This window comes from Synechococcus sp. CC9902 (assembly GCF_000012505.1).
GTDB lineage: Bacteria > Cyanobacteriota > Cyanobacteriia > PCC-6307 > Cyanobiaceae > Parasynechococcus.
The window spans coordinates 781960-835768 of the sequence record NC_007513.1; the positions used below are offsets into that span (position 1 = coordinate 781960).

Here is a 53809-nt window from a genome sequence, read left to right on the forward strand (position 1 = left end):
CACAGCCTTTACAACGATCTGGAAGATCCCCCAGTCACCTACAAGGGTGCTTACAGCATCAGCATGGGTCAGCGCATTCGCTACTACCTGCCGCGGATTCGCATGGTGATGGGCCTTCGGGAGGATGGCCATCTGGAAATTTTGATGAGTCGTGACGGACTCACCCTTGAACAAACCAAAGACTTGGCCCGACGTCGTGGCTACCTCGCGGCGTATATGCCTGATCACGCCTCGAAAAGTCGTTTCATCATTCCTGGAACGAAAGGGTTCACCGAGGAAGATGCCAACTGGATTAGCGGTGGCGCTACGAGCTTCGTGCACGTCCCGTACATGCTGCGTATTAGTCCACGCCAGCGGTGGTTGCGGGGAGATTTGGTGGCAGGTCTCACCCCCAAATTGATCGAACAACAATCCTGCGACGGACCAGTGGATTGTGTTCAGCTGGCTGGTGGCCATCTGGCCGATCGGGCGTTGGCCGGTTTGAACCGGGTGATGGAGCAGGGTGTTGAGCCCCTGGCCCGGATGATTTGGGCCCCATCACTCCGTAGCAAGCCAACGCAAGATCGTGATGAGTTCGCAGTTCCGAACAATCAAGATCGCTCGCCTTTGCGGGAGCCGCCAATCACCGCAGACCCCCTGGTGTTGCGCGAACAGCCGTCGATCGATCGCGATGACCTCTCACCGGATCTCAGTGGGGATGAAACCTGGGATCGTTCTGATCCTTTCCTCCCCTTACCTCCAGATTTGCCCCCTCCGATCGTGCTCGATGAGTCGACTGAAACTGATACATCCAACGAGGATTGGCTCCTGCCGCGTGAGCCCCGCCTCGATTTCGATCTGAACGACGGTTTGGATGATGGCCTGAATGATGCGCCTCCTCCGCCGGAGCTTCCTCCCCTTGTTTTAGCTCCGCTGCAACCCCTCCCGTCCATGGCGGAATGAGGGTTGTTCCAGCTTGGGAATGGATCGAAGGAACATCGTTTCGCTATGGCCCTCTCATTGGAGTGTTACCGGAATCTCCTCAACGCGCGGCCCAAATTCAGGTCAGTGAGCAGCTCACGTTGCGCTTGTTCGGTGAAGCCGGTGTACAAGTCCAATCCGAGGAATTGGGTCGCACGATTTATGGCAAACCGCAGCTCAGATGGCGTCGCGATTGCGCGTTCCATCACAGCATCTCCCATACGGGGCCCATCACCGTTGGGGTGCTGAGTGAGGGGGCAATTGGCATTGATGTGGAATTTGAAGATCGTCGGATCGGAGTATCTCCCTCGTTGTTATTGCGGCGAATGTTTTCAACCGAACAGGATGCAGCCTCATGCTTAGAGCGTTGGTCGTTGCTTCAGCTTTGGACGATCAAGGAGGCCGTGCTTAAAGCCAGTGGATATGGACTGGCTGGAGGGCTTACGAATGTTGCCCTCAATCGACAACGTGGGTCAGCAGAATGTTTTGGCCAGGTGTATGGGCTCACACTGTTGCGGTGGCAGCAATACCTGATCACCATCGCTGCAAAGGCGAATGTTTGATGCCGTGTCTTCCTTTAGGGCAAACTATGGGTGGATTGGATCAAGCTTGGTATGGCAACTGCTGCAGAAAAGAAAACGATCACTAAAAAGCTCCTTCAGGAATTGCGTAATCGCTGCCGGGATCACTACAACGTCGTTGCCGACGGCACGATGCCTGAAGCTGTTGATGTTCGAGAAACCAATCAAAAATTGGAAGAGCTTGTCTTGCTGCTCGACGGCAAGGCCAAGTGGGACGACGCAAAATCCAGCGATTGATGTGGTCCTGAGCGGCCTTCCAATTCTTTTAAGTTACCAAGCGTGAGTAGCTGCCGCGTCTTCTAAGAAGAGCTGATTAGGTTCTTGGCCTCAAGAGCAATGCCCATGTCCGCCGTCGAACTCTCCAGCATTAAGTGGGAAGAGAACGGCGAGATGTCGGCCCAAGATGCACTCAATCTTGTTTGCCAGCTCACGAAAATAGAGGAGCATGATTTGGCTTCTTCTCGTCTTGAGCTTGAAACCAGCTCGGCTCATTCAAGTTCAAGCGTGCAGAATGGTGATTAGGACGACTCCTGTGGTTTGGGCCTGATCAGGGTCCTTCATCCTTGCGTCGTGACAGTTTTAGTTTTGATAGGGGAATATTGTGGATATAAGTGTGCGATAGTTGGCCGATGAACGACCAAGTTTCTATTAACATTGTATTCATCGCTGTTAATGCATTCATTATCGCATTAGCCGCATTGATTTGTTTGAAGGGTGAGATGCACTTTGGCGCTGTTTGGAATTGCCTAACTGGTTGTTAAACACGTGATTGTCAGAAGCTTATGTGTTTTCAAATTAGAGACATATTGCATAAATTTGGCAAAATGTATGCATTTGAATAACTTATTATTGATGAGTTTTAATCCCTTCGAATGTAATAAAAGAAGAGCTCAGGAGGTAAAATCTTTAAGGTGATTTTAGCCTCAATTTCTTACTCTTTAAAGACGCCATTGCACGGACCTGGGGCTGGCTTGGTGAAGCAATGCCCTTCAGGAGACCAGTATCCAAGGGCTGGAAGGCTCAAGCCTTGGGCCTTTGCAATAGTGTTGACGCCAGAAACGCCATTACCTTGCACCGTGACGTGCCCGCTGGCATCGACTAAGTCAAGGAAATCCCCTTCATTCATCTCCTGGTTTGCATTGGCAAAAGCGATGGATGGAAGCAGGGCGGTTGCAGCAGAAATAAGAATCAATCGGAGAATCATGGGCTTTAGATGTGAAATTAATTTGCGGTGACGACAACTGGGGTCCCAACATCAACACGGTTGAATACTTGAATTACATCGTTGTTCAACATGCGAATGCAGCCAAGGCTCACGGCTGCCCTTAGGTTCACCCAGCTCGGCCATGCTGTGCCATGAATTGCATATTCATCGCGGCCAAACCTTACGTAGGGCATGTAACGAACACCCACGGGATTGTCAGGCCCTGGTGCAATTACCTTTCCTTTCTTATGATAAACGGGTGCAGCATCTTTGCTTTTAATATCAAAGTTTCCTGCGATGGTTGGAGATTCAGGAGCTCCAATGGCGATGGGGTATTTCCCAATGACCTTTCCATCTTCAAACAACGTGAGATATCGATGTTTCAAGCTCACCTCAATCGACATGTCGGCCTGAGCGGGAGCGGTTGATGAAAAGCCAATTGCAAGCAGGGCTGCCAACAAACATGGACGGACGGACATGGATTTCCGTAAAAAGCAACCTGCTCTCATTCTGACGCATTCGAAAGGAGCTAGCGTCGAGGCAACGCTTAATTAGTTGACGTTTGATGTTCCGAACTTCCGGTTTTCGTGCAGCTCTGATTACTGCTGCTGCTGCCGTTTCGGCTCTCACACTCAACATCCCTGCACGAGCCGGTTTTTCGCTGGAGGAATTGGCAGGTTTTGAGGTCACACACCTGCGTGGTGTTGTGAATGTGGTGTCACCTGCTCAGAAGGTGATTGAGGTGGTTGATCCCGAAGGTCATAAGGAAATCATCACCGTCGGCATCGACTTAGCCCCACTGGGGTTGCGGCCTGGAGATGGTGTTGATGTCTCGGTGCTTGATGGCTTGGTGGTGGACCTGCAACGCAGCACCACGACGAAGCTGAGTTTTAACCGGGAAGACATCATCATGCCCCTCGATATGGGGCCACTAAAGAAGGGAATGCGGCTCGCTTTGGCATCAGGTACTGCTCGGATTATTAAATTGTCCGAGGACGACCGCAGCATCAGCTTGATGGGTCCGCTGGGGGGCATTCACAATCTCGATGTTCTTGCGGATCCCGATGATGACCTTTTCCCGTTGTTGAACGCAGGGGATCTGGTGAATTTTCGGTTGATTCAACCTGTTGCCGTTCAAATCAAAAAAGCGCCCATTGCAAAAGCGCAAGCCAATCCAATGGCGAAGTCGCAACCGTTGCTATCCGATGCGGTGACTGAGCGAGGAAGTTTGAAAGCGGAGCTGCTTGAATCCTTCGAAATAACGAAGTTATCTGGCACGGTTCAACGGATCATGCCAGCTGAAAAGGTGCTGGAACTTCGCACGCCCTACGGCCACGACATGTTGATCACCAGTGGTGTTGATTTGTCCACCGCAGGGCTCAAAGTGGGCGACGAGATCACCGTTGACCTGCTTGATGGATTGGTCGTTGATCTACGTAAAAGTTCGCGGAAGGCTCTCACCTTTTCACGAGAAGACGTAATTCTGTCGGAGCAATTTGGACCGGTTCGTCAAGGCGCCAAAGTTGCAATGACCACCGGCACTGCTCAGGTGGTCAAGATCTCAGAAGACGACCATGAGCTCAGCCTTCGGGGCCCTTTTGGTGGAGTTCACAACCTTGATGTTCACAATGTCGTGACGGGTGATCCAGTAAAAACATTGAAGGTTGGCGATCTGGTGGACTTCCGCGCCATCCGACCCATTGCAATCGCAATCCGTAAAAGCAATTAATTTGCCTCAGTTTGTTTGCTGGGATGCAATCGCTCGTACAACATCGCCCCGGGTGAGAACACCGATGGGATTTTTCTCGTTATCTAGTACAAATAAACGCTGTGTGCCCTTGTTGTGAAGCATGGACGCGGCCTTGGGAAGATCAAGGGTGCCGTCGCAACTGTGACTATTTTTTTGCATCAGTTCACCAACAGTGGTGCCGAGTACTTGATGCACTTGTTTGTCCCAGTTGAGTGGATTGCGCAGATAGATCACGCTGTCTAGGAGCATCACGTAAGGGCCTGCATCCACGCCGCTTTCGCGAACCATGAGATCTTTTTCACTCAATTCGCCGATTAATGCCCCTTGCTCATCAACAACCGGTAGGCCACTGACGTGATGGTCACTGATGAGCTTCACCGCCTCTTGCAGTGGGGTGTCGGCTCGAACGGTGAGCACGGGTTTGGTCATCACGTCGGCCACCGTCAGCTGCAGGACCATGATTCAGAACGATCTGCATCCATTCTGCGCCGTTGTCACCATCACTGTCTCGAATCCTGTCTCGAATCCCGTCTCGATCGCTGCGCTTCTTGGCTGATGGCCTCACCATCGGCAGGGCAGTGGCTGGCCTCCCCTTAATCCTGGCGCTTCAGCAGGGTTGGGCTGTGATGGCCTGGTGGCTATTGCTATTTGCTGGGTTGAGCGATGCGGCTGATGGGTGGTTGGCCCGCCGCGCTGGGGGTGGCACCAGCTGGGGGGCCAGGCTTGACCCCCTGACCGACAAGGTGCTGATTGCGGCTCCTCTGCTTTGGTTTGCGGCCAGTGGAACGCTCCCTTTGTGGGCGATTTGGATCCTGTTGGCCCGAGAGCTGTTGATCTCAGGTTGGCGGGCGGGAGCCAGTGATGGGGCTCCAGCGTCATGGGGCGGTAAAGCCAAAACAATTCTTCAGTTCACGAGCTTGTTGCTGTTGCTCTGGCCGCCGGGATGGGTCGGCCAGTCAGCGCTGGTGGTTTGCGGATGGTGGTTGTTCTGGCCCTCTTGGGCTTTGGCCTTGACCTCGGCCGCGGACTACCTCAAGCCCCAATCAGGGTGGCGTCGGAGCTGAAGTCGGGGCTTGAGCTGGGATTGGTGGCGTAATCGTTGGCGTAGCTATCCGCTAAACCCGCCGCCAAATCGAACTGTGGATGCCAGGCCAGCTCTCGCTCAACCCGTGTGATGTCAGTCAGGAAGTGATTGAGTCGTAGCGGGAAAGCCTTCCGCGCTTTTGGATCCAGGGCTGAGGGATCAAACGACTGCATCACAACGGTCTCTGGATCCTTTCCACAGGCCTGAGCCGCTGCTCGGATCAGGCCTTCAAATGTGACTCCTTGCTTGCCGGAGCAGTTGTAGATCCGGTTGGCGGCTGCATCCACATCAATGCAGCGGGCCATGGCTTCGGCGAGATCATCGACGTGACCCAATTGCGTGATGGTGGTGCCATCGCCGGGGAGGGGCACCGGTTGTTCATGCACAATCCGATCAAAAAACCAGCGCTCGATTGGGTTGTAGTTGCCAGGCCCATAGATATAGGTCGGTCGGAAGCTGGTAAAAGGAACCCCTTCAGCTGTGAGCCATGCCTCGGTGTCGGCTTTCCCCGCATGCCGACTTTTTGGGTCGGTCGGACTGTTTTCATCCAGCGGCCAGTGGTCTGATCCGGCATAGACCCCAGCCGAGCTCACGTAAACAAAGCGATGGCGGGGGTGCCCTGTCGCGGTGAGAACACGACGGCTGTCATCCAGTGTTCGGCCGGAGCTATCAACGATCACATCAAAGGCACGGCCCTGCAGTGCGCTGAGGCCTTCATCGCTGCTGCGGTCTCCCGTGATGTGCTCAACGCCAGCGGGAACAGGGTTTTTTCCGCGCGTGAACAGGGTGAGCGCATGGCCTTGGGCCATGAGCCTGGCCACTAGAGGCTTGCCCACAAACCGGGTTCCTCCCATCACCAGAATTTGCATGACGTTGCGCCTCCAGATTGGTTGGGACGGTTTGTTGTCCTAACCAGATTTAAAACTAGGAAAATCTAAGGGATGGATCCCGCTGAACATCGGCCCCGAATCAAATAACTGTTATTCGACAATCTTGAAAAAATGGTGCAGTATCTGAACCAAATTAATTTTATTTATTCCTGTTGATAGGAGTAGCTATTCAGTATTTTTTGTTGTTGAAAAAATGTTTTTCCTTGGAAAATTAATCTTAGTTCGTGTGAATTTTTCAATGGCCGACGTTCGACAGACCGTGCTCCTGCAGGATGGATAGCCCATTGTTTGGCCCCATGGAGATCATCCCCGCCATCGATCTGCTTGACGGTGCCTGTGTGCGTTTGCACCAAGGGGATTATGACCAGGTGACCCGGTTCAGTGATGATCCTGTGGCCCAAGCGCTCAGTTGGCAGAGCCAGGGAGCCAAGCGGCTTCATCTCGTCGATTTAGATGGTGCGAAACGGGGCGAGCCCGCGAATGATGCTGCGGTGAGAGCGATCGCCAACGCCTTGGATATTCCCGTGCAGCTGGGTGGCGGCGTGCGCTCGATCGAACGCGCCGAAGATCTCCTCAACTGCGGCTTGGAGCGGGTGATTTTGGGCACGGTGGCGATCGAACAGCCGGATTTGGTTCAGGTGCTCGCTGAGCGTCATCCAGGGTCTGTGGTTGTTGGGATCGATGCCAACAAAGGGAAGGTGGCCACCCGAGGCTGGCTTGAGCAAAGCGATGTTTTGGCAACCGACCTCGCCCGCCGCTTCAGTGATTCGGGAATCGCCGCGATCATCACCACCGATATCGCCACCGATGGAACATTGGCGGGGCCAAACCTTGATGCTCTGCGCGAGATGGCTCAAGCCAGCAGCGTTCCAGTGATCGCGTCAGGGGGGATTGGATGTATGGCCGATCTTTTGTCGCTGCTGCCCCTCGAAGATCAGGGTGTAAGTGGCGTGATCGTCGGCCGGGCGTTGTACGACGGGCGGATTGACCTCGCGGAGGCGATCGGCGCGATTGGTGATGACCGCCTGCAGGACATAACTTGCGGCTCAACTGATTTGGCCTAATGATGGGACCTAGAATGTCTAGAGAGACAGTGTTCTGTGGTAAGGCCAACCTCCACCACTGACATCGATGGTTTGCCCAATCCGGGCAGCCTCCAAAACGTTTTTGAGCAATGCCGCCGATTAGGCATGCGCCTCAGCCGTCAACGGCGCATGGTCCTCGATCTGCTTTGGAGCGAGAAAAGTCACTTAAGTGCTCGGGATATTTTTGAAAAACTGAATGTGCAAGGCAGAAGCATTGGCCATACCTCCGTTTATCAAAATCTTGAAGCGCTCCAGTCTGCTGGAGTTATTGAATGCTTAGACCGTGCCAATGGTCGCTTGTATGGCTACCGCAGTGATCCCCATAGCCATCTCACGTGCCTTGATTCAGGCCTGATTGAAGATATCGACGTCAACTTGCCCCAAGACCTGCTCAGGCAGATCGAACAACGTACGGGCTTTCGCATTGAGTCCTACACGCTTCAACTGAATGGGCGACGCACACTGGAGGATTGAGCAAAGTCTCGTTACCTTGACGACAACCCCTCGGTTGTAAGGCTTGGCCTCTTCGTCTCCGGTGCGGATTTTGCTGTTGGCGCCCGATCTCCTCGGGGAGTCGTTGGCGTTGCAGCTAACAACGGCAAATCCAGGCTGGGACGTGCTTTTGAAGCCCGATCAGCTGCCTGGTCACCCCGCCTTGGTGGTCTGGTCGATCGATACTGTGACCTCCCTCGGGGCGATCCAGCAGGAAGTGATGCGGTTGGGGGAGCGCTGGCAACCAGCGCCGTTGTTGCTTCTCTTACCGCCGGATGTGGCTGCAAGCCGCGAGCAGCTGCTGAGTCTTTCCGCTAGTGGCTTGCTGCAGAACTGTGATCTCGCCACCCTCAGCGAATCGATCGAAGCCTTGCTGACGGGTGGACGCTTCGTTCGATTGGAGGTTGGAAGCCAGTCGCCCCAACTTGAGGCGCCCACGATGGGCTTCGGACAATGGGTGCTGATCAGCGGCCTGCAGCAGATCAGTCACGATCTTCAGGTGATTGAGGCGATGCTCAATCCTCCGCCATCCCAGTTTTTACCTCGCTTGCTGATGGAGGGGCGCTGTCGTGAATTGCGCAGTGCCCGCGATTTGTTGCTGATGCTCTGGGGACCGTTACAGCTTGGTTTGGAGGATGCCGTGCCGCTTAGGGCATCCTTCAAGCCAAGGGCAACGCTGGAATCCACCGCCATCACCCTGCGGGAGCGAAATTCCACCGCTGTCTGGGAAGCGATCCGTGATCGTCTCGACGACTCAGTTCAAGTCGGCCTCACCAATGCCACTGGTCGGTTGCTCGCCATCGAAGGTTTGCATCCAGATCGCCGCCGTGAATTACTGCTGGCCCTGCTTCAGCAGCTGGATTCAGTGCTCAACCAACTCCGAGGAAGTGATCAGGCCCCTTGCTTGGACAGCATGTGGGAGCAGCTTCAGCCTGAACTGCGCCAGCAAGCCGTCACAGCAATGGCGGGAAGCTACGTGCAGATTCCAAGAAATGGTGAGCTCCAATCTGTGGTGACTGTCTTGTTGAAGCAGGCCGATCTCAGTGGGGATGACGGTGATCTACCTGACCCCACCGCGATGCTGGCACCGTTACTCATCGATCAACCGGTGCTCGTGAACGGCCAGTTGCTTTCAGCCGACGATCCCCGGGCCCTGCTTCAGCTGGAAACGTTGGTGAGCAATTGGTTGGTTCGTACGGCGGAATTAATCGGATCCGAATTACTGGAGTCCTGTGGTCAATGGCCTGAGTTACGGCGCTACTTACTGCGTGATTCACTCATTGCGACACGAGAGTTGGATCGTTTGCGCAATCGACTCAATACACAGATGCGCTGGTTCGACTGGGTTGACCGTCCGATTCAGCTGTACGAAAGCCAACGCACGTTGTTTCAATTGCGCCAGGGGCGCATTGAGCCGCTTCAGCTCACAGAGCCCAGGGATCATGAGTTGAACCAACTGGGTTGGTGGCAGCGTCAGGTGGCGCTGTTGCTTGAAACCCGTGACGCTTTGGCACCGCAGGTGCAGGGCCTCGTCCGACGGTTGGGCGACCTTGCCGTCGTGTTGTTAACCCAGGTTTTGGGTCGCGCGATCGGTCTTGTCGGTCGTGGCATTGCCCAAGGTATGGGCCGCAGTCTGGGTCGAGGTTGACGCTGCCATTTGCGTCTGAAGGTCACAATGGCGTCTGCGATGTCGGTTTGATGGCCCCTTTGCTGAAGCTTTTGCTCGGTTTATCGGCAGCACTGCTGCTTTGGGTTGCCCCTGTTGGCGCCGTCCTCAATACCGATAGCTACGACGGCAATATTTATGCCTTGTATGCGGGCAACGGATCGCTTGTTCCTCCCGCTGTCACCCTCGGTGAAGCCATGGATGCAGGGCGAACATCTGTGGTGATCTACTACTTGGATGACAGTGCTGTGAGTAAGCGCTTTGCCCCTGTGGTGTCTGAACTCCAGCGGCTGTGGGGCCGAAATATTGACTTGATTCCGCTGACAACGGATGGCCTGCAGGGACGCCCAGCAACGGGACCCAAGGATCCATTGACGTATTGGAATGGATCCATTCCCCAGGTGGTGGTGATCGGACCCGATTCCAGAGTTGTGTTTGATCGCGACGGTCAGGTGCCCTTGGCAGAGATCAACGAGGCGATTAGCTCTGCCACTGGATTGCCAGCCCCTGAGTTGGGTGACATCAACCAAGGTGGAAGCTTCAACGAAGTGAACGTCGAAGTCACTTCAAAATAAGGACGTCTTGGTGGGGGGCGCCTACGCTGCCGGCGAGTTTTCCCGGCGCCCTGCCGGTTGTTCGCCGTGCCCTTGATGATCGCTCCACTGGCCCTCGGACTCGGTGTGGCCTGGCTGGAGCTTCGTCATCGCCTCAGGCCTTCATCGCCCCTGCGCATGCAGCCCAAGCATTGGTCGGTGTCCAGTCTTCCAGGCAAGCTTCGGATTGAGGGTGTTCTCGAGATCCATAACCCCCATCCACGCATGGAGGTTTTTGTCCCTGATTTCCAGGTCAATCCTGTTTTGCTCGGTCAGGGCGATCCATCTGCGTTGACGGTCACGACACGCGTGGAGGCCGACCATCCCGATGAAGAGACACGGCCGGATGGGTACTGGGTGGCTTACATCGTCAAAGGCCGTAAAACCACGCGGGTCCGGGTGAGGGTGGATATCGCGGGCGCGGCTCCTCTCGACCTTGTCGACAGCCTTTGGGTGGATGTCCACTGGAGCAATTACGGACCGTTTGGTCGCTTGCAGCGTCGCCAGGGTGTTTTGGTGCCGTTGCGTCGCCCCCAGCCTGTTCAAGCGGCCGAAGCGTCCTTTATTCCGGGCGACGGTTGTTCCGTTTTGCCCCTGAAGACCCATCTTTTGGGCCCCCTGGATGATGCGATTGACGTGCTGCGCACCTACGCCTCGGCCGTCGTGCAACCGGGCGACGTCCTCACCCTTGGCGAAACACCTCTCGCGGTGATCCAAGGGCGTTACCGGCACCCCAGTGAGGTGAATCCAGGCATGGTGGCTCGGTTGGCCTGTCGGGTGTTTCATCCCACCAGCAGCCTGGCTTCTGCCTGCGGAATGCAGACCTTGATTGATCTGGTGGGCCCGACCCGTGTTCTGGCGGCTTGGTGCGGGGGCTTGTTGATGAAACTGATCGGAATCCCCGGTGGTTTCTATCGCTTAGCTGGACCGCAAGCCCGCTTGATTGATGACATCACCGGCACGACCCCGCCCTATGACCAAACCCTCGTGCTCGGTCCGGAGCATCCCGCTGCCTTTTGCCAGGAGGCTGCCGCGGCCCTTGGCGTTGCTGTGGCCATCGTCGATGTCAATGATTTGGGTCGGGTGAAGGTGCTGGCATCGAGTGCTGGTTGCGATGAAGCTCTTCTGCACCGAGCGCTTCAGCCCAATCCAGCGGGCAACGCCAACCAGCGCACTCCTTTGGTTTTGGTTCGCCCAAGCTGAATTGAGCGATACATTGTGGGAACAGGCTTAACGGGGGGTGGTGATGTCAGAACCAGTCCTGACCTCTCTGCGGATTGAATCACTCAATCCGTCTCACCTCGCCCGTTGCCGGGTGATTGCCGAGTCTGGTGCTCTTCCTCGTTTCCAAGCCGTTCTGATCGGCGATTGGTTAGCGCGTTTTGAACAACGCTTTCCTGACCTCCTTCCCAGTCGATCGCCGCGATGTTTGGTGGCCTTGGATGAGGATCAGCTTCTTGCCACGGTTGTGGCACGTCCTTACAACCGTCGGGGTACGTGCTGGACGCTGCAGCTGCCGGAGTTGAGCGGCGAGACGTCTCGCCACAGCCTCCGGGATGTTCAGCACGATTTGCTACTTGAAGCTCTTCAATTGGGTGCGCCGCAGGTTTGCAGCTGGGTGATTCGCTGCCCGGCCTCAGATGCTGATGCCATTGCTTTGATGCGGGAGCTGGGTTTCCAGCCCCTTCGGCCGTATCAAAGCTGGTTGCCCCCGCAATCGTCTGGGACGACTTCCCCTCTAGGGGACATTGACCCGCTGAGTTGGTTGCCGATTACCCGCCGAACGGCTCAGTTGCTCTGGCCGATCGAACAGGTGGGTAATTTCAGCCATCTTCGCCAGATCACCGATCGACATTGGTTAGATCTGTTGGATCGCAACGCCCCTGGTTGTGGTGTGTTGGTGGATGGAGAAACCGTTTTGGCCGGTTGCATCCGCCTGACGGAAAGCAGCGACCACGGCACCTTTGAGTTGCTTCGCGATGTGGCTTGGGATCCTCGTCTCGATCAGGCGCTCCCCGTCGTGCTCGGCAGGGTTGTGCAACAAGGTGTCCCTCGTTCCTTGATTACGGCTTTTGATGATGCCCCGTTGTCTCGGGTGTTGGAGGCCCAAGGTTGGACCCGGGGAGGCGAGCAGCTGCTCTTAGGTCGAAGCATGTGGCGCCGCCACGTGGCACACCGAAATCTTCAGCTCAGTCGGTCTTTGGATGACGTCTTTGGTCGGCTTCGCCCGCAGGGGAGCCCCCTGCCGAACCCAAGCCTGGGGCCACGATGCTTGGGGCCTCGGTAACGGTGCCGTCCGCCTGTTCAGTGCTCAGTTTGGATGTCGGTCGGAAACGCATCGGCCTTGCGGGATGTGACCCCCTCGGCATCACGGTGTCGCCCTTACCAGCCCTGCACCGTGGACGTTTTGATAACGATCTATTGGTGTTGCGTCATCACTGTCAGACGCGATCCGTGCAGGGACTCGTGGTGGGCTTACCCCTCGATGCGGCTGGACAACCCACGGCCCAGGCTGAGCACTGCCGACGCTATGGCGTGCGCTTGGCCCAGTCTTTGGGGCTTCCCTTGGCTTGGGTGAACGAGCACAGCAGCACTTGGGCGGCTGGAGAACGCCATGGTTTACAGGGTGATCGGACCGGTCGACTCGACAGTGCGGCAGCGGCGTTGCTGCTTGAACAATGGCTGCAGGATGGGCCGGCGCTTAAACCGGCCCAATCGATGGCGGCTGGGACGGGCGCTGAGCCCATCGATGGTGGATCCTGACCTCAGATAGCGAGTGACGATGTCGGACATCGCAGCAGGAAAGAGCGGAGACCACCCAACATTGTTGGTGCGTGATCGCGAAGGCCATGATCTGCTCTGCTTTTTAGAGCACCTCATCCCTCTGGACGGTCAGGATTACGCCCTGCTTTCGCCCGTTGATACCCCCGTCTCTCTCTTTCGGCTGCGCGAAGACGATGAGCCCGAGCCGATTACCAGCGTTTCCAGTAGCGAGCCAATCCTCTCCGTCGCGGATGTGGTCTTGCAGGAGCATGATCTCGTTTTAGTGCGCTCCGCCATCACCCTCACGGTGAGTGGAGAGCTGGAGGAGCCAGATCAGGAGGACTTGGAAGAATTAGACGACGAAGACGACCTTGACGACGATGCAGAAACCTTTGAGCTTCTGGTGAGTTTCATGGTGGATGCCCAGGAGTACGGGCTCTACATCCCCCTGGATCCTTTCCTTGTTTTGGTGCGAATGGTTGATGGCCAAGCGGAACTGCTTAGTGAAGATGAGCTTGACCGGATTCAACCCCGGATTGAGGCGGAGCTTGAGGAGCGTGAATGGCCGGAATGATGGGTCAACACTTGCTGCAGCCCGATTGGGACCCCGGGCTCACCATTGCCCATCTGGCGTTGTCCCATCTGACTGCGCAAGGAATTGAAGCGGTTGTTTTGGATGTCGATCGCACCCTGCTTCCCGGGCGTGATGTGAAGCTTCCAGAGCCCGTTTTGGCGTGGCTGATGGATGCCAAGCAGCGGTTCTCCCTGCATCTTTTCAGCAATAACCCTTCCCACAGCCGGATTGCAGCGGTTGCAGACCAGCTTGATGTCAGTTTCACCGCAGCAGCGGGAAAGCCCCGGCGTGGGTCCTTAAGGCGCGTCCTCAAGGACCTCGACCTGCCGGTGGATTGTGTCGCCATGGTGGGGGATCGGTTGTTTACCGATGTGCTCTGTGGGAATCGTCTCGGGCTCTACACCGTGCTAGTCCGACCGGTGCGTTCTGACGGCACCGCCTGTTCCCAAGATCGCGTTCAACGCTTCGAGCGCACTCTTGCGGGATGGATGGGGGCGCCAACGGCATGACCCTGTGGGTTGTGAAGCTTGGGACCAGCCTGTTGCGGGGGGACACTGCCGCAACGATTGAGGGGTATGCCTCAGGACTCGCTGCGGCCATGCGTCGCGGTGATCAGGTGGTGTTGGTCACCAGTGGTGCGGTTGGTTTGGGTTGCCAAAAGCTTCACCTTCCCAAGCGCCCGGATACCGTCGTCGCCCTCCAGGCGGCGGCCGCTACGGGGCAGGGATACCTCATGGCCCTGTACGAGCGGGCGATGGCGGTTCATGGCCTGTCCGTGGCTCAAGTGCTGCTCACCCGTTCGGATCTAGTCGACCGGCGCCGCTACCAAAATGCGTCGGGAACGTTGCAGCAGCTGTTGGCTTGGGGTGTTCTGCCTGTGATCAATGAGAACGATGCGTTGTCTTCAGCTGAATTGCGTTTTGGCGACAACGACACGCTCTCTGCGTTGGTGGCAGCAGCGGTGGGTGCCCATCAGCTCCTTCTCTTAACGGATGTTGATCGCTTGTATTCCTCAGATCCGCGCAGCGATGCGAATGCGCAACCGATTACGGATGTGCATCATCCCCGTGATCTCAAGTGGCTGGAGGCCGGAGCCGGCGATGGTGGACGTTGGGGGACGGGGGGCATGACCACCAAGCTCGCCGCCGCCAGAATTGCGACGGCGAGCGGGGTCACCGTTCATTTGGCCGATGGCCGCGATCCAGCTCGGTTAGCCGGACTGCTCGAGGGAGACCGCGGTGGCACTGTTTTTCATCCTCATCCCGAACCCCTCGGCAACCGTCGCAGCTGGTTGGCCCATGTCTTGGTTCCAGAGGGGGAACTCTGCCTGGACCAAGGCGCTTGTCAGGCTCTTTTGCATCGCGGTGCCTCGTTGTTGCTGGTGGGTGTGACGGCGGTGAAGGGTCAGTTCGAGGCAAACCGGCCTGTGCTGTTGCGTGATCCCGATGGACAGGAGTTGGGTCGGGGTCTTTGCACCCTCAACAGCAACCAGGTGCGTCAGGCCTTGTCCGTCGTAACGGATGCCGAGGCATCCCCGGTTGTCGTGCACCGTGATGCCCTGGTCCTTCAAGACCGGTAGCGTTTTTGATCAACAGCTCCGCCACAGCATGCGCTTCAGCACCCTCCTTAAGGACCTGCAGACCGGTGAAGCCGAGCTTCGTTGGAGCCAGTGCGGCGCGGATCCAATTCTGGCCGGTGCCGCTTCGCTAGAGCAGGCCAAGGGGGATCAATTGAGCTTCCTCGAGAAGGGCAATGCGCTGATTGCCGCACTCACTGAAACGGGTGCTGGAGCTCTTTTGCTTCCCGATCAACCCGATCTGATCCAATGCGCCAGTGAACGGGGCATTGCTTTTGCGGTGTTGGCCAATCCACGGTTGGCATTTGCTGAAGCGTTGGAGCGTCTCCATCCACGGCTGCGACCTTTGGCGGAGATTCATCCCTCCGCAGTGGTGGACGAGCGGGCGGTGGTTGGCCCTGGAACCTTTATCGCCCCACGCGTCTGCATCGGCGCCTCGAGCAGAATTGGTGCCAATTGCATCGTTCACCCAGGTGTGGTGATTTACGACGATGTGGAGGTGGGTGAGGGGTGTGAGCTGCATGCCAACGCCGTGCTCCATCCAGGCAGTCGACTCGGTCGTGGTTGTGTTGTGAATTCCAATGCTGTGATTGGCTCGGAGGGCTTTGGTTTTGTGCCGACGCCCCGCGGATGGCGAAAGATGCCTCAAACCGGTCAGGTGGTTTTAGAGGACGGTGTTGAGGTGGGCTGTGGCAGCACGATCGATCGCCCCTCCGTCGGAGAAACCCGCATCGGTGCCGGATCGAAAATCGACAACCTGGTTCAAATTGGCCATGGGGTGACCACCGGGCGCGGTTGTGCATTGGCGTCACAAGTTGGCATCGCCGGGGGCGCCAAGCTTGGTCATGGCGTGATTTTGGCCGGGCAGGTTGGTGTGGCTAATCGAGCTGTGGTGGGTGATGGGGCGATCGCGAGCTCGAAAAGTGGGATCCACGGTGAGGTGGCGCCCGGTGAGGTGGTGAGTGGTTATCCAGCGATTCCCAATCGACTCTGGCTGCGCTGTTCTGCGGCATTCAGCAAGTTGCCTGAGATGGCGAAGACCCTTCGAGAGTTGAAGCGCGACATCTCTCAGTAACCTCAGCGCCTGTTCTGCCGCTCGGGTTCGTCATGGCTCAATACCGCGTCGTTCTTTTGCCAGGCGATGGCATTGGGCCTGAAATCACCGCTGTGGCCCGCCAGTTACTGGATGTTGTGGCCCAGCGTCATGGGTTTCAGCTCATGTTTGAGGAGCAGCCGATCGGCGGCTCTGCCATTGATGCCACCGGTGAACCACTGCCTGCCAGCACGCTCACGGCATGTCGGTCGGCCGATGCGGTGCTTCTGGCCGCGATTGGGAGCCCTCGTTTCGACAGCTTGCCCCGGGAGAAACGACCGGAAACGGGACTGCTTGGTCTTCGATCAGGCCTCGAGCTGTTCGCCAATCTGAGGCCGGTGAAGATCGTCCCGGCTTTGATTGGTGCCAGCAGCCTCAAGCAGGAGGTGATTGAAGGGGTCGATCTGATGGTGGTTCGCGAGCTCACAGGTGGCATTTATTTCGGTCAACCGAAGGGTCGGATTGAAGCCGATGGGGATGAACGAGGGTTCAACACGATGACCTACTCCGCCTCAGAGGTGGATCGCATTGCCAAGGTGGCTTTTGAGATCGCTGGAGAAAGAAACAATCGCCTTTGTTCCGTGGATAAAGCCAATGTTCTGGATGTGAGCCAGCTTTGGCGGGACCGCGTTGATGCGATGGCGCCTCGTTATGGCGAGGTGGATGTCAGCCACATGTACGTGGACAATGCGGCGATGCAGCTGGTGCGTGACCCCCGCCAGTTCGACGTGCTGCTGACGGGCAACTTGTTTGGCGACATCCTCAGCGATGAGGCTGCGATGCTTACGGGGTCGATTGGAATGTTGCCCTCCGCCTCCCTCGGTAGCGATGGTCCTGGCTTGTTTGAGCCCGTGCATGGCTCTGCTCCAGACATCGCCGGTCAAGACAAGGCCAACCCCATGGCCATGGTGCTCTCCGCCGCGATGATGCTGCGCATTGGTTTGAAGCAGAGTTCTGCCGCAGACGACCTTGAAAGGGCCGTTGATGCCGTTCTCGCCTCCGGATTCCGAACCGGCGATTTGATGTCGGAAGGCTGTACTCCGCTGGGATGTCAGGCCATGGGCGAGCAATTGCTTAAGGCTCTTTGAAATCTGGAGTGGTGATTTTGGGCTTTGATCTGGCAAGATCGCCGGACCATTAACCCTTGCGTCGATGTCGAAGCGTCACCCGGTAGTAGCTGTCACCGGTTCCTCTGGAGCTGGAACCAGCACGGTCAAGCGCGCCTTCGAGCACATCTTCGCGCGTGAAGGCATTACCCCTGCAGTGGTGGAAGGCGATAGCTACCACCGCTATGAGCGCATGCCGATGAAGCAGGCGATGGCTGATGCGCTTTCTGCAGGGCAGAACTTCTCCCACTTCGGTCCTGAAGCGAACCTGTTCGACAAACTTGCTGAACTGTTCCGCACCTATGGCGAAACGGGTGCTGGTCAGAAGCGTTACTACCTGCACAGCCCAGAAGAGGCGGCTGAACACAACGCTCGCTTGGGTGTGAACCTCGACCCAGGTCAGTTCACGCCTTGGGAAGATATCCCTTCAGGCACCGACGTTCTCTTCTACGAAGGCCTGCACGGCGGTGTTCAGGGTGAGGGTTACGACGTCGCCGGTCTTGCCGATCTGCTTGTCGGTGTGGTGCCGATCACCAACCTTGAGTGGATCCAAAAAATTCACCGCGATAACGCAGAGCGTGGTTATTCCGCTGAAGCGATTGTGGATACGATCTTGCGGCGGATGCCTGATTACATCAATCACATCTGCCCGCAGTTCAGTCAGACCGACATCAACTTCCAGCGGGTTCCAACGATTGACACCTCGAACCCATTCATCTGCCGGAATATCCCGACACCCGATGAAAGCTTCGTGATCATCCACTTCCGCAAGGGAGCTCGCGAAAAGTGGGGGATCGATTTCGGCTACCTATTGAGAATGATCCACGATTCCTTCATGTCCAGCCCCACCAGCATTGTTGTGAACGGCGGCAAGATGGGCTTCGCAATGGAACTCATCCTTACTCCGATCATTCATCGCATGATCGAAGAGAAAAAGAATCTCAGCTGAAATAAGGCGATCCAATCACATTTGGATTGAACTTTGATCTCTACAATGGGCCCATCTGATTGATCAGGTGGGCTTTTTCTTTGTCATCGCCCTCCTTTGAAATTCGCGGTGCTGTTGGAACACCAACCTCCCCACGTTGGGATCGTGTTGATAGCCGAGCCTTGATTGCTCTGGCACGAACCATCTATTTCAACTACCTCTCCGCCACGCCCTCCGGGTTGGAACCTGTTGGTGCGGTGGTTGATCTGCAGCATGGAGAGGGTCGTGTGGCGTTTGATCTCCCGGTGCTCTTACCCGAGGAGGAGTTCGTTGGCATCGAGTTGATTCGTGGTCGCAGTCCACGAGGGCGGAACCGATGCAAGGGCTAGTTCTTGCCCTGTTTGGGGCGTGTGTAGGCAGTTTCACCAATGTGGTTGCGTGGCGTCTTCCCCGCCAAGAGTCGGTTGTTGTTCCAGGCAGCCATTGCCCCCGTTGTGGCCATGCCGTGCGTTGGCACGACAACCTGCCGATTTTTGGATGGTTGTTGCTGCTGGGGCGGTGTCGTGATTGTCGTTCGCCCATCAGTGTCCGCTACCCCGTTGTTGAGGCTCTCAGTGCTGGGTTATGGCTCAGTGCGGCCTATGTGCAGCCCAGTGGGGGAGGTGGCTTGCCCCCAGCAATGTTGCCCTGGGCAGGGCTGCCATTGATTGCGCTGCTGCTCCCCCTTGTTTTGATCGATTTCGATCACATGTGGTTGCCCGAACCCCTTTGTCGCTGGGGTGTGTTGGTGGGGTTGTCCATCAGTACCACCGCTTGACTACCCGTGTTCGTCGACCACCTGATCGCCACGGTGCTAGCCCTTCTGGCCTTGGAGTCGCTTAGTGCTCTTGCTGAGCGGTTGGTGGGGAAGCCGGCGCTTGGGCTGGGAGACGCCAAACTTGCCGCCATGGGAGGGGCCTGGCTTGGTCTCTGGGGCATTGCCCTGGCGATGGGCCTGGCGGTGTTCGCTGGTGCTGTCGTTGGCGGCGTGGCTCGGATCACCGGACGCCTGGCTCCGCAACAACCTTTTCCGTTCGGCCCATTCATTGCCCTGGGCATTTGGCTGGTGTGGTTAATGGGGCCTTTTTGGTGGTGGGAGCAATGGCAGGCGGCTCTTACGCCATGGCTGGGTCTTTAATGGAACGAACCGACCGGTTCGTGTGTCCCTTTTCGACTGGTTTGCTGACCGCCGTAAAGGTCAGTACGTCGGCAATGTCAAACAGGAACCCGAAGAGGGCGATGGCCTTTGGAGCAAGTGCCCGGAGTGCGGCCTTGTTGTTTATCTCAAGGACCTTCGTCTGAATGCCAGTGTTTGTGCGGGTTGTGGGTATCACCACCGCATCGATAGCTCCGAGCGGCTCGCTCTGATCGCTGATCCCGAGAGCTTCCAACCCCTGAATGAGCATCTGGCTCCCATCGACCCACTGGGATTTAAAGACCGTCGTGCCTATGCAGACCGTTTGCGGGAGAGCCAGTCGGCGACGGGCTTGAACGATGGTGTGGTTACCGGTCTTTGCCGGGTGGATGGGATTGGTATGGGTTTGGCGGTGATGGATTTCCGCTTCATGGGCGGTTCCATGGGATCCGTGGTGGGGGAAAAAATCACCCGTTTGGTGGAGGAATGCACCAAACGCAAGCTGCCCCTGCTGATTGTGTGTGCCTCCGGGGGCGCGCGAATGCAGGAGGGGATGTTGAGCCTGATGCAGATGGCGAAAATCTCAGGGGCCCTGGAGCGTCATCGGGAGGCTGAGCTTCTGTATTTACCGTTGCTCACCCACCCAACCACCGGTGGTGTTACCGCCAGTTTCGCCATGCTGGGAGATCTGATTTTGGCTGAGCCCAAGGCCTTGATTGGCTTTGCCGGCCGTCGGGTGATCGAACAAACGCTGCGCGAGAAATTGCCCGATAACTTTCAAACGGCTGAATATCTTCAAGACCACGGTTTTGTCGACACCATCATTCCGCGCACCCAATTCCGCAGCACGCTGGCATCACTCCTGCGTCTGCATGGATCGAAGTCGTTAGAGCTCACCAACGCATGATTCGTCGCCTTCTCGTTTTGTTCGTTGCCCTGTTCTGTTGCGCGGGAATCAGTTGGGCTGGTCCCGTGGAATGGATCGAAGTTCCAGCCACCGATGCCGGGCAGCAGTGGTGGGACCGTGGAAGTATTCGAGACAGTAAAAAGGGCCTTCGGACTGTCCTGAGTCGGTTCACCCCAGCCCCGTCCGAGGATGGTGAACAGCGACCGGGGGAGCTCTATGTGATGGAGCTCGACTGTGGACAATCGCTTTATCGCGACAAACAAGTCAACGGAATCCCCCGGTTTCGTTCCACCTGGCAGGCTGCAGAGAACGATGGCTTGATCGTTTCGGTGATCGACGCTGTCTGCAACGAACCTCTCGCAAGCTGAGATGTCCAGCCAACCCCTTGGAGTTGCCATCGCCGGACTGGGTTTCGGCGAAAAGGTGCATTTGCCGGCCTTAGAGGCCAATCAGGATTTGAAGGCCGTGGCGCTTTGGCATCCTCGGCGTGAGCGACTCGATTTGGCCTGTGCGGAGTCGGGTCTTCAGGGCTACGACAACTGGGATGCGTTGTTGGCCGATCCCGCGGTGGATGCCGTGATTGTGGCGACACCACCGGAACCTCGTTTCGAATTGGCCCGTGCCGCCCTTCAGGCGGGCAAGCATGTGTTGCTGGAAAAACCGATCGCACTCCATGCCGATCAGGCAATGGAGCTACAGCGGCTAGCTCTACGGCAACAGCGAAGCGTCGCGGTGGATTACGAGTACCGGGCGGTGCCTTTGTTTATGCAGGCCGAGCGCTTGTTGCGCTCGGGTGCAGTGGGAACACCATGGCTGGTCAAGTTGGATTGGTTGATGAGTAGCCGGGCGGATGCCAGCCGTGGCTGGAGCTGGTATTCCGATCGCAAAGCCGGTGGTGGCGTGATCGGAGCGTTGGGAACCCATGCCTTCGACACCTTGGCCTGGTTGATTGGCCCAGTGGGGGCGGTCCAAGCGCTCAACAGCGTCTCTATCCCCGAGCGCCCAGGTCCTGATGGGGCGATGACAGCCGTGGATGCGGAAGACGTCGCCTTGATTCAGACCACGCTGAGCTGGCAAGGGCGCAGCGATTGTTCAGTGCCAGCGCAAGTGAATCTTGCATCGGTCGCTCGTAATGGCCGCGGCTGCTGGCTTGAGGTGTATGGATCCAAGGGAACCTTGATCCTCGGCAGCGAGAACCAAAAGGACTATGTCCATGGTTTTTCTCTTTGGTTGGCTTCCTCTGGGGAACCGCTGCGATCGATCCAGGCGGATGCGGATTTGGCCTTCCCAACCACCTGGAGTGACGGGCGTGTGGCTCCCGTGGCGAGGATTCAGGGTTGGTGGGCGGAGAGTATGCGTAGCGGGCAACCAATGATCCCGGGATTAATGGAAGGCGTGGCAAGCCGGCTTGCGTGTGATGCAGCGGCATCGAATTAAGTCGAATTTCTTACTCTTAGACGCGATGAATCAATCATTTGTCGCAATTGACACGATGGCTTGTTAGCGAATGACAAGTCGTGGAAATTTCTCGACTAAAAAACTATTTCCTTTTTAGTTCAAGATGTCGCTGTCTGACTTTTCTCAAGAGCTCATTGCAACAGCACGTGCTCTCGCTGAGTCTGGGAAAGGAATTCTTGCTGTGGATGAATCCACCAAGACAGTCGGCAAGCGATTAGGCTCAATAAATGTTGAAAATACAGAGGCGAATCGCCAGGCCTACCGTGGCATGCTTTTCACAACAGCAGGCCTGGGTCAGTACATCAGTGGTGCAATTCTCTACGAAGAGACGTTGTTCCAAAACCATGCCGATGGTGAGTCGATGGTTCAAAAGTTGCAGAAGCTGGGTGTGATCCCAGGAATTAAAGTTGATCAAGGTTTGCGCCCTCTTCCTGGAGCCGGACCTTTGGAGACCCTTTGCACTGGCCTCGATGGCTTGGTGGAGCGTGCTGCCGACTATTACGCCCAAGGTGCTCGCTTTGCCAAGTGGCGAGCTGTTCTCCAGATCACAGCTGATGGCTGTCCTTCTGATCTCTCCGTTCGTGAAAATGCATGGGGTCTGGCCCGTTACGCCAGAAGTGTTCAGGAGTCGGGTTTAGTCCCAATTATTGAGCCTGAGATTTTGATGGATGGCGACCATACAATTGAGGTAACAGCAGCAGTTCAAGAGCGAGTTATCCAAGAGGTTTATCAGGCTTGCCATGCCAATGGTGTTCTTTTAGAAGGCACATTGCTTAAACCATCGATGACAGTACAGGGAGCTGATTGTTCCCAGAAGGCTGATCCAAAGATTGTTGCTGAAATGACCGTCCGAACCTTGGAGAGAAGTGTGCCTGCGAGTGTTCCTGGAATTGTTTTTCTGTCCGGTGGTTTGAGTGAAGAGGCCGCGTCTATTTATCTCAATACGATGAATAGTATCCCTAAAAAAGCAAGTTGGAATCTTGGCTTTTCCTATGGACGCGCACTCCAACATTCATGCCTGAAGGCTTGGAAAGGATCGGAGACGGAACGCGGTCAGGCTGCGCTCCTCGCCCGGGCACGAGCAAATTCAGAGGCGTCTCAAGGTTGTTATGTCGCAGGATCGCAGCCGTCGTCCGATGAACAGTTATTTGTTGCTGGTTACACCTACTGAACAAGCGCGTATGACACTCACGCGTCTTTTAGGCAACTGAGTGTCGTGACATTTCACACGACTCAAAGGTAAAGTCTCGCGGCTACGGACATTTGTCCGTTGATCGGCCTTCACTGAGATTTCACTATGGCGCTCGTTCCGCTCCGTCTACTGCTAGACCACGCCGCCGAAAACGGCTACGGCATTCCTGCGTTCAACGTGAACAACCTTGAGCAGGTGCAGTCGATCATGGAAGCGGCTCATGAGACCGATTCCCCAGTGATCCTGCAGGCGTCCCGCGGTGCGCGGACCTACGCAGGCGAAAATTTCCTTCGCCACCTGATCCTGGCTGCTGTAGAGACTTACCCCGACATTCCGGTGGTGATGCACCAGGACCACGGCAACAGCCCCGCCACCTGCTTCGGTGCTGCGGCGAACGGCTTCACTTCCGTGATGATGGATGGCTCCCTTGAAGCAGACGCCAAGACCCCTGCGAGCTACGACTACAACGTCAACGTCACCAAAGATGTAGTGGATGTTGCCCATGCCATCGGCGTGAGTGTTGAGGGTGAACTGGGTTGCCTCGGCTCCCTCGAAACCGGCAAAGGTGAAGCTGAGGACGGCCATGGCTTCGAGGGTGAACTCTCGAAAGATCAGCTCCTCACCGATCCAGCTGAGGCCGCTGACTTTGTCGCCAAAACAAAGGTTGACGCCCTGGCGATCGCCATCGGTACCAGCCACGGTGCTTACAAATTCACCCGCAAGCCCACTGGTGAAGTGTTGGCCATCAGCCGCATCGCTGAAATCCACAAGGCCATCCCCAATACCCATTTGGTGATGCATGGCTCTTCTTCCGTTCCCCAGGAATGGCTGGAGATGATCAACAAGTACGGCGGTGCTATCCCTGAGACCTATGGCGTTCCCGTCGAAGAGATTCAGGAAGGTATCCGCAATGGTGTGCGCAAGGTGAACATCGACACCGACAACCGCCTCGCTTTCACTGCCGCTGTCCGTGAAGCAGCCATGGCTGATCCTGCCAACTTCGATCCCCGCCACTTCAATAAGCCAGCGCGGAAGTACATGAAGCAGGTTTGCTTGGATCGTTATCAGCAGTTCTGGGCTGCCGGTAACGCCAGCAAGATCAAGCAAAGCGACATCAACTACTACGCCGGCTTGTATGCCAAGGGTGCGCTTGACCCTAAAACTGCTGTTGCTGCCTGATCAGCGCCCAGAGATGTATCACTTGGGGCCCTTTGGGCCCCTTTTTTGTGGTGTTTTTGAGGCACCACATGTTCCAGTGGCCAACCCATCGTTTCCGCTTTAAGGCAGGGCCATCGCGGCGCCCTCCCGCCGTGGATCAGCGACCCCATGCCAACGCCCGTGGATCCGCTGAATTAAGGCAATGCCGCTGTTCAGCGGTTGGGATTTGATCTCCTGCTCTCCCCTACTGAGCTCTGTCAGCGCGAACGGCCAGGGTATGGGTGAATCGCGTTCAGCCACCAGCCGGTTGTCTCGGATCGAGAGATGGGGCATGGCAACGGACTGTTCAGGGGGGAGTCCCCAAAACAGCGATGCCATCAGCACGCGACTGATGAAGTGGGGAATTGTTCGTCCACCAGGAGATCCCACGGCCAGGACGGGTTGATTGTTTTCAAGCACGATGAGTGGTGCCATGGATGACATCGGGCGTTTCCCAGGGCGGCGACGGTTGGCCACCGGTCGCCCTTGGATGGATGGTCGAAAGGCGAAGTCTGTGAGCTGATTGTTCATCACCATTCCGGCGACCACATGGCGACTGCCAAACACCGTTTCCACTGATCCTGTGTAGACAGCCAGGTTTCCGTGCCGATCGACGATGGAAAGATGCGTCGTGCCTTGCTCAACGCCAGCACTTGTCCTGGCAAAGGGGTAATGGCTTCGCCCCGGTGGTAACCCAGGGCCTGGAATGGATGCCGGTTGATCCAGCAGCGCCGTGGCTCGCCCTCGGAGATATCGCGGCGTTAGCAGTCCCTTCGTGGGAACAGGCCAGTCACTCGGGTCGTTGACCCAGTAGTAGCGATCAGCATCGGCCCACTGGAGGGCGGTGGCAAACCGTTGCCATGTTTGCGGGCGCTTTGGGTTGGACATGGGGCCAGTGGCCTCCAACAACGCCAGCGTTTGAAGAATCGCTAGCCCACCACCACTTGGTGGTGGCACGGTGCAGAGCTGCCAGCGCTGGATGGGGTGGCAGACGGGATGCCGTCGAATGACGGTGTAGTTCTTGAGATCCGCTGCCGCCCATCCCTGAAACGCCCGTTCTTGCGAGCCAAGTTCGGCTATCCCCTTGAGGATTCGAGCCGCTAACGCCCCGTCGTAAAACGAGGATCCACCATCCCGTGCAATCTGTTCAAGTGTGTCCCCAAGTGCTGGATTTCGAAACACCTGATTCAGCCTTGGCAGTTCACCACCAGGTCGATAGAGCTGATCAAATTCGGTGCTATGCCGGGTACCAATCCTTTGGGCCAGCCTGATCGAGCGCAATAGCCTCGGGGTGGTCCGAAATCCTTTTCGGGCCAGGGTGATCGCCGGTTGAAACGTGGTTGTCCATGGCAGGCGACCCCAGCGCTGATGGGCATCCCAAAGCAGAGCCACGGTTCCTGGGATCCCGATGGCGCGAAGTTGGCTGGTGGCCTCTCGCCAGGGGAGCGGCTGTCCGTCGGGTTTCAGTAGATCGTTTGGTCGGCTCGCGCTTGGGGCCTGTTCGCGACCATCGAGCACATCCAACTGACGTTGCTGAGCGTTCCAATGCAGCAGAAACCCACCGCCTCCAAGGCCAGAGCTTTGTGGTTCCACCACGGCCAACACGCTTTGCGCTGCCACAAGGGCATCCACCGCATCCCCTCCTTGCATCAACATCGTGTGGGCCGCAGCCGTTGCGAGTGGATGGGCAGTCACCACAACGGCCGAACCTGCGGCTGAAGAGATTATTCGCTGGTTGCTTTCGGCACCCTCGGGGTCATCGCGACTGACGGGCGCAGCCCCTGCGACGTCAGCGCCTACGAACGCAACGCAAGTCACTAGCGGTAGAACAAAGGTGCGAATCAAGGGAGGAGCGCAAGCCTCCCGCGTCGACCATCCAGGCGTGCCCGTTGCCCCAACGGCAGGGCCTGGTTGGGGAGGCCATGGCCGATGGGTAAGTTCACCACCAGGGGAACACCAAGGCCCCCGAGGCGGTTTTCGAGAATCTCCTCCATGCTGAAATCACCCGGCTGGATGTCGTCTTCCATCCAGCTGAATCGACCACAAGCCACTCCGGCCACCTTGTCCAAAAGCCCGGCGCTTCTCCATTGGGTCAACATCCGGTCCACCCGGTAGGGGGCTTCTCCAACGTCTTCAAGAACCAAAATCGTTCCGTCGAGATGGGGCATCCATGGGGTGCCGATGAGATGGGTTCCCACCGTGAGGTTGGTCACCACGAGAAAACCTTCTCCGATACCTGGAACAATCCCGCGTCCATCAAGGGGCGCGACGGGGCGTCCCTTGAGCAGGTCAACGGTTCGTTGCCATTGATCCTCGGTCCCGCTGGTGGAGCCATGAATGGCGCCAGGTAGCCCGGCGGCCCACTGGGCGAGCAGCAGGGAACAGCTGTCTGAAAAACCCAGGCTCCATTTGGGCCGGCGGGGGAATTCAAAGCCAGCCTCCAAGACGCGAGCACTGCCCCACCCTCCACCGAGGGAGATCACGGCATCAATGCTGGGATCCGCCCAAGCCCTCGTGAGCTCGACAGCCCGTTCTTGATCGCGGCCTGAAAAATATCGCCACTGCTCGGTCACGGATGGCGGAATCTCCAGGGTCCAATCTTCGGCGGCGCAGCGGTCGATCAGGGCATCAAATGCTGTATCTGGCTCGATCCAAGTACCGGGATTGATGGCGCGTAAGCGGGCTCCCTTGCGGAGGGGGGGTAAGTGAGGTGTTGATCCTCTTGTTGAAGCAGTGGCTTTCCCGCTAAGCAGCGCACCCAGCGTAGTGGTCGCTCCTGAGATCAGCAGCGAACGGCGCTGGATCATCAGTTCAGCAGTGCTTTCAGCATGCTGCGACCGTCGGTGCCACCGGTGGCTGGATCACAGGCGCGCTCTGGATGGGGCATTAATCCAAGAACATTGCCCGACGGATTGGTGATTCCAGCAATGTCATCTACTGAACCATTGGGGTTTGAGCCGTAGCGAAGCGCAATGCAGTCCTGATCTTGAAGTTGTTTCAAGGTGTCGTTGCTGCATTGATAACGACCTTCTCCATGGGCGATGGGCAGCACCAGCGATGCGGCGTTGCCGTAGGCCTTCAGCCAGTCGGTGCGGGTGCTTGAAACGTGGAGTGGTGCGTCCTCGCAAATGAAGTGCAGGTTTTGATTGCGTGTGAGGGCTCCAGGGAGCAATCCCAATTCCGTCAGCACTTGGAAGCCGTTGCAGATGCCCAGAACTCGTCCGCCCTTCGAAGCGAAGTCCATCAGCGACTGGAGCACCGGTGCAAATCGTGCGATGGCTCCACAACGCAAATAATCGCCGTAACTGAAGCCCCCTGGAAGCACGACGGCATCCAGCCCACTCAGATCGGTTTCTTCGTGCCATAACCGTCGTGTGGGCAGGTTGAGGCATCCCTCGGTTGCCCATTGCACATCCCGGTCGCAGTTGGAACCAGGAAAAACAACAACCCCGATCGTCATGAATCCTGGAGCTCTAGGGACCAGTCCTCGATGACTGGGTTAGCGAGAAGCCGATCGCTCAGAAGTTCAAGCCGACGACGGGCTTCTTCTTCGTTCGGGGCCTCAATTTCTAACTCAACGGCTTTGCCGATGCGCAGTTTGCTAATCCCATCCACACCCAGACGGATGGCGGCACCTTTTGCGGCTTCTCCAGCAGGATCCAGCACAGAGGGGCGCAGGTGGACCAGAACGCGGGCTTGATAACGCGGCACGATCACCAGCAGGGCTAGTGGAATCCTGCCAGACACCCATCCTTTTGGTTGTGCTGCGTCAACACTTGATGGGTGGCGGGTGGTAAACCGGTTTCGGCATTCCTGGCCAAGACCGTGTTCACCCTCACCTGTAGAAGTTGTGGGACTCCCGTTGAGATCCCTGGACGTTTTGGCTTCAAGTTGAAAGGCAGTGGCATCAACAGCACGCTGTGCAACCGATGCCGTCAACTTCAATTTCGAGAAGCGAGAGCCAATGACCTCGCGTCTGTCGACGACAACGATCCAGATAGCCGCTTAGGGCAGTCCACCCCAAGGCGTTTGTTGCCCACTGCAGCTCTTGCTATTGCGTTGTTGTTGGTGATCGGCAGTGTTTGGCTTGGACGTCGATCAAGCGATCAGGAGCCGCGTCCTCAAGACGCTGCTCCCGCGGTTATTCCATTGCCTTCGAGATAGAGCGTCTGACTCGGGAAGGCAAATTCAATTCCTTGTTCTTCAAATTTGCGCATGATGCTTAGGTTTATCGATTGTTGAATGTCCAAGGCATTGGTGTAATCGCGGTTGTCGATGTAATAAACAATTTCAAAATTTAAGCTGTAATCGCCAAAGCCTGTGAAATGACAGCGGTTGAAAATTGCATGTGTTGTGTTGTCAACGATGGTTTGTATTGTTGTTGGTATGGATTGAATCTGATCCGCTGTAGTTTGATAGGTAACGCCGATTGAATAAATCATTCGACGTTGTTGCATGGTGGCAAAATTCTCGATATTGGAACTGGTAAGCTTTGAGTTATTGATAACAACAATTTCACCTCTTAAGCTTCGAAGATGTGTGGATCGAACGCCGATTTTTTCAACAGTTGCCGATACAGAGTCGACCGCAATGAATTGTCCGATCGTAAAGGGTTTGTCGATCAGAATCATTAGGTAAGCAAATAATTCTTGGGCCGGTTCCTTTAGTGCGAGGCCTAATCCAATGCCGCCAGCACTCAGTAGTCCCCATACAACGGCCAGTTTGACGCCTTGACTTTGAAGAATAATGAGGCTGACGACGACCCAAGTGAGTGCTCTTAAGAGAGGGAAAAGAGTTTTGATGAGTTGCTCAATGTCGTCTCTGCCGCTGCGTCGTGCAATGCCTTGCAGCAGGCGCATGCCGATCCGGTTGATCAAACGAATAACAACAACGGCTCCTACGATCGTCAGAATAATTTCGTAGGGCCTGTTGAGCCCCCCTGGGAGCTGAAGCTTGGCTTCCGCCAGAAGAAGAACCGCAATAATTCCGAACGGAAGGATTAAGCCGCTAATTTCACGTAATAAAAAATCATCGAAATCTGATTGTGTTTTTTTTGCTAATCGGGGGAGAATTTTTTTAAAGATAAAGGAGATTAAGAGCGTTAATGCAATTCCTCCGGCTATATCAAGAAGGACGTCAGGCACGTGCATCAGGTTTGACTTCTTTGATTGTGCTGCTGATTTGTGTTGTTGGCAAGATTATTCATGAATCAAGATGAGCATTTGATTGTTAGCTGGCATGGAGATGCACTCCATCAGTATCAAGGGGAGTGTCGTGATTAACGATTTGATCCATTCGATGTCACGCACGCCCCATTTAGGATTACGTTCTCGCAAGCTCGAATCGAAGCTTTCGTTGCTTGGGCTTGTATGGGCCCCGTTTTGTTTAAAGGGTCCATAGATCATCAGAGGAGCCTTGGGCGGTAGTTGCTCTGCCGCTTGCTGGAGAAGTGCTTCGGTGCAATTTTTGCTGCTGATATGAAGCAAGTTGATACAAACAATGGCGGACAGACATAGTTGGACATCCTTGGGTAGTGGCCAGGGTTGTTGTGCAACATCGATGTCAAGCGCTTGGGGCATCGTGCTGGATTGCTCGGTATAACGAATCCATGCGTTGATGCTGTCGCGGTGCTGAGGATCCGGATCACTTGCTTGCCATCTCAGATGGGAAAATTTCTGTTGAAATGCCACAGCATGTTCACCGCTGCCACTGGCGATTTCCAAAATGGTTCCCCCGTTTGGGAGCCACTGTTGAAGGATTTCTGTAATCGGTTCGCGATTTCTTGCTGTGGCAGGGAAGTGCAACCGTTGCCCTAGATCTGCCATTCAGGATGCCTCTGCGGTGAAGTCGCTTGACTTAGTCTTCCTTAGATTCTTAGCTCTCACCGGAGTTCCCCAGAGAATCTCGGATTCTACAAAATCTATCGTTCAATCCTAAATTGGACGATAGATGATGCACATTCATCCATAACATCATGCCATTGATTATTTAGCTTGTTCAAGCCTCACAGTCCTGGTGTGACTGTACTTCTTTCGGATGTAGCGAGAACTTAACTCCCATAAGATGATGAGAGCTCATTCTTGAAGGTGTTGCTGTTTGGCCTGTTTCGATTCAGACTCCTTCTCCTGACAGAACAAACAGATGAAATATGTCCTGATTGCTTTGATAGCCACAATTTTTGGATCCCTTGCGGGCTATAGCCAGCAGAAACCGGTGAAGATCCTGTCGATCACAAATGGTCAGCAGCTTCTAGTCGAAGTGGAACAGCATGGTCGCGCTGTTCGTTTGGCTTGCCTTCAGGCTCCTCGATTTCGTCAGGAGCCGTGGGCTGAGTTTGCCCAATCAGTCATAGAGAGCCACGTGAAACGAGGCGATCAGGCATTCTTCGAGCTTCGATCAAGGGATGTGTACGGGCGCTTAGTTGGTCGCTTGTTTGTGAATGGCAAGGATCTTGGCGCTCAGCTTGTGCAGCAGGGAAGTGTTATGGCTTGGGATGGGTTTGTGGGGCGCTGTGATGATTTGAATTATTCAGAGCTTGAGACGATGGCGAAGGATGCGGGTCTTGGTCTATGGTCGGCAACCCCACCACTTGAGCGTCCATGGGATGTGATGGAGGCCGCCGGTGGGGGAGAGCCCTGAGTTATCGCCGAGTAGTTCTGTCTTTGGTATGCATCAAGACAATCGAACCGAAGCATTTTTGGCTAAATAGAAGTCAAGTGAATTTCAACAATGCCTGACGAAGCTGGAAGTCTTGATTGTCGTGTGGTGATTGATGCCAAGCGCTCCCTCGAAGATGTTTTGCGGCTGCTGTCAGATCTTCCCCATACTGACCATATTCGCCGACAGGTATTGGCGGTTTATAACCAGCTCGAGGGGATGCACGATCTAAAGCGTTCAGCAGGAGCAAAAGTCTCATTCCGGTCAGCCAATTGGAGTTCCGCAATCCGTTAATGGACAACGGGGCTGTGTATGAGCAGTGTGAGTTGAGTAGTTGTAAGCATATTGATCTGGTTCGTTGCCACTATCTGTGTATTGATCATCGCCTCATGCCACTGGTATGCGGTTGTTTTAGCGGGCCAATCTGATTCACAGCAGCAACGTTTGGCATCTCTTGGCGGTGGTGCAGGGCTGGCATATGTGTTTGTCCATCTTCTTCCTGAGCTAGCAACTGGTGGAAGTGAATTGTCTGAGACGATCGGGATGATTCCCTATGCTCCTTCACACTTGATTGAGGCTATTTTATTTTTGATTGCCCTTTTAGGGGTGTTAGTAGTCTTTAGTATTGATGTTTTGGCTCAACGCCAAACGTTCTTGTTTTCAATTTCGTCATGGCTCCATCTGAGTAGTTTTGCTGCAATTAATTATCTTTATGCTTATTCTCTTCCCTCATTAATTGGTACCGGGATTGAATATGGGATTTTATTTACAGTTGCGATAGCAGGCCATGTTTTGCTTGCAGACCGTTTCTCGGTAATCCACCATCCCAAGCGATTTCGTCACCGCAATCGATGGATTGGTAGTGCTGCATTGGTCTTAGGCTTACTAAATGCATTTTTGTTTCATCCAATTTCAGATTTAACTCTGGCTTTCGCTACGGCATTTCTCGGTGGCGGCCTTCTGATGACTGTGTTTCGAGAGGAATTGCCTGCTGCGAATAGCACTCGTCTTTTATGGTTTCTGTCTGGAAGTGGCGGGATGGCAATACTCTTGATCATTCCAATGTTGAAACATGCTTAAGGCCGATATAGTGACGTAGACGCTGACGCCCATGTTTGAAAATGATCAACGCCCACCCTGGCTGAACTGGGTTTTCCTAGCAATTTTTCTTTGGTCGTCCTGGCAGCTCCTTGGTTTTTGGCTGCCGCAGATCCAGGGTTGAGCCAACGTCTTAAGACTTAAGCCACTCCAACCAGCCGCACCGTTCCCCAGAGGTCAAAGACGCAGAAAATTAATCCAATAATGATGATGTCCCACGCTCGATGTCGAATAGCCCATGGGGCGAGAAAAAGTTCAGCGACTCCATGCAGGGCTGTTCCAATCGCAATGTGCTCGAGCACAAGCAATCCATGGGCCACCAAAAAAAGGGCGCTCGCCACGCATCGCATCAGCACTTGCCATGACCCGAGCAACAGTGATGACCAATCAATGATGCAGTAGCTTAAGCGTGATTGGTCTTTTAACTCAAGATCTGCTGTGGTCGTCGGTCGTTCGCTGTCGTTCTTGGTTGGTGCGGGTCAGTGCTTTTGAACACAACAATCGTTATTGAAGGATTGATGCATGTCAATTGAACTTGGAATTGTTTGTATTGGTGCAGCGATTGCGATCAGCATCTCATTTGCATTTGCTGCTTGGTTTGAACGATCGAAGAAAAAAGAATAAGTTGTTGATTGGCTGAAAATTGTTAATTTAGCGCCTTGGTTTTGTCATCATCCGTTTGATTGGGTCTCTTAGGGATGTCCCCCTGGAGGGATAAACCCACTCTGTTTGATTTTTTGCAGGTCCATGACTCCCTCGTCTATGCCCAATCACCGTCCGATGACGGTGTTCGTTCATTTGCTGTGATCGAGAATATCCAAAAAAAAAGCCAGCATTCCTGCTGGCCGAGTGATGGGGATATCCACAGCTTAGTAGTAGGAGCTAGTTCTCGCAAGGCTTTTCGACAAGAGCTGGCCGGTCGCTACGGCTCAGGTTTTCCACTGTCCTGTGGAGATTGATGGTGGTTATGGGGTTTGCCCTGTTGAGAAGTAAGTGGTGCTAGAGGTTTTTGAGGTTGCGAGGGGTCTCTTTTGCTTGGTGGTGTGTCTGCTGAGACGGTCCAGGATTTCGATTAGAGGAGTCGCTTCAATGTTGAGTTGATGCCTGATAGAACGAGTCGCGTTGCTTCATTCCCTTTCACCGATCGGAGTTGGCCTGTTTCACAGTCGCTGGCTTGGAAGGTGTTCTCCCTAGGGCCGACCGTGACCGCGCCTGTTGTTTCCTCTGAATGAGTAATCCAGCCAATCCACCAGTCTGTTGAGGGATCTTCGCTGCTTCGGCCATTTGGCTCGACCAGCACAAGATCACCTGGTTTCAAGGCTGGAACAACTAACGCACCAAACATTTCAACCTCGAGGGAAACGTGTTCCCGACCCCCTTGGTCTAGCTGCGTCTGCCTTTGTAGCAAGGAGCACAAAGGCCTATAAGTTCGTTCAACTTATGGTCTGACGCCAACTCAGCAAGGTTTGAAATCTGATGTTACGGCTGGTCCTCCGCCTGGGGGTGTCGAGCAGCCCGATGCAGTCTGGGATTGTTCAGACTCAAGATCGTTGGGGTCGTTGTCTTTGGGTTTTGTTTGTTGTTGCGTTGATGGCGACTCTGCTTTCACCTTGGGAGCGATCGTGCCCTTTGGTTTGCGAGGCCATCCATTTGGGTGCGTCACCCGCGGCGTTGAACGGAGCTCTTGCTGTTGTTCCAGGCCGTTCAGATCAATTTTTTTTTGCTTGAGCAACCCCATGGTGGAGGTATAGGCCACAGCCACCACGAGGGCGACGGCCATGACTTGCGCGCCTCTAACAACAGCCAGATCCGTTTTTGCTCCCATTGCTTCGCAAGCTGATTAGCCCATTATCAGAGCAGGGGTTCTTTTTTGGTTTGAATGAATCGATCGACTATCTAACGTCTCCATCCGTCGCAGCGAGCTTTTTGATACTCACGTTTTGCGCTGCTGTAGAGCTTGGTTTCAGTCGCGAGGGCTCGACTGGCTTCATCGATGATTGTTGGATTGCTGCCTTCCGCGATGATCAAACGATGTCTGCTCATGCTGCTGCCAAGATTGGATAACACCTTGGCGATCAGTTGACATTCTTCAAGACTTTCACTCGGAGCTGGCGTGAGCCCAATAAAGCTGATAATAAAAAAGGTAATTAGGAAAAAATTGAATCTCATTTCTTGTTAAAATTTAGCGTAAGCGAGTAATGGAACGCCATTTAAAATATTGAAGGTTCAAGAGAATTGATCGAAATCAAATGATCATTATTTGAGATTTTGCGCAGCTCTTTCTAGGTCTTCCCAACATAATTCTGCATCGGGGAGTGCTTCGTTGATTTCGGCCTTCACCAACTCAGCCTGTTCGTGCAAATCTTGCTGAACCAAGTCGAGATACTTCCTGTATTGGACAAGCCAAATCAGAAGGGTGGGTGTGCTGTTCGTCATACGCTTAATTATGGCGCATCGGATATCGAAATTTGGTGTCGCAGGCTCCTTTCCTTGCTTTGGATTCACCACTGATACAGACGATCAGAGAATCGTTATTTCCCTACCTGCACACTATTCACTTTCATATGGGTAGTGGTTTGGAACGAAAAACTGTTCGTTAATCGGTGGTCGCTGATAAGTCCCTTGGTTTGGGCGTTTGGGTAGCTTGATTGGAGGTGGCGTCATGTCTTGATAGGGCACTTTGCTCAGAACATGTTGGAGGCAATTCAAACGAGCGCGACGTTTGTCATCGGCTTCGATCGTGAACCAGGGAGCTTCGGCACTATGGGTGTGCGCCATCATGACGTCTTTTGCTTTGGAATAATCAACCCATCGGTTTCTAGACTCGATATCCATTGGGCTGAGTTTCCATCGGCGTTGTTCATTCTCAATTCGTTCCTGAAAGCGTTTTTCTTGCTCTTCGTCATTTATAGAGAACCAATACTTGAGTAGTAAAATTCCATCTTCGGTAAGCATTTGTTCAAATCGTGGGCAAGCAACATAAAATTGCTCCACCTGTTTTGCGGTTGCAAAGCCCATTACCTTTTCCACTCCAGCGCGGTTATACCAACTGCGGTCGAAAATGACGATTTCCCCTGCCGAGGGTAAATGTTCAATATAGCGTTGAAAGTACCACTGGCTTTTCTGTTGGTCTGATGGCGTTCCAAGTGCGACGACTCGGCAGCCTCGGGGATTCATTGGCTCTGTTAATCGTTTGATGGCACCACCTTTGCCTGCTGCGTCACGACCTTCAAAAAGGATGACAATCCGATATCCAGTTGCTTTTACCCAGTATTGCATTTTTACCAGCTCTGCTTGTATTTTACTCAGCTCATCTTCGTAGAATTTTTTCTTTAATTGCTGCGAATTTGGGTGTCGGACTATATCGCCTTCTGTCGTTCCATCGTGCTTCGAATGCGCGAAATTCTTTTGATGGTCTTTTTTTGACATGTGTTGGCTGATCGTTTGATCCGTTGATAGTTTATCTCAGGCTGCATTGCTGTGCATGTTCATGGATTGTTTCAGTGTTGGTGATAATTATGTGCTCTTTAGTTTTTATTTTTACCGATGAAGGGAATGTTAATGGTTGCCGCAAATTCGCCAGGAGTTTCGTTTTGATTAGAGGGGTGACGTGACTCAGGCCGGCGTCTCAAGAATTGAACCTTGCCCCCATGCTGATCAACAACATGGCTTGCCGCGGGCTTCATCGAGGCGTTGGAACGGTTGTAAAGCTCTTTCCCGCCGTTCTTCTGGAATTCCTTCCCCTTGCTCCCAAACCTCGATCACCCTGGTGGAGCTTTGGGGAATGCAGCAATCGTTAGCCCCACCTCAACGTCGTTCTTGAGGATTCCGCCTCAGCAGCATGCGTAGGAGTCGTAAGAGCCGCCAGATACCGCCAAAACTGAGCACGCTTGCGAGCACGACCAATGCGGCAATGACGACAACGGCCGCGAGGCCCAGCATGGCTTCGAGCAATTGCTGAATCCCACGAATCAAATCTGCGATGGCTTCGCTTACCAACAGCACAACGTCAACTTGTTGAGGCAATTGCTGGAGCAAGAAGGCAATGCCCAGGCCAGCCGCCAGCATCAAGAGTCCGGCTGAAAGCTGCCGGAACACAATCACGAACGGAAAAGGCCGTTTTGGGCGAAAAACACGCCGCTGTGATCGATGGGACGTGCGAGCGCGCCTGTTCATGACTCGAGGGTATGGCCTGCCCCACGCATCCAGCGTGCAAATTCAATCAGCACCAGTTCGTTTGGACAATTGATCAGGGTGAGGCATCCCACTGTGCAATCGCCATAACCACTGTGATGAAGAGTGAGGTGATAGTCCAATCCACTGAGTCCACAGACCTCTGGATCGCTCCGAACCACCACGTCGAGCGAGGCTCCGATGCGGGCAACACGTCGTCTCAGGTCCGACCAGCTGTCACCCATGCTCTGGAACTGAAGTGCGATCGTTGTCGATTCTGAAGGCTGAGTGTCTGTCGTCAACGTTCGGCATCGGGTTGTGCTGTTTCAATCCCCGGGGCCAAGGGTTTTGTCGACTCTTCTCCGATCGGGGGTAAGGGTTGGAGAAGCGCCATGCCCACCGTTGCCGCTAGAGCAAATCCGCCAAGAACCGGAGCGGCTAATCGGCGTTTCAGCGGAATGCGATCGACTAGCTCCTGACGTTTCAGCGGTTGATCGGCCGGGATTGTCCAGGTCAGCTTGACGCGTTCATCCAAACGAAGACGATCCAGGCAGCGCACCAGATCAGCTAGGTCGGCATCATCGAGCTTGATCTGCAGTGGTTCGACCCCTTCACGACTGCTGCGCAGTTCCAGTTGATGGCCAGGCCCTGAGTCCATGGGGCCGATGGAAACGAAACTACTGCTGGCACCAAAGCGACGCCCCACTCCTGACAACTGGTGTCGCGCATAGGGCATCACGGCTGTCATTAACGACTCGAGATGGTCGCGAGTGCCTTCGAGTTCCGGAGTACCGATGAGCTGAAGGCGCCAGGCAGACAAAATTCCAATGGCCTCACTGCCGTGGCCGGCGGATAAATCTGGGTACCCCTCCACCAGGAGAAGAGCGGCCGTTTGTTCGTAGCGGTAGGTGTTTTTTTGCATGGCGCGATTCAGGGTGTGGGGTCGAGCAACGTGGCGCGAAGTCTGTCAATGCCACCGGGGCCAGCACAGAGGGCAAGGGTGTTGATCAGTTGGCGGTGAAGGGGGCCCTCGCTGTCGTGATTCAGAAGATGCATCACAGCACCGCGTCGAAGATTCATACGTTCCTCGATTAGATCTCCCAGGCGTTCCTTGAGCAACATCCAGCGCTCTTGGGTGAGTTGAGCCGGTTCACGGCTGGAGAGCAGCTGGTGGAGCATGGGGTACAGCCTTTCTGCCATGGCACACACCAAGCAAATCAGGGATTCGGCATCCACGGGATTGAGTTGCTCCCTGCGCGTTGTGCGGCGAAGCGGGTTGTGGCACCGCCGCTTCCATAGCTCAACTCGATTGGGAAACTGGGCTTGAAGCCCCATCTGGTGGCTGGTCCACAGCATTGCCTCACCTCCGTTGAGGTCGAGGGCCTCAACGGTAAGGAGTAGGAGGTCGAGTCGTTCCACGCCCCGACGGCTGAGGTGGGCACCAGACTGCTGAGGAACTTCTGTCATGGCTGCGGTATCACTCATTGCTAGGTACGAAAGTTAACGCCAGCGTCTGCAACAACAATTTTTAGTTTCCTGTGGAAGGACTTGGGATAAATGTCCGATGAATGACCAACGGTCGTCGTTCGTCCCAGCAATGGAGGAAGGAAATTATTGTTTATTGACTTTATCTCGAGGAGTGGGCTTTGCCATAACTGCTTCTGGTGGTGTGAATACGATTGAGAAGCTATCAGCGGTTGATTGAGTAGATATTTCCTCAAAAGTTCTTTCTTTACCTCCATGGTCAGACGAATCTACTAAATATGTCTAGCTGGTACTTTCAGGTGGCAATCAAGCGCACAAGAGTCTTAAGTATTGCTGCAAAAAATTGTAAAATCAATGCATTCTTGGGATTTGGATTTATGGAAGAACTCAAAGGCTTTTGATCCAATCAATTATTTGAGAGGGTGGAACTCCATTCATACATTTTTTGGCAATCTTTAAATTATCATTGCTGTAGTGATTTTCTGCAAAGCTAGTTGTTGAGTAGTCGCTAATTGTTCTTTCGCAAAGTTTGGTTCTTGGGAGCCAAAGTCTTATTGGGCTCACTCCATCGCCGCGCTTATCGTTGCCTACGATGGCTAGCGTCTTGGAACCAACCCCTGCAGAAACATGCATAGGGCCTGCATCAACACTGATGGTTCCTCTGGCAAGTTTGCACGCTCCAGCCAGTTGAATCAGATTGGTTTTACCTCGAAGATCAGTTAGTATGGATGGAAAGTTTTTAATTAGGCTATCTTCTCCTCCTTGCGAATGATATTCGCTCGCTTGAATCTGAGGAGACGCCCCAATTAGGCCTACTTTTATCTGCTCGGTTTGGCAAAATATTAATACTTCGCTCCAATTGTCAAAAGGCCAGATTTTTGCGCTTCTAGCGGTGGTGCAGTGAATAAGAATTTCGGGTACATCAAAACCCGGTTCTTCCCAGGGTAGGTCGATCAATGCCAAGTCGTCTGCACTGGGATTAAGGAAAACCATCCTGCATATCAACTCAGCGATATAGTTGCTTTTAAAATATTCAGAGTATCTTTTTATAAATTCAATCGAGTCCCAGTCTTTGTCTGCTAAAAATCGTTGATTTGGAAGCAAACCCCATTCTAGAAGTGATCTTCCATCTTCCCTGAGGCCAGCACCGGCAAGGTATTTTGGTTTAAACAAGCTCGATAGTGCTTGAGTAAGCGGATTGAAGCCGTCGCAGTTAATAAGTAAATCATAGTTGGAATATTTTCTGACTCGATCTGTGAATGAATCAAAGATTTTTTTAATTTCTGAATATTTTTTGTCCCAAGACGTTCTCCAGTCTAATGGTTGATTTTTTCCGCACAATGCGAGTTCAAAGTCTTTTGTTATCTCGCTTCCCCAGAAGTCAATGACTGCGCCTGGATATTTATTTCTTAGGATGCGAAGCATTGGAATTGTTACTATGAAATTTCCAAGCTTGCAGCTTCCTAATACGGCAATATGTGGAGATGATCCCAGGTCACGGCCATCAAAGCGTTGCATTGATTGCAATATAGTCACAATTTATTTTATCACCTGATTGGTTTTTTGCTAGAAATTTCTTGCTCTTTGTATTGATGGTGGTTGTCAAAGGTTTCATCGATGCAATGAAGTTCTCCCTTGAGTTTGTGAATCTGCCTATCTTTATGAGCGTTGGTTTGATAATGAACCTCTCCCGTTGATTCTTGACGAACTGAGCATTTTGGGGAATTGATGAAATCCACCTCAATGTCCTTAGGCCTTGTTGATTGGCTTGGTTTCTCTTAAAGTCTTGACGGATTTCTCCTCAATTTCTTCTAGGGCGTGTCAATCTTCTCTGGCTGAGTATTCTTCTTCGGCAAATCCTAAGTATAGTGCTTTGATCAATATTGTCTGTATTGATTTTTGTGAGCCCAAGTTGCATACGGGGAATCAGATTGTTGGGTGTTATGCGATGTGGATCAAAGGGGGCTATCGGAGCTCAAACAGTTTGTCGATTCCATGCGATGAATATTGATATTTGTGCGAGGTTGGCTCGATGAATTCGGTACAGAGTTGTAGCCTAGAAATCAAGACACTTAATAGATCTTCCGTTGAGGTGGCTTCTGCCAAGTGAGCAAATGCAGAAGATCTGTGTGCAGCTCTGCGGGGCAAGCGACCTGACAAAGTGCCTGAACACAGGTGTCTTTTCTAGGTGTCTGCATAAGCCTTCCCTCAGATCCCCGATTAGCCAGTGACTGCAATGTCTTCGGTAGATTTAGCCTCGTATATCCGGACGATTCCAGATTTTCCCAAGCCTGGGATTCTGTTTCGAGACATCAATCCGATGCTGCGTTCCCCTGAAGCGGTTGCGGAAGTGATCCGTCTGCTTTCTTTGGTGTGTGAGCGAACTCGTCCGGACTTGATTGTGGGAATCGAATCCCGGGGATTCATCGTGGGTGCTCCCCTGGCTCATCAATGTGGCCTTGGTTTTGTGCCGGTTCGGAAGCCCGGCAAGTTGCCCGGCGATGTTGTTGGAATTGATTATTCGCTTGAGTACGGCAGCGACCGGCTTGAAATTCAGGCCGATGCATTGGTGGGCCAACCGAGAGTTTTGGTGGTGGACGACCTACTCGCCACCGGCGGCACCGCGGCTGCAACCGCGCAGTTGGTAACCCAGGCCGGCGGAGAATTGGTCGGTTTTGCGTTTGTGATTGAGCTCAAGGGGCTCGGCGGCAGAACAGTGCTGCCCAAGGATCTATCCGTTGATTCATTGCTCGCCTACGACTGAGCGTCCTGCCAATCCAGCACCGTTTGAAGTTGCTCCAGGTTGAGTAACCCGAAGCTCCATAAAACAATGGGTAAGGGAGCCTGCTCGAGCTCTGCCTGTCGCAACCCAAGCTGCAGGGCGTTCAGGCTTAACCCAACACGGCGCAACAAAAACTGCTCTAAGTCCTCCGGTGCGGATGGCTGTGGATGGCTGCACATCACCATGACAACTCCGCTTCCGAAATCAGTCTGGCAACGCCTGTCCGATCTGCAGGGGGCCGTCGGTCATCGCCCGGAGACTGACTTGCCGCAGGCCACGGCTCTGCTTGAGCAGTTGCAGGGCAATCCGCCTAAAAACAACAAGCAGGCCGATGCGATTCGAGAAACATCGCACCAGTAGGTCCGTGGCAGTACCAACCAAGATCAGATCGATCCAGCGTTGACGTCCATAACGGGCAGCGATCCGCTTAGCGGTGCCGCCTTTCTGCACCGACTTCACCAACACATCAACATCCCGCCAACAAAGGTTTAAGCCTTGTCCACCCACCGGATGGCAGCGGTGCCCAGCTTCTCCGACCAAAACGCCACGGCCTCTGCTGAGGCGACGCGCCAGCATCCATTGTTGGGGGAAGGCCTTGGGCTGATCCAAAAGAAGGTCTGGGTCGATGCCCTGAGGCAAAATCCCAGCCAGTTGGTCTAGGAATTCGCTTGGTGGTAACGCGCTGCGGTCTTGGCAGCGCTGCATCGGTGCGCTCCAAACCACTTGGAAATGGTCGTTGCCAAGGGGTAAGACGGCAAGCGGTCCTTCAGGCCGAAATAATTCGCAGGCTTGATTGGCTTGGACACCTCGAAGCACCACCTTGGCGGTTAAGCATCCCTGCCGATAGCGATGCTGCCAACAACCAATGCCCCAGCTTTCACGGGTCGGAGACGACGGTCCATCGGCCGCGATCACAAGGCTGTCGGGGCTCGGTATGGGAGCGGCTTCGCCACCGAGATGCAACTGCACAAGCGCCGACTCTTGAAGTCTTTGCAAAAGAGCAGTCATCAAAGGTCGGTGGTCAAGAATCCAGCCGATTCCGTGATGGCCGCGGTTCTTTTCGGCCAAATCATCCGAAACGAACAGCACCTGACGACCTGCCGCAAGATCACGAAGGTCGAGTTGTTCGAAGGCCACCAAATCCTTACGGAGCTCATCCCAAACGCCCAAGCGCTGCATGAGTCGTCGGCTGGAATGGGTAATGGCGTAGGCACGACTTCGCGCTGCCAGTGCTTTTGAATTTTGCGGATCAAATAAAACCACGCGCTGATTTTGATGCGCCAAGGCCAGGGCCACCATGCACCCGGTCGGACCGGCCCCCATGACATGGGTTTCCATTAAAAAACTCGCCATCACAAGAGTGTGGCGAGTCATGCAGGTTGACTGTGAGGATCAGCCGAGTCCGAGTAAGCCGTGGGTGAACGCTTCACCGCCCATGGCGATCTCTGTTGCGAGCAATGCGATGAAGCCGAGCATGGCCATGCGTCCATTCAGCTTTTCAGCGCGGTCGTGGAAGCCCCAACCCTGCTCACTCTCCACCACTTCCATGCGGGGTTCAGCGGCAAAGGCGTTGAGACGACCGCCATCTTCTGTGGTGACAGTGGCGCCACGGATCACGGGTGATGAAGGAGTGGATTGAGTCATGGACAACCAAAGGCGTCTTTGCGAAGAAGTGTAAACCAAGTTTGCGGAATCGTTACAAACCGCTCAATTTCTGGCGGCGCGGGATAGGCGAAGTCGGCAAAGCTCTTCAAAGGCTGGTCTCAATAAATATGGGTACTCACCAACCCACATCCGCAATCCTGGGAGCCACGCATCGCTGAGCGCTCCAATCCGCGAAAAATCTTTTCGCTCGCTTAAGACCAAGCAGCGAATCACGGTTCCTGCTCGAATCGTTTTGTGGTTTTTCTCCATCGGAAAGGCCACTCGTCCCAAGTAGCCGTCCTCGTCCTCGAGCTCGAGGAGCATCCAGGTGCGTCGATTCTCGATCAGCTCCAGTTTTCCGCGGCTATCAGCCTGCTCATGGCGGTTTTCGACGCGTTCGCGGGTCGTCACGGTCGCGACCTCCCCCTCAAAAAGTGCCGCGGAGGGATAGCGGCGCAGCGTGGCATTGCGCTGCCCTGCCTGAACAATTGGACCCCAAAGGATATAAAGCAAAAACACCACGCCCGTCACGAGCCAAAAGGGCCCCCAACGGCTCGACATTTGGCTTTGGCTGATCAGCAATGTGATCACGCCACCAATCGTGGCCACCATCACCCGCTGCAAAATTTCTTGGGGTGAGCCAAGGGAAAATCGAAATTGACCTGCTGTGGCGACCGCTGGAATCAGCCGCTGCAGTTCACCGGGACGGAGCGGAATCAACATCAGTAGTTGTTCAAATCAGCCTTTCCAGGCCATAGACCAATTGTTGGAGAGAACCCACTTTTCGAATAGTGAGCAAAACCCCAGGCATGTAGGCCGATCGATCAATCGTGTCGTGGCGGAGGGTGTAAGTCTCACCTGGTGCACCAAACATCACCTCTTGATGGGCGACAAGCCCTGGTAAGCGCAGGGAATGAAGGTTGAGTCCGCTGTCCCGAACCCCTCCCCGTGAACCTTGCAGCGATTCATGCTCATCCACCTCCGCTGGGTTGAAGCTTTGTTTGACCTCTTCCATGAGTTCGGCTGTTTTGATGCAGGTGCCACTCGGAGCATCCGCCTTGCGGTTGTGATGAAGCTCAGTGAGCTCGGCGTGGTCATAGAAACGGGCCGCTGCCGCCGCGGCTTGCTGCAAGAGCACCATCCCGACGGAGAAATTGGGAATCACCGCCCCTCCGATTGAAGCTTTGGCTGAAAACTCAGTGAGATCGTTCAGTTGTATAGGGCTGAGTCCTGTGGTGCCAATCACCGGATGCACGCCGTAGGCGATTGCAGCTCTGGTGTGATCAAACACCACAGAAGGATGGGTGAAATCCACCAGCACAGCGTTCTGGTCGGAATTGCGTACCGATTGGCTTACGGCACAAAGGCAACCTTCGAAATCGGCTGTGACGGCCACCTCAAGTTCTTTGATGCCGAGCTCTAGGCCCACATCAGTTCCCTCCTTGCCGGGGGTGTTGTCGATCGCTCCCACCAGTTGGCAGTCCTCGGCGTTGACGACCGCGTTGATGACTTCCGCGCCCATCCGGCCGAGAGCTCCCGCAACAACAACAGGAATTGGAGAGGACATCGAAGCGGCGCGAACACCCAAAGCCTATGGGCCCACACGTTTGACGCTCAATCGAAACCAATCGATATCTTTCAGGTCCTCGAGAGGAAGCGCCATTAAGTTCTGTACTTAGCTCGAAGTGCGCAGATGTTCACACAGGTCCGCTCCGCTAATCGTCGCGTTGCCCCTGTTGATGGTCAGAACCACAAATCGGTGATGAAGGCCGTGTATGTGGTGCTGGAACCCCAGTATCAGAACGCGTTGACTCAAGCCGCCAATGCCCTGAATGCAGCGGGTTCTGAGCTCGGGATTGAGTTGAGCGGCTACCTAATAGAAGAGTTGCGTGATGACGACAACTACGCCGGTTTTTGTGCGGATGTGGCTGAGGCAGACGTTTTTATCGCCTCGTTGATTTTTATTGAAGACTTGGCCCAGAAGGTGGTCGACGCAGTTGCCCCCCACCGCGATCGTTTAAAAGCAGCTGTTGTCTTCCCCTCGATGCCAGAGGTGATGCGGCTGAACAAGCTCGGCAGCTTCTCCATGGCGCAGCTTGGCCAGAGCAAAAGTGCGATTGCCGGCTTCATGAAAAAGCGGAAGGAGGCCGGAGGAGCCGGTTTTCAAGACGCCATGCTCAAGCTGCTGAACACACTTCCCACGGTTCTGAAATACCTGCCAGTGGAGAAAGCGCAGGATGCGCGCAGCTTCATGCTCAGCTTCCAGTACTGGCTTGGAGGAACTCCGGACAATCTTCGGAATTTTCTGCTGATGTTGGCGGATAAATACGTGTTCCCCCCCGCCGAAGGTGAGGAGCGCCCAGCGATGAATGTGGCGGAACCGGAGGTTTTTCCAGATCTCGGGATCTGGCATCCCTTGGCTCCATCGATGTTTGAAGATCTCAAGGAGTATCTGAATTGGAACGCAAGCCGCACTGATCTGTCTGAGCAGGCCAGAACTGGCCCGGTGATTGGTCTGGTGTTGCAACGCAGCCACATCGTGACGGGAGACGACGCCCACTACGTCGCCACGATTCAAGAACTGGAATACCGCGGAGCTCGGGTGATTCCGATCTTTTGTGGTGGACTCGACTTTTCGAGGCCCGTCAACGCTTTTTTCTTCGACCCACTCAATCCAGAGCAGCCCTTGGTGGACGGCATTGTTTCTTTAACAGGATTCGCCCTTGTGGGGGGACCAGCTCGTCAGGATCACCCCAAGGCGATTGAGTCTCTGAAGAAGCTCAATCGCCCTTACATGGTTGCGTTGCCATTGGTGTTCCAAACCACCCAAGAATGGGAGGGCAGCGACCTTGGCTTACATCCAGTGCAGGTGGCTCTTCAGATCGCTATCCCTGAGTTGGATGGCGCAATCGAACCCATCGTGCTGTCGGGTCGAGACGACGCCACCGGGAAAGCTCATACCCTTCAAGATCGAATCGATGCGATAGCTGAACGGGCGATTCGTTGGTCCTCGTTGCGGACCAAGCCCCGCGTCGATAAGAAACTTGCCATCACTGTTTTCAGCTTCCCTCCAGATAAGGGCAACGTTGGTACTGCTGCGTATCTCGATGTTTTTGGCTCGATTCATCGCGTGATGCAGGAAATGAAGGCCAAGGGATACGACGTGCAGAACCTGCCGAGTTCTCCCAAAGCCCTCCTGGAGGCGGTGATCAACGATCCAGAAGCGATGCAGGGTTCCCCTGAGCTATCGATTGCCCATCGCATGAGCGTTGAGGAATACGAGCGCCTTACGCCCTACTCCAATCGTCTGGAGGAGAACTGGGGGAAACCCCCTGGAAATCTCAACAGCGATGGACAAAACCTGTTGGTGTTTGGTCGCCATTTCGGCAATATTTTCGTTGGCGTCCAGCCCACCTTTGGCTACGAAGGCGATCCGATGCGCCTGCTGTACTCCCGCAGTGCAAGCCCCCATCATGGATTTGCTGCCTACTACACCTACCTCCAAAAAATTTGGAAGGCGGATGCCGTTCTCCACTTCGGCACCCATGGCTCGCTGGAGTTCATGCCTGGAAAGCAAATGGGCATGAGTGAAACCTGTTACCCAGATTCGTTGATTGGTGCTCTTCCAAACCTCTATTACTACGCCGCAAATAATCCATCTGAAGCAACAATCGCGAAGCGTCGTGGGTACGCCTCCACCATTAGCTACCTCACACCTCCGGCAGAAAATGCTGGCTTGTACAAGGGGCTGAAGGAGCTTGGTGAGCTGGTGGGCTCCTATCAACAGCTGCGGGAAGGTGGCCGTGGGGTTCAAATCGTCAACACGATTGTTGAAACGGCTCGCCAGTGCAATCTCGATAAGGATGTCGACCTACCTGAGGATGATGCCGGATCAATTGATCTTGAGGGTCGCGACGCTTTGGTGGGAGCCGTTTACCGGCAGTTGATGGAGATCGAAAGTCGTTTGTTGCCCTGTGGTTTACACACGATTGGTCGACCTCCTACGGCGGAGGAAGCAATCGCCACTCTGGTCAGCATTGCTGCATTGGAACGCGAGGAAGATGGCCTGCGGTCATTGCCCGGTCTGTTGGCGGAGTCGATTGGCCGCAGCATTGAAGACATCTATCAGGGCAACGACAACGGTGTGCTCGCCGATGTGGAACTCAACCGCACAATTACGGAGACATGCCGTGCTGCGGTGGGAGCCATGGTTCGGTCGCTGACCGGTCTGGATGGCCGGGTGAGCATGCGAAATAGTTTCGGCTGGTTCTACGACGTTCTTGCTCGCTTTGGTTTTAAGTTGCCATCTCCATGGCTCAGGGCTTGCTGTAACTCTGATTTTGCTCAGATTGATGCCACTGAGCTCGATAAGTTGTTCGGCTACTTGCGCTTCTGCCTAGAACAAATCTGCGCTGATATGGAAATGGAGAGTTTGTTGAAAGCTCTCGATGGTGAATACATCCTGCCCGGTCCTGGTGGAGATCCGATCCGTAATCCGGGAGTTTTGCCGAGTGGCAAAAACATTCACGCCCTCGACCCCCAGGCCATTCCAACGCGCGCCGCAGTTGCTGCGGCGAAGGGAGTGGTGGACAAACTGATTGAACGACAGCGAGAAGAACAGGGTGCTTGGCCTGAAACCATTGCCTGCGTTCTTTGGGGAACCGACAACATCAAAACCTACGGCGAGTCTCTTGCTCAAATCCTTTGGTTTGTTGGTGTGAAGCCCATGCCCGACTCCGTTGGCCGTGTCAACAAACTGGAGCTGCTTTCCCTAGAGGAATTGGGTCGTCCCCGTATTGATGTGGTGGTGAATTGCTCCGGGGTGTTCCGTGATTTGTTTATCAATCAGATGGCTTTGATTGATCAGGCAGTGAAGATGGCTGCCGAGGCTGATGAGCCGCTTGATCAAAACTTTGTGAGGAAGCATTCGCTTGAACAGGCTGAGAAAGAAGGGACAAGTGTGCGGGATGCTGCCTGCAGAGTGTTCTCCAATGCCAGTGGAAGCTACAGCTCTAATGTGAACCTTGCGGTTGAGAACAGCACCTGGGAAGAAGAAGGAGAGCTTCAAGAGATGTACCTCTCCCGTAAAACGTTTGCTTTCAATGCCGATAATCCTGGCGAGATGAACCAAAATCGAGACGTCTTTGAGTCGGTAATGAAAACTGCCGATGTTACGTTTCAAAACCTTGATTCAGCCGAAATCTCATTAACAGATGTCAGTCATTATTTCGATTCTGATCCCACGAAGTTAATTGCAGGACTTCGAGATGATGGCAAGGCTCCTACAAGTTATATCGCCGACACCACAACGGCTAACGCACAAGTTCGCTCTTTAAGTGAAACAATCCGTTTAGACTCTCGCACCAAACTTCTCAATCCAAAGTGGTACGAGGGGATGCTCGATTCCGGTTATGAGGGCGTTCGCGAAGTGGCTAAACGTCTGAATTTCACCCTCGGATGGAGTGCTACCAGTGGTTCGGTCGATAATTTTGTTTACGAGGAAGCCAATGAAACGTTCATTAATGATCCTGAGATGAGGAAGAGATTGCTAGAACTTAACCCGAATAGTTTCCGTCAAATTGTCGGTACTTTGCTTGAGGTTCATGGTCGTGGTTATTGGGAAACTTCTGATGAAAATATTGAGCAACTGCAGGAGCTTTACCAAGAGGTTGAAGATCGCATTGAGGGAGTCGTTGCAGATTAATCTTTGGCAAAACAGAAATTATTATTTGCCTCTTTGAATAAGTTGATGTCTACCTGTGCGGCATTATTTTCGAATGTTTAGTCGAAGCCATTTTTCTGGGACCAGTTCTTACATATGCATTGATTGTTTAAAAGGAGGTCTCCTGGGTCAATCACTAAGGTGTGAAATATCTTTTCAGGTTTGAGGAGGTATGTATTTCGCTCCCATGAGTCATACATAACATCGTGTGCTTGTTTGGCTAGCTCGCTGCTTTTGTAGCGGAATAGCTGTGTTTTGGCGCCTCTTTTGCCCATCTTTCTTCTTCTGGCTTTGAATTGAAGTGAATTTCTTTCGTGATCGATATCAATCGTGTTGACGAGTATTTCTTTGAATCTAGAAAAAAATGGATTCTTTAGATAGCTTGATGTCATCAAGTCGCATACTTCTGGCTCTAATCTTTTTCTGCTGCTAGTGGGTATGTCTGTTTTCTTTTTAATCCGTTTTTGATCTTCCTTTATTGCGGCTTTGTATCCAAGGGTATGAACAACATGCTTTAGGTCGATGTGAAGAAGAAGGCAGGGTGGTGGAGAAACTGTTTTGGCCAGTTGATGGATGTGTCTTGCTTGGAAAATTGATTGATTGTTTATGACGTCTACAAAGTCGTCGTATTCTTGAAAGTCCGGACTATTACACGTCTGGAGAAATTTGGCATGAAAATGTTCTCCGAATAATGGCAAATTTAATTTATAAGACGATTGAATGATGGTAGATTTTCCGGCTCCAGCACATCCCGCTACAATGAATAATGTATCTAAGTCTTTTTTGTGTGAGGCGCTCGGGAGTTTGATGGCGAACAGTTGTTAGTGGATTGAAATGTTGTGATCGCGTTTAATTGGTTTCCTGTGAAACTTATTGAACGTCAGATTGAATCATATTTTACCCCATCTTAACTCAAATCTTATGGTTGCTCGCCCTTCGAGGAGGGGGATCTACCCATTCGTGGTTTTTAGGGGTTAAGAGGTGAGTGTTGGTTGCGTCGCTGCGAGCCTTCGTTCCCTTGTCTCACCAAAGTGCAGAGGCCATGCGCAGCGTCTGGGCGATTGCACCCACATCGTGGACACGAACGATGGCCGCTTTGGCCTGAGCGCAGCGGCAGGCCACCGCAGCTGTTCCCCATAGACGGGCTTTCGGTCGCGGCTCGTTAAGCACCTCACCAATAAAGCGTTTGCGGGATGGGCCGATTAGCAGCGGGAAGCCGTCTTGATTGAGCTGTTCGAGCTCACGCAGCAACTGCAGGTTCTGCTCATGGGATTTGGCAAAACCCAGGCCTGGATCCCAGATGATTTGCGATGGCTGGACTCCCGCCCGAAGCGCCTCCTCGGTGCACTTCTGCAACCCCGACCGCACCTCGGAGGTGATGTTCTTGTAGTCGGTGAGTTGATCCATGGTCTTGCTGTCGCCGCGGCTGTGCATCAAAACAACCGGACATTGGGCTTGAGCCACCACCCCGAGGAGTTGAGGATCCCGACGCCCTCCGCTGACATCGTTCACCCAGTTCGCCCCCGCATCCAGGGCTGCTGATGCGACGGGTGCCAAAAATGTATCCACGGAGATCAGCGCCTCAGGACACTGACGCCGAATTGCGGTCAGCGCGGGAAGAAGACGTCGACATTCTTCCTCGGCACCAACTTCGTCCGCCCCGGGTCTCGTGCTTTGCGCCCCGAGGTCGAGAACATCGGCTCCCAGCTTGAGTTGTCTCTGCGCTTCCTCAACGGCGCGATCCGTCGCTAAAAATCGACCACCGTCGCTGAAGGAATCCGGGGTGATGTTGATCACCCCCATCACAGCGGTCCGTTCCCGCCAGGCCAGCGGCCAGTTCGCGGAATTAAGCGACGTTGTAGTTGGCAATGCGCGCGAAACCATCGGGTTGAAGTGATGCGCCACCCACCAGAACGCCATCAATATCACTCATTCCCATGAGTTCATCGATGTTGCCTCCCTTCACTGAACCGCCGTACTGAATGACGAGATCTGGGGACCCCACCCAGCTGCGGATCAAGCCGCATATGCGATTGGCTTCTGCCGCTTCGCAGGTTTTTCCAGTGCCAATGGCCCAGATCGGCTCATAGGCCACCACGAGTAGGTCGGCGTCGAGTCCTTCCAGCCCCTGCTCGATTTGCCTGCGAATCACGCGTTCTGCTTCACCACGCTCCCGTTGCTCGTCCGTCTCCCCCACGCAGACGATTGGAATCAGCCCATTGGCCTGGGATGAACGGGCGCGGTGATTGATTTGCTCGTCGCTTTCACTGAAATATTTTCGCGGTTCGCTGTGTCCAACGATTGTGTAGGTCACTCCATGCTCCTTAAGCATGGATGGAGAGATTTCGCCGGTGAAGGCACCTGATCCCTCCCAGTGCACGTTCTGACTGGAAAGGGCAATAGGACTGTCCTTGCAGAGATCAGCCATGGATGAGAGGGCTGTGAACGGAGGAGCCAGCACCAGATCACGGTCGTTGGGCATGTCCGCTACGAGCGGTAGGAAGGCAGCCATGAACTCCCTGGCCTGGGCACAGGTCATGTGCATCTTCCAGTTGCCAGCGATCACCGGTCTGCGCACGTTTGGTTTCCCATTCGAATCTGGGGGCCAACTTACGGCCCGATCGCGCTTTAACCCTCCATGACGGACTCCTCGCCAGCAAGCACAACCCGATCCCCTGCCGATAGCTGACGTCCTCGACGGATTTCAACCGCACCATTCACCGTCACTTCACCCATCTGGATGCGTTGCTTGGCCTCTCCTCCGGTGGAGACCCAGCCTTTCCATTTGAGGAACTGATCCAGCTTCATTTGAAGGGCGCGTTGGCTCGACGTTGATACTGTGCCGCCATGCTGACTCCCTCTCAAGCTGGCTTTCGGCGATTGCTGCCGCTGTTGCTTCCCCATTTGCGTCAGTTGACCTGGGGAGGGCTCTGCATGCTGGTGTTCGTCAGCAGCCAATTGGTGTTGATGAAATTGATGGGTCGCCTTCTCCCCGATGTGGGATCTGGCGATTTGAACCGAATTTTGCCAGTGATCGGCTTGGTTCTTGTGGTGTTTGCGATTCAAAAAATCGCCCAATTTGGGCAAGACTCGCTGTTGGCAGGTCCGGCCTTGCAGGTCAGCCAGTCCCTTCGACGAGACTTGTTTCAGCGGTTGCAGAGGGTCCAGCTTGGTGCGCTGGAAAAGATGTCGTCTGGCGATCTCACCTATCGACTTACGGAGGATGCCGACCGGGTGAGTGAGGTGATCTACAAGACCCTTCACGACAGCATTCCAAGTGCTTTGCAGCTGGTGGCAGTGTTGGGTTACATGCTTTTGTTGGATTGGAAATTAACCGTTGCGATCCTGCTCCTCGCACCCTTCGTTGCCTGGCTGATCAGCGTGTTTGGGGCGAGGGTGATGGTTGCCACAGAACGCAGTCAGAAAAAAGTCAGCGAACTGGCCGGATTGCTTGGCGAAGCGATCGAGGGATTGCCATTGGTGCGGGCTTTTGCAGCTGAGCCTTGGCTTGAACGTCGTTTTGAAGATGAGATTGACCAGCATCGATTGGCTCGATACAACACCTATCGCCTCGTGGCGTTGCAACATCCGGTGGTGGGCATCATCGAGGTGCTCGGATTTGCCACGGTGTTGGTGTTGGCAGCCATCAGAATTAACAGTGGTGATCTCGAAATCCCAGGGCTGATTACCTACCTCACCGGCTTGGTACTGCTGATTGATCCAATTGCCCATGTCACCGCTAACTACAACGAATTTCAGCAAGGCCAGTCGTCGTTAAGGCGCTTACGGGAAATCGAACAGGAACCCTCCGAACCTGCTGATCCAGTTCCGGCGTTGCCGTTAGGTCGACTGCGTGGAGACCTCAGCTTTAGCCAAGTTCAGTTCTCGTACATTCCGGGTCAACCCGTTCTTCAAAACTTCAACCTTTCCGTTCATGCCGGACAGGTGGTGGCTTTGGTGGGCCCTTCCGGTGCCGGCAAAACCACAGTCTTTTCGTTGTTGCTTCGCTTCAACTGCGTTGATCAGGGGCAGCTTTTGTTTGATGGCAAGGATTTAAGTCGCGTCAGTGCCCGCGACTTGCGCCAACAGGTGGCGCTTGTTCCTCAACGCAGCAGCGTGTTTTCGGGAACCATTGCAGACGCGATTCGATTTGGTCGGGATTGCACCCAAGAGGAGCTTCAACAGTCCGCCAAACTCGCCAACGCCCACGACTTCATTGTTCGACTTCCTGACGGCTACGACACCCGTCTTCAAGAGCGGGGAACGAATGTGTCGGGTGGACAGCTCCAGCGCATCGCGATCGCAAGAGCCGTTCTTGGTAACCCCGCTGTGATGTTGTTGGATGAGGCCACGAGTGCGCTTGATGCTGAGGCGGAGGCCGCTGTTCAGTTGGGCTTAAAACAGGCGATGGCAGATCGCACGGTTCTTGTGATTGCTCACCGGCTTGCCACGGTTCAGGAAGCTGATCAAATCGTTTTAATGGAGCGTGGATCGATCGTTGATGTTGGAACCCACGACGCCTTGATGCAGCGCGGCGGTCGCTATCGAGAGCTTTGTGAGAAGCAGTTCATTCGTGATCTGCAGACTGGCTAATTACACTTACAATTTGATGTCCGGTTCCGAATAATCCCGGCAGCGATCGATGACTGACTCAGCGTCCAACAATCCCGTCTTGACCTTTGAAGGCAAGCGCTACGACCTCAATACTCTTCCCGATGAGTTGAAAGAACTTGTTCGTGGAATGCAGGTGGCTGATGCTCAACTCCGTATGCACGAAGACACTTTGAAAGTGTTGGCAGTTGGTCGCCAAAGCTTGGCGTCGCAACTTAATGAACGCTTGAAATCTGTGACGCCGATGCCCGAAGCATAAGGTTCATATTGTTTGCTTTTTCCATAAAAAAAGAGGTGGCGTAGACCACCTCTTTTTTTATGGAAACTATGCTGCTAATCAGTTTCTGATTGATGGGGTGTGAATTGATAGTTTCGCGTGAGCTTGAATACAGTTCCTGAAAGTAGAAGTAGGGCGATCAAGTTTGGCAAGGCCATTAATCCATTCAAAGTGTCGGCGACACCCCAAAGTGCTCCACTGGTGCCAGCAATCGATGCGAAAACAACCATGGCGACCCACAGAAGTCTGAAGGGCAAAATTGCACGATCACCAAATAAATAACTTGTGCACCGTTCTCCATAAAAACTCCAGCCTAATATTGTCGTAAAAGCGAACACAACCAATCCGATTGTTACGACAAAACCACTTCCGGGAAGCCCTTGATTGAAGGCAGCTATCGATAAATTAGCTCCGCTTAGACGATTTCCAGCTTCATCGAGAAGAGTATTGGCTTGGCTCGTAATGATCACCAGTGCAGTCATCGTGCAAATCACCAGGGTGTCGATAAACGTGCCGAGCATCGCAACGGTGCCCTGTCGAACTGGATCATCTGTTCGAGCGGCCGCATGGGCGATCGGAGCGCTGCCAAGACCCGCTTCATTGGAGAAGATGCCTCGCTTGAAACCCATCAGAACCACTTGACCAAAAGCACCACCTGCCGCAGCTTCTCCGCTGAATGCATTGCCAAAGATGGTTCCAAACGCACTGGGAACTTCTGAGGCGTTCAAGATCAGCAGCACCAAACATGCCCCGATGTAGAGAATCGACATCAACGGCACCAACGTGGAGGCGGCCTTTGCGATGCGCCGAATGCCGCCGATCACAACTGCAAAGACAGAGGCTCCCAGAACGACGCCGGTGATCAGCCTTGGAATTCCAGCGGTCTCGAGTGCTGACGACACTTCGAAGGCCTGAACACCATTTCCAATGCCGAAGCCGGCCAACATTCCGAACAAAGCGAACAGGCTCGCGAGCCAGCTCCATTGGGAACCGAGGCCATTGCGGATGTAATACATCGGGCCTCCAACGTGGTTACCCGATCCATCTGTTTCGCGAAATTTCACCGCCAGAACGGCTTCGGCGTATT

At 54.2% G+C, this 53809-nt stretch carries 65 protein-coding genes and 1 pseudogene (2 of these 66 running past the window's edge); 35 read left to right on the plus strand and 31 right to left on the minus strand.

What is annotated here, in order from left to right:
* From SYNCC9902_RS03875 to SYNCC9902_RS03890, 4 genes are all read left to right on the plus strand, one after another.
* Nucleotides 1–942 carry the 3' portion of a hypothetical protein gene (locus tag SYNCC9902_RS03875; RefSeq protein ID WP_369776178.1) on the plus strand. Its footprint begins 495 nt before the window's first position, so the window shows 942 of its 1437 coding nt (coding positions 496–1437); the start codon falls outside the window, past its left edge; its stop codon occupies nucleotides 940–942.
* Complete coding sequence (locus SYNCC9902_RS03880) at nucleotides 939–1523, plus strand: 4'-phosphopantetheinyl transferase family protein (protein WP_011359577.1); 585 nt, start codon at nucleotides 939–941, stop codon at nucleotides 1521–1523. Before SYNCC9902_RS03875 ends, SYNCC9902_RS03880 begins: the two co-directional genes overlap by 4 nt.
* Before the next feature lie 51 nt (nucleotides 1524–1574).
* Nucleotides 1575–1778 (plus strand): hypothetical protein, encoded by a 204-nt coding sequence (locus tag SYNCC9902_RS03885; protein ID WP_037989002.1) that lies wholly within the window; start codon nucleotides 1575–1577, stop codon nucleotides 1776–1778.
* 99 nt (nucleotides 1779–1877) lie between these two features.
* Nucleotides 1878–2063 (plus strand): hypothetical protein, encoded by a 186-nt coding sequence (locus SYNCC9902_RS03890; protein ID WP_156771062.1) that lies wholly within the window; start codon nucleotides 1878–1880, stop codon nucleotides 2061–2063.
* A gap of 409 nt (nucleotides 2064–2472) precedes the next feature.
* Here SYNCC9902_RS03890 and SYNCC9902_RS03895 read toward each other — a convergent pair whose 3' ends face one another.
* On the minus strand, nucleotides 2473–2745 hold the full coding sequence (locus SYNCC9902_RS03895) for a hypothetical protein (protein ID WP_011359579.1): 273 nt from the start codon (nucleotides 2743–2745) through the stop codon (nucleotides 2473–2475).
* Between the two features lie 17 nt (nucleotides 2746–2762).
* Nucleotides 2763–3254 (minus strand): L,D-transpeptidase, encoded by a 492-nt coding sequence (locus tag SYNCC9902_RS03900; RefSeq protein WP_011359580.1) that lies wholly within the window; start codon nucleotides 3252–3254, stop codon nucleotides 2763–2765.
* 56 nt (nucleotides 3255–3310) lie between these two features.
* On the opposite strand from SYNCC9902_RS03900, the gene SYNCC9902_RS03905 reads away from it, so the two are divergent.
* On the plus strand, nucleotides 3311–4474 hold the full coding sequence (locus SYNCC9902_RS03905; RefSeq protein ID WP_011359581.1) for a hypothetical protein: 1164 nt from the start codon (nucleotides 3311–3313) through the stop codon (nucleotides 4472–4474).
* Between the two features lie 6 nt (nucleotides 4475–4480).
* On the opposite strand, the gene SYNCC9902_RS03910 is transcribed toward SYNCC9902_RS03905, so the two are convergent.
* Entirely contained in the window at nucleotides 4481–4954 is a 474-nt protein-coding gene (locus SYNCC9902_RS03910) for a CBS domain-containing protein (protein ID WP_011359582.1), read from the minus strand.
* A 32-nt stretch (nucleotides 4955–4986) separates the two neighbouring features.
* Here SYNCC9902_RS03910 and SYNCC9902_RS03915 point away from each other — a divergent pair, with 32 nt between their 5' ends.
* Complete coding sequence (locus SYNCC9902_RS03915) at nucleotides 4987–5559, plus strand: CDP-alcohol phosphatidyltransferase family protein (RefSeq protein WP_011359583.1); 573 nt, start codon at nucleotides 4987–4989, stop codon at nucleotides 5557–5559.
* Here SYNCC9902_RS03915 and SYNCC9902_RS03920 read toward each other — a convergent pair.
* A complete protein-coding gene (locus SYNCC9902_RS03920) occupies nucleotides 5528–6448 on the minus strand; it encodes an NAD-dependent epimerase/dehydratase family protein (protein ID WP_011359584.1) in 921 nt (306 codons plus the stop codon). The genes SYNCC9902_RS03915 and SYNCC9902_RS03920 overlap by 32 nt on opposite strands.
* 317 nt (nucleotides 6449–6765) lie before the next feature.
* Between SYNCC9902_RS03920 and hisA the strand changes: the two genes are divergently transcribed.
* From hisA to fba, 20 genes and pseudogenes are all read left to right on the plus strand, one after another.
* Entirely contained in the window at nucleotides 6766–7533 is a 768-nt protein-coding gene (gene hisA / locus SYNCC9902_RS03925; protein ID WP_041425333.1) for a 1-(5-phosphoribosyl)-5-[(5-phosphoribosylamino)methylideneamino]imidazole-4-carboxamide isomerase, read from the plus strand.
* Nucleotides 7534–7659: 126 nt separating this feature from the next.
* Nucleotides 7660–8028, plus strand: a complete 369-nt coding sequence (locus SYNCC9902_RS03930) for a Fur family transcriptional regulator (protein WP_156771063.1) — start codon at nucleotides 7660–7662, stop codon at nucleotides 8026–8028.
* Nucleotides 8029–8071: 43 nt separating this feature from the next.
* Nucleotides 8072–9694, plus strand: a complete 1623-nt coding sequence (locus SYNCC9902_RS03935) for a DUF3685 domain-containing protein (RefSeq protein WP_011359587.1) — start codon at nucleotides 8072–8074, stop codon at nucleotides 9692–9694.
* Nucleotides 9695–9744: 50 nt separating this feature from the next.
* Nucleotides 9745–10287, plus strand: coding sequence for a thylakoid membrane photosystem I accumulation factor (locus tag SYNCC9902_RS03940; protein WP_041425338.1), 543 nt, complete (start codon nucleotides 9745–9747; stop codon nucleotides 10285–10287).
* Nucleotides 10288–10362: 75 nt separating this feature from the next.
* Nucleotides 10363–11508 carry a hypothetical protein gene (locus SYNCC9902_RS03945; RefSeq protein ID WP_011359589.1) on the plus strand — a complete coding sequence of 382 codons (1146 nt, stop codon included), beginning with the start codon at nucleotides 10363–10365 and terminating at the stop codon, nucleotides 11506–11508.
* A gap of 43 nt (nucleotides 11509–11551) precedes the next feature.
* Nucleotides 11552–12592: a hypothetical protein gene (locus SYNCC9902_RS03950; RefSeq protein WP_011359590.1), complete on the plus strand. Its 1041-nt coding sequence runs from the start codon at nucleotides 11552–11554 to the stop codon at nucleotides 12590–12592.
* On the plus strand, nucleotides 12574–13068 hold the full coding sequence (gene ruvX / locus SYNCC9902_RS03955; RefSeq protein ID WP_011359591.1) for a Holliday junction resolvase RuvX: 495 nt from the start codon (nucleotides 12574–12576) through the stop codon (nucleotides 13066–13068). Before SYNCC9902_RS03950 ends, ruvX begins: the two co-directional genes overlap by 19 nt.
* 19 nt (nucleotides 13069–13087) lie before the next feature.
* Nucleotides 13088–13642, plus strand: a complete 555-nt coding sequence (locus tag SYNCC9902_RS03960) for a DUF3727 domain-containing protein (protein ID WP_011359592.1) — start codon at nucleotides 13088–13090, stop codon at nucleotides 13640–13642.
* Nucleotides 13630–14151: a YqeG family HAD IIIA-type phosphatase gene (locus SYNCC9902_RS03965; protein WP_011359593.1), complete on the plus strand. Its 522-nt coding sequence runs from the start codon at nucleotides 13630–13632 to the stop codon at nucleotides 14149–14151. The genes SYNCC9902_RS03960 and SYNCC9902_RS03965 overlap by 13 nt, the downstream gene beginning before the upstream one ends.
* Nucleotides 14148–15221, plus strand: coding sequence for a glutamate 5-kinase (gene proB / locus SYNCC9902_RS03970; RefSeq protein ID WP_011359594.1), 1074 nt, complete (start codon nucleotides 14148–14150; stop codon nucleotides 15219–15221). The genes SYNCC9902_RS03965 and proB overlap by 4 nt, the downstream gene beginning before the upstream one ends.
* Before the next feature lie 28 nt (nucleotides 15222–15249).
* Nucleotides 15250–16293: a UDP-3-O-(3-hydroxymyristoyl)glucosamine N-acyltransferase gene (lpxD, locus tag SYNCC9902_RS03975; protein WP_011359595.1), complete on the plus strand. Its 1044-nt coding sequence runs from the start codon at nucleotides 15250–15252 to the stop codon at nucleotides 16291–16293.
* A gap of 32 nt (nucleotides 16294–16325) precedes the next feature.
* Entirely contained in the window at nucleotides 16326–17399 is a 1074-nt protein-coding gene (gene leuB, locus SYNCC9902_RS03980; RefSeq protein ID WP_011359596.1) for a 3-isopropylmalate dehydrogenase, read from the plus strand.
* Nucleotides 17400–17463: 64 nt separating this feature from the next.
* On the plus strand, nucleotides 17464–18366 hold the full coding sequence (locus SYNCC9902_RS03985) for a phosphoribulokinase (RefSeq protein ID WP_011359597.1): 903 nt from the start codon (nucleotides 17464–17466) through the stop codon (nucleotides 18364–18366).
* 80 nt (nucleotides 18367–18446) lie between these two features.
* Complete coding sequence (locus SYNCC9902_RS03990; RefSeq protein WP_011359598.1) at nucleotides 18447–18734, plus strand: hypothetical protein; 288 nt, start codon at nucleotides 18447–18449, stop codon at nucleotides 18732–18734.
* A pseudogene (locus tag SYNCC9902_RS03995) lies at nucleotides 18722–19522 on the plus strand (A24 family peptidase). The gene SYNCC9902_RS03990 and the pseudogene SYNCC9902_RS03995 overlap by 13 nt, the downstream one beginning before the upstream one ends.
* 22 nt (nucleotides 19523–19544) lie before the next feature.
* Nucleotides 19545–20426 carry an acetyl-CoA carboxylase, carboxyltransferase subunit beta gene (accD, locus tag SYNCC9902_RS04000; protein WP_011359599.1) on the plus strand — a complete coding sequence of 294 codons (882 nt, stop codon included), beginning with the start codon at nucleotides 19545–19547 and terminating at the stop codon, nucleotides 20424–20426.
* Nucleotides 20423–20794, plus strand: a complete 372-nt coding sequence (locus SYNCC9902_RS04005) for a hypothetical protein (RefSeq protein WP_011359600.1) — start codon at nucleotides 20423–20425, stop codon at nucleotides 20792–20794. Before accD ends, SYNCC9902_RS04005 begins: the two co-directional genes overlap by 4 nt.
* Before the next feature lies 1 nt (nucleotide 20795).
* Nucleotides 20796–21863, plus strand: a complete 1068-nt coding sequence (locus SYNCC9902_RS04010; protein ID WP_011359601.1) for a Gfo/Idh/MocA family protein — start codon at nucleotides 20796–20798, stop codon at nucleotides 21861–21863.
* Between the two features lie 124 nt (nucleotides 21864–21987).
* Nucleotides 21988–23055, plus strand: coding sequence for a class I fructose-bisphosphate aldolase (locus SYNCC9902_RS04015; protein ID WP_011359602.1), 1068 nt, complete (start codon nucleotides 21988–21990; stop codon nucleotides 23053–23055).
* A gap of 126 nt (nucleotides 23056–23181) precedes the next feature.
* A complete protein-coding gene (gene fba / locus SYNCC9902_RS04020) occupies nucleotides 23182–24255 on the plus strand; it encodes a class II fructose-bisphosphate aldolase (protein ID WP_009790178.1) in 1074 nt (357 codons plus the stop codon).
* Nucleotides 24256–24354: 99 nt separating this feature from the next.
* Here fba and SYNCC9902_RS04025 read toward each other — a convergent pair whose 3' ends face one another.
* From SYNCC9902_RS04025 to purS, 4 genes are read right to left on the minus strand one after another with little or no spacing between them, the layout of a single operon-like run.
* Nucleotides 24355–26115 (minus strand): gamma-glutamyltransferase family protein, encoded by a 1761-nt coding sequence (locus tag SYNCC9902_RS04025; protein ID WP_369776184.1) that lies wholly within the window; start codon nucleotides 26113–26115, stop codon nucleotides 24355–24357.
* Nucleotides 26115–27080 (minus strand): S66 peptidase family protein, encoded by a 966-nt coding sequence (locus SYNCC9902_RS04030; RefSeq protein ID WP_011359604.1) that lies wholly within the window; start codon nucleotides 27078–27080, stop codon nucleotides 26115–26117. Before SYNCC9902_RS04030 ends, SYNCC9902_RS04025 begins: the two co-directional genes overlap by 1 nt.
* The gene (gene purQ / locus SYNCC9902_RS04035; RefSeq protein ID WP_011359605.1) at nucleotides 27080–27733 is read right to left on the minus strand and encodes a phosphoribosylformylglycinamidine synthase subunit PurQ; all 654 of its coding nucleotides are present in this window, start codon (nucleotides 27731–27733) and stop codon (nucleotides 27080–27082) included. Before purQ ends, SYNCC9902_RS04030 begins: the two co-directional genes overlap by 1 nt.
* A complete protein-coding gene (gene purS, locus SYNCC9902_RS04040) occupies nucleotides 27730–28020 on the minus strand; it encodes a phosphoribosylformylglycinamidine synthase subunit PurS (protein ID WP_011359606.1) in 291 nt (96 codons plus the stop codon). The genes purQ and purS overlap by 4 nt, the downstream gene beginning before the upstream one ends.
* Before the next feature lie 36 nt (nucleotides 28021–28056).
* On the opposite strand from purS, the gene SYNCC9902_RS11985 reads away from it, so the two are divergent.
* Nucleotides 28057–28437 carry a hypothetical protein gene (locus SYNCC9902_RS11985; RefSeq protein ID WP_011359607.1) on the plus strand — a complete coding sequence of 127 codons (381 nt, stop codon included), beginning with the start codon at nucleotides 28057–28059 and terminating at the stop codon, nucleotides 28435–28437.
* Here the strand turns inward: SYNCC9902_RS11985 and SYNCC9902_RS04045 are convergent.
* Together SYNCC9902_RS04045 and SYNCC9902_RS04050 are read right to left on the minus strand one after the other, a co-directional pair.
* Nucleotides 28395–29423 carry a mechanosensitive ion channel family protein gene (locus SYNCC9902_RS04045; protein WP_011359608.1) on the minus strand — a complete coding sequence of 343 codons (1029 nt, stop codon included), beginning with the start codon at nucleotides 29421–29423 and terminating at the stop codon, nucleotides 28395–28397. The two genes, SYNCC9902_RS11985 and SYNCC9902_RS04045, sit on opposite strands and share 43 nt — an antisense overlap.
* A gap of 48 nt (nucleotides 29424–29471) precedes the next feature.
* Nucleotides 29472–30098: a DUF938 domain-containing protein gene (locus SYNCC9902_RS04050; protein WP_011359609.1), complete on the minus strand. Its 627-nt coding sequence runs from the start codon at nucleotides 30096–30098 to the stop codon at nucleotides 29472–29474.
* 316 nt (nucleotides 30099–30414) lie between these two features.
* Here SYNCC9902_RS04050 and SYNCC9902_RS04055 point away from each other — a divergent pair, with 316 nt between their 5' ends.
* The 3 genes from SYNCC9902_RS04055 (at nucleotide 30415) to SYNCC9902_RS04065 (ending at nucleotide 32010) form a co-directional block, all read left to right on the plus strand.
* On the plus strand, nucleotides 30415–30912 hold the full coding sequence (locus tag SYNCC9902_RS04055) for a thermonuclease family protein (protein ID WP_011359610.1): 498 nt from the start codon (nucleotides 30415–30417) through the stop codon (nucleotides 30910–30912).
* A 90-nt stretch (nucleotides 30913–31002) separates the two neighbouring features.
* The gene (locus tag SYNCC9902_RS04060) at nucleotides 31003–31224 is read left to right on the plus strand and encodes a hypothetical protein (protein ID WP_011359611.1); all 222 of its coding nucleotides are present in this window, start codon (nucleotides 31003–31005) and stop codon (nucleotides 31222–31224) included.
* A 51-nt stretch (nucleotides 31225–31275) separates the two neighbouring features.
* Entirely contained in the window at nucleotides 31276–32010 is a 735-nt protein-coding gene (locus SYNCC9902_RS04065; protein ID WP_156771064.1) for a hypothetical protein, read from the plus strand.
* 158 nt (nucleotides 32011–32168) lie between these two features.
* On the opposite strand, the gene SYNCC9902_RS04075 is transcribed toward SYNCC9902_RS04065, so the two are convergent.
* The 6 genes from SYNCC9902_RS04075 to ppk2 all read right to left on the minus strand — a co-directional run bounded on the left by SYNCC9902_RS04075 (nucleotide 32169) and on the right by ppk2 (nucleotide 35457).
* Complete coding sequence (locus SYNCC9902_RS04075) at nucleotides 32169–32378, minus strand: hypothetical protein (RefSeq protein WP_037988988.1); 210 nt, start codon at nucleotides 32376–32378, stop codon at nucleotides 32169–32171.
* 722 nt (nucleotides 32379–33100) lie between these two features.
* Nucleotides 33101–33346 carry a DUF3104 domain-containing protein gene (locus tag SYNCC9902_RS04080; protein WP_198001751.1) on the minus strand — a complete coding sequence of 82 codons (246 nt, stop codon included), beginning with the start codon at nucleotides 33344–33346 and terminating at the stop codon, nucleotides 33101–33103.
* Nucleotides 33347–33484: 138 nt separating this feature from the next.
* Nucleotides 33485–33808 (minus strand): hypothetical protein, encoded by a 324-nt coding sequence (locus tag SYNCC9902_RS04085; protein WP_232179263.1) that lies wholly within the window; start codon nucleotides 33806–33808, stop codon nucleotides 33485–33487.
* A 116-nt stretch (nucleotides 33809–33924) separates the two neighbouring features.
* The gene (locus SYNCC9902_RS12870; protein ID WP_232179264.1) at nucleotides 33925–34071 is read right to left on the minus strand and encodes a hypothetical protein; all 147 of its coding nucleotides are present in this window, start codon (nucleotides 34069–34071) and stop codon (nucleotides 33925–33927) included.
* A 213-nt stretch (nucleotides 34072–34284) separates the two neighbouring features.
* Nucleotides 34285–34464, minus strand: a complete 180-nt coding sequence (locus SYNCC9902_RS04095; protein WP_156771065.1) for a hypothetical protein — start codon at nucleotides 34462–34464, stop codon at nucleotides 34285–34287.
* Between the two features lie 114 nt (nucleotides 34465–34578).
* Nucleotides 34579–35457: a polyphosphate kinase 2 gene (gene ppk2, locus SYNCC9902_RS04100; protein WP_011359619.1), complete on the minus strand. Its 879-nt coding sequence runs from the start codon at nucleotides 35455–35457 to the stop codon at nucleotides 34579–34581.
* A gap of 221 nt (nucleotides 35458–35678) precedes the next feature.
* On the opposite strand from ppk2, the gene SYNCC9902_RS12415 reads away from it, so the two are divergent.
* Complete coding sequence (locus SYNCC9902_RS12415) at nucleotides 35679–35828, plus strand: hypothetical protein (protein WP_156771066.1); 150 nt, start codon at nucleotides 35679–35681, stop codon at nucleotides 35826–35828.
* Nucleotides 35829–35835: 7 nt separating this feature from the next.
* Here the strand turns inward: SYNCC9902_RS12415 and SYNCC9902_RS04105 are convergent, their stop codons facing one another.
* The 5 genes from SYNCC9902_RS04105 to SYNCC9902_RS04125 all read right to left on the minus strand — a co-directional run bounded on the left by SYNCC9902_RS04105 (nucleotide 35836) and on the right by SYNCC9902_RS04125 (nucleotide 39204).
* Nucleotides 35836–36204 (minus strand): hypothetical protein, encoded by a 369-nt coding sequence (locus SYNCC9902_RS04105; RefSeq protein ID WP_011359621.1) that lies wholly within the window; start codon nucleotides 36202–36204, stop codon nucleotides 35836–35838.
* Nucleotides 36201–36446, minus strand: a complete 246-nt coding sequence (locus tag SYNCC9902_RS04110; RefSeq protein ID WP_011359622.1) for a hypothetical protein — start codon at nucleotides 36444–36446, stop codon at nucleotides 36201–36203. The genes SYNCC9902_RS04105 and SYNCC9902_RS04110 overlap by 4 nt, the downstream gene beginning before the upstream one ends.
* A gap of 53 nt (nucleotides 36447–36499) precedes the next feature.
* Nucleotides 36500–37123 carry a DUF4335 domain-containing protein gene (locus SYNCC9902_RS04115; protein ID WP_011359623.1) on the minus strand — a complete coding sequence of 208 codons (624 nt, stop codon included), beginning with the start codon at nucleotides 37121–37123 and terminating at the stop codon, nucleotides 36500–36502.
* An 8-nt stretch (nucleotides 37124–37131) separates the two neighbouring features.
* Nucleotides 37132–37668 (minus strand): DUF3038 domain-containing protein, encoded by a 537-nt coding sequence (locus tag SYNCC9902_RS04120; RefSeq protein WP_011359624.1) that lies wholly within the window; start codon nucleotides 37666–37668, stop codon nucleotides 37132–37134.
* 405 nt (nucleotides 37669–38073) lie between these two features.
* Complete coding sequence (locus tag SYNCC9902_RS04125) at nucleotides 38074–39204, minus strand: glycosyltransferase family 9 protein (protein WP_011359625.1); 1131 nt, start codon at nucleotides 39202–39204, stop codon at nucleotides 38074–38076.
* A 718-nt stretch (nucleotides 39205–39922) separates the two neighbouring features.
* On the opposite strand from SYNCC9902_RS04125, the gene SYNCC9902_RS04135 reads away from it, so the two are divergent.
* Nucleotides 39923–40450, plus strand: coding sequence for an adenine phosphoribosyltransferase (locus tag SYNCC9902_RS04135; protein ID WP_011359626.1), 528 nt, complete (start codon nucleotides 39923–39925; stop codon nucleotides 40448–40450).
* On the opposite strand, the gene SYNCC9902_RS04140 is transcribed toward SYNCC9902_RS04135, so the two are convergent.
* From SYNCC9902_RS04140 to dapB, 5 genes are all read right to left on the minus strand, one after another.
* Nucleotides 40441–40653, minus strand: a complete 213-nt coding sequence (locus SYNCC9902_RS04140) for a DUF2949 domain-containing protein (protein WP_011359627.1) — start codon at nucleotides 40651–40653, stop codon at nucleotides 40441–40443. The genes SYNCC9902_RS04135 and SYNCC9902_RS04140 overlap by 10 nt on opposite strands.
* Nucleotides 40654–40672: 19 nt before the next feature.
* On the minus strand, nucleotides 40673–41842 hold the full coding sequence (locus SYNCC9902_RS04145) for an FAD-dependent monooxygenase (protein WP_011359628.1): 1170 nt from the start codon (nucleotides 41840–41842) through the stop codon (nucleotides 40673–40675).
* A gap of 18 nt (nucleotides 41843–41860) precedes the next feature.
* On the minus strand, nucleotides 41861–42112 hold the full coding sequence (locus SYNCC9902_RS04150; protein WP_011359629.1) for a high light inducible protein: 252 nt from the start codon (nucleotides 42110–42112) through the stop codon (nucleotides 41861–41863).
* A 63-nt stretch (nucleotides 42113–42175) separates the two neighbouring features.
* Nucleotides 42176–42835: a hypothetical protein gene (locus SYNCC9902_RS04155; RefSeq protein WP_011359630.1), complete on the minus strand. Its 660-nt coding sequence runs from the start codon at nucleotides 42833–42835 to the stop codon at nucleotides 42176–42178.
* Between the two features lie 10 nt (nucleotides 42836–42845).
* A complete protein-coding gene (dapB, locus tag SYNCC9902_RS04160; RefSeq protein WP_011359631.1) occupies nucleotides 42846–43679 on the minus strand; it encodes a 4-hydroxy-tetrahydrodipicolinate reductase in 834 nt (277 codons plus the stop codon).
* A 126-nt stretch (nucleotides 43680–43805) separates the two neighbouring features.
* On the opposite strand from dapB, the gene SYNCC9902_RS04165 reads away from it, so the two are divergent.
* Nucleotides 43806–47816, plus strand: coding sequence for a magnesium chelatase subunit H (locus tag SYNCC9902_RS04165; RefSeq protein ID WP_011359632.1), 4011 nt, complete (start codon nucleotides 43806–43808; stop codon nucleotides 47814–47816).
* 77 nt (nucleotides 47817–47893) lie between these two features.
* Here SYNCC9902_RS04165 and SYNCC9902_RS04170 read toward each other — a convergent pair whose 3' ends face one another.
* The 4 genes from SYNCC9902_RS04170 to SYNCC9902_RS04185 form a co-directional block, all read right to left on the minus strand.
* The gene (locus SYNCC9902_RS04170) at nucleotides 47894–48532 is read right to left on the minus strand and encodes a hypothetical protein (RefSeq protein WP_011359633.1); all 639 of its coding nucleotides are present in this window, start codon (nucleotides 48530–48532) and stop codon (nucleotides 47894–47896) included.
* 325 nt (nucleotides 48533–48857) lie between these two features.
* Nucleotides 48858–49718, minus strand: a complete 861-nt coding sequence (gene folP / locus SYNCC9902_RS04175; protein WP_232179265.1) for a dihydropteroate synthase — start codon at nucleotides 49716–49718, stop codon at nucleotides 48858–48860.
* Nucleotides 49681–50412 (minus strand): triose-phosphate isomerase, encoded by a 732-nt coding sequence (gene tpiA / locus SYNCC9902_RS04180; protein ID WP_011359635.1) that lies wholly within the window; start codon nucleotides 50410–50412, stop codon nucleotides 49681–49683. Before tpiA ends, folP begins: the two co-directional genes overlap by 38 nt.
* Before the next feature lie 50 nt (nucleotides 50413–50462).
* Nucleotides 50463–50642 (minus strand): RNA-binding S4 domain-containing protein, encoded by a 180-nt coding sequence (locus SYNCC9902_RS04185; protein WP_041424887.1) that lies wholly within the window; start codon nucleotides 50640–50642, stop codon nucleotides 50463–50465.
* A gap of 39 nt (nucleotides 50643–50681) precedes the next feature.
* Here SYNCC9902_RS04185 and SYNCC9902_RS04190 point away from each other — a divergent pair, with 39 nt between their 5' ends.
* Both SYNCC9902_RS04190 and SYNCC9902_RS04195 read left to right on the plus strand, forming a co-directional pair.
* Entirely contained in the window at nucleotides 50682–52427 is a 1746-nt protein-coding gene (locus SYNCC9902_RS04190; protein ID WP_041424889.1) for an ABC transporter ATP-binding protein, read from the plus strand.
* A gap of 49 nt (nucleotides 52428–52476) precedes the next feature.
* On the plus strand, nucleotides 52477–52704 hold the full coding sequence (locus SYNCC9902_RS04195; protein WP_011359638.1) for a DUF6447 family protein: 228 nt from the start codon (nucleotides 52477–52479) through the stop codon (nucleotides 52702–52704).
* A gap of 74 nt (nucleotides 52705–52778) precedes the next feature.
* On the opposite strand, the gene SYNCC9902_RS04200 is transcribed toward SYNCC9902_RS04195, so the two are convergent.
* A protein-coding gene (locus tag SYNCC9902_RS04200) for an alanine/glycine:cation symporter family protein (protein ID WP_011359639.1) crosses the window boundary here: on the minus strand, nucleotides 52779–53809 show its 3' portion. Its footprint extends 340 nt past the window's final position; only the last 1031 of its 1371 coding nucleotides appear in the window; its start codon lies off the right edge, out of view; it ends in the stop codon at nucleotides 52779–52781.

Coding starts and splice junctions, on each gene's coding strand:
- SYNCC9902_RS03880 (WP_011359577.1), top strand. CDS start 939: ATGAGGGTTGTTCCAGCTTGGGAATGGATCGAAGGAACATCGTTTCGC.
- SYNCC9902_RS03885 (WP_037989002.1), top strand. CDS start 1,575: ATGGCAACTGCTGCAGAAAAGAAAACGATCACTAAAAAGCTCCTTCAG.
- SYNCC9902_RS03890 (WP_156771062.1), top strand. CDS start 1,878: ATGCCCATGTCCGCCGTCGAACTCTCCAGCATTAAGTGGGAAGAGAAC.
- SYNCC9902_RS03895 (WP_011359579.1), bottom strand. CDS start 2,745: ATGATTCTCCGATTGATTCTTATTTCTGCTGCAACCGCCCTGCTTCCA.
- SYNCC9902_RS03900 (WP_011359580.1), bottom strand. CDS start 3,254: ATGAGAGCAGGTTGCTTTTTACGGAAATCCATGTCCGTCCGTCCATGT.
- SYNCC9902_RS03905 (WP_011359581.1), top strand. CDS start 3,311: ATGTTCCGAACTTCCGGTTTTCGTGCAGCTCTGATTACTGCTGCTGCT.
- SYNCC9902_RS03910 (WP_011359582.1), bottom strand. CDS start 4,954: ATGGTCCTGCAGCTGACGGTGGCCGACGTGATGACCAAACCCGTGCTC.
- SYNCC9902_RS03920 (WP_011359584.1), bottom strand. CDS start 6,448: ATGCAAATTCTGGTGATGGGAGGAACCCGGTTTGTGGGCAAGCCTCTA.
- hisA (WP_041425333.1), top strand. CDS start 6,766: ATGGAGATCATCCCCGCCATCGATCTGCTTGACGGTGCCTGTGTGCGT.
- SYNCC9902_RS03930 (WP_156771063.1), top strand. CDS start 7,660: ATGCGCCTCAGCCGTCAACGGCGCATGGTCCTCGATCTGCTTTGGAGC.
- SYNCC9902_RS03940 (WP_041425338.1), top strand. CDS start 9,745: ATGGCCCCTTTGCTGAAGCTTTTGCTCGGTTTATCGGCAGCACTGCTG.
- SYNCC9902_RS03945 (WP_011359589.1), top strand. CDS start 10,363: ATGATCGCTCCACTGGCCCTCGGACTCGGTGTGGCCTGGCTGGAGCTT.
- SYNCC9902_RS03950 (WP_011359590.1), top strand. CDS start 11,552: ATGTCAGAACCAGTCCTGACCTCTCTGCGGATTGAATCACTCAATCCG.
- ruvX (WP_011359591.1), top strand. CDS start 12,574: ATGCTTGGGGCCTCGGTAACGGTGCCGTCCGCCTGTTCAGTGCTCAGT.
- SYNCC9902_RS03960 (WP_011359592.1), top strand. CDS start 13,088: ATGTCGGACATCGCAGCAGGAAAGAGCGGAGACCACCCAACATTGTTG.
- SYNCC9902_RS03965 (WP_011359593.1), top strand. CDS start 13,630: ATGGCCGGAATGATGGGTCAACACTTGCTGCAGCCCGATTGGGACCCC.
- proB (WP_011359594.1), top strand. CDS start 14,148: ATGACCCTGTGGGTTGTGAAGCTTGGGACCAGCCTGTTGCGGGGGGAC.
- lpxD (WP_011359595.1), top strand. CDS start 15,250: ATGCGCTTCAGCACCCTCCTTAAGGACCTGCAGACCGGTGAAGCCGAG.
- leuB (WP_011359596.1), top strand. CDS start 16,326: ATGGCTCAATACCGCGTCGTTCTTTTGCCAGGCGATGGCATTGGGCCT.
- SYNCC9902_RS03985 (WP_011359597.1), top strand. CDS start 17,464: ATGTCGAAGCGTCACCCGGTAGTAGCTGTCACCGGTTCCTCTGGAGCT.
- SYNCC9902_RS04005 (WP_011359600.1), top strand. CDS start 20,423: ATGATTCGTCGCCTTCTCGTTTTGTTCGTTGCCCTGTTCTGTTGCGCG.
- SYNCC9902_RS04010 (WP_011359601.1), top strand. CDS start 20,796: ATGTCCAGCCAACCCCTTGGAGTTGCCATCGCCGGACTGGGTTTCGGC.
- SYNCC9902_RS04015 (WP_011359602.1), top strand. CDS start 21,988: ATGTCGCTGTCTGACTTTTCTCAAGAGCTCATTGCAACAGCACGTGCT.
- fba (WP_009790178.1), top strand. CDS start 23,182: ATGGCGCTCGTTCCGCTCCGTCTACTGCTAGACCACGCCGCCGAAAAC.
- SYNCC9902_RS04030 (WP_011359604.1), bottom strand. CDS start 27,080: ATGATCCAGCGCCGTTCGCTGCTGATCTCAGGAGCGACCACTACGCTG.
- purQ (WP_011359605.1), bottom strand. CDS start 27,733: ATGACGATCGGGGTTGTTGTTTTTCCTGGTTCCAACTGCGACCGGGAT.
- SYNCC9902_RS04045 (WP_011359608.1), bottom strand. CDS start 29,423: ATGCACGTGCCTGACGTCCTTCTTGATATAGCCGGAGGAATTGCATTA.
- SYNCC9902_RS04050 (WP_011359609.1), bottom strand. CDS start 30,098: ATGGCAGATCTAGGGCAACGGTTGCACTTCCCTGCCACAGCAAGAAAT.
- SYNCC9902_RS04055 (WP_011359610.1), top strand. CDS start 30,415: ATGAAATATGTCCTGATTGCTTTGATAGCCACAATTTTTGGATCCCTT.
- SYNCC9902_RS04060 (WP_011359611.1), top strand. CDS start 31,003: ATGCCTGACGAAGCTGGAAGTCTTGATTGTCGTGTGGTGATTGATGCC.
- SYNCC9902_RS04075 (WP_037988988.1), bottom strand. CDS start 32,378: ATGCGATGCGTGGCGAGCGCCCTTTTTTTGGTGGCCCATGGATTGCTT.
- SYNCC9902_RS04085 (WP_232179263.1), bottom strand. CDS start 33,808: ATGGCCGTCGCCCTCGTGGTGGCTGTGGCCTATACCTCCACCATGGGG.
- SYNCC9902_RS12870 (WP_232179264.1), bottom strand. CDS start 34,071: ATGAGCAGACATCGTTTGATCATCGCGGAAGGCAGCAATCCAACAATC.
- SYNCC9902_RS04095 (WP_156771065.1), bottom strand. CDS start 34,464: ATGACGAACAGCACACCCACCCTTCTGATTTGGCTTGTCCAATACAGG.
- ppk2 (WP_011359619.1), bottom strand. CDS start 35,457: ATGTCAAAAAAAGACCATCAAAAGAATTTCGCGCATTCGAAGCACGAT.
- SYNCC9902_RS12415 (WP_156771066.1), top strand. CDS start 35,679: ATGCTGATCAACAACATGGCTTGCCGCGGGCTTCATCGAGGCGTTGGA.
- SYNCC9902_RS04105 (WP_011359621.1), bottom strand. CDS start 36,204: ATGAACAGGCGCGCTCGCACGTCCCATCGATCACAGCGGCGTGTTTTT.
- SYNCC9902_RS04110 (WP_011359622.1), bottom strand. CDS start 36,446: ATGGGTGACAGCTGGTCGGACCTGAGACGACGTGTTGCCCGCATCGGA.
- SYNCC9902_RS04115 (WP_011359623.1), bottom strand. CDS start 37,123: ATGCAAAAAAACACCTACCGCTACGAACAAACGGCCGCTCTTCTCCTG.
- SYNCC9902_RS04120 (WP_011359624.1), bottom strand. CDS start 37,668: ATGACAGAAGTTCCTCAGCAGTCTGGTGCCCACCTCAGCCGTCGGGGC.
- SYNCC9902_RS04125 (WP_011359625.1), bottom strand. CDS start 39,204: ATGCAACGCTTTGATGGCCGTGACCTGGGATCATCTCCACATATTGCC.
- SYNCC9902_RS04135 (WP_011359626.1), top strand. CDS start 39,923: ATGTCTTCGGTAGATTTAGCCTCGTATATCCGGACGATTCCAGATTTT.
- SYNCC9902_RS04140 (WP_011359627.1), bottom strand. CDS start 40,653: ATGGTGATGTGCAGCCATCCACAGCCATCCGCACCGGAGGACTTAGAG.
- SYNCC9902_RS04145 (WP_011359628.1), bottom strand. CDS start 41,842: ATGACTCGCCACACTCTTGTGATGGCGAGTTTTTTAATGGAAACCCAT.
- SYNCC9902_RS04150 (WP_011359629.1), bottom strand. CDS start 42,112: ATGACTCAATCCACTCCTTCATCACCCGTGATCCGTGGCGCCACTGTC.
- SYNCC9902_RS04155 (WP_011359630.1), bottom strand. CDS start 42,835: ATGTTGATTCCGCTCCGTCCCGGTGAACTGCAGCGGCTGATTCCAGCG.
- dapB (WP_011359631.1), bottom strand. CDS start 43,679: ATGTCCTCTCCAATTCCTGTTGTTGTTGCGGGAGCTCTCGGCCGGATG.
- SYNCC9902_RS04165 (WP_011359632.1), top strand. CDS start 43,806: ATGTTCACACAGGTCCGCTCCGCTAATCGTCGCGTTGCCCCTGTTGAT.
- folP (WP_232179265.1), bottom strand. CDS start 49,718: ATGGTTTCGCGCGCATTGCCAACTACAACGTCGCTTAATTCCGCGAAC.
- SYNCC9902_RS04185 (WP_041424887.1), bottom strand. CDS start 50,642: ATGAAGCTGGATCAGTTCCTCAAATGGAAAGGCTGGGTCTCCACCGGA.
- SYNCC9902_RS04190 (WP_041424889.1), top strand. CDS start 50,682: ATGCTGACTCCCTCTCAAGCTGGCTTTCGGCGATTGCTGCCGCTGTTG.
- SYNCC9902_RS04195 (WP_011359638.1), top strand. CDS start 52,477: ATGACTGACTCAGCGTCCAACAATCCCGTCTTGACCTTTGAAGGCAAG.